Source organism: Brevundimonas sp. FV1ye29L (assembly GCF_058681095.1).
In genome coordinates this window covers 950,800-1,007,789 of sequence record NZ_CM178730.1, presented here as the reverse complement: position 1 = coordinate 1,007,789, position 56,990 = coordinate 950,800, and the positions used below count along the sequence as shown (strand labels likewise).

Genomic DNA, 56,990 nt, shown 5'->3' with positions numbered 1-56,990 from the left:
GGGATGTGTCAAGAACCCCTCCACCGCTTCGCGGTCCCCCTCCCCATTCGCCAAGCGGCGAACAGGGAGGAGATGCTGCCTCACCGCCCGATGTCGTAAACGCCCGTCACATCGATCTTCACCGACAGCTCGCCGCCCGAGACCGGGGTCGAGTCGGCCTCCATCGCCCCGGCGCGCAGGGCATACATCGGCATCGGCGGTTGCGGCGCATAGCCCCCGCCCTCGTTCAGGCTGCGGATGCCGCCAAGCTGGACGCCCAGGGCCTCGGCATAGAGCTGCGCCCTGGCCTGGAGCGCCCGCACGGCCAGACGCCGCGCCTCGTTCTCGGCGGTCGAGGGATCCTTCAGACCAAAGGCCACGCCATCGATCTGGTTGACGCCGGCCGCCACCACGGCGTCCACCGTCGATCCGACCCTGGTCAGGTCCATGACCCGTACGGTGACGCGGTTGGAGGCCTGGTAGGCGCGCAGTTTCGGCGGCTGGTTCTCCTGATAGTCATACTGGGCCTGCAGGTTCAGCCCCGAGGTCTGGATGTCGCGCTCGGCCACGCCGGCGCGGCGCAGGGCGGCGGAGACCTCGTTCATCCGCGTCGCATTCTGCGCCATGGCCTCACGCGCCGTCGGCGCCTCGGTCAGCACGCCAAAGGTGACGGTCGCCATGTCGGGCGCCACGCGCACCTCGCCGGTGGCGGCCAGATTGAGCGAGGGCTGGGTCTGGATCATCTGGATGGTGCTCGAAACGGGGGTCTGCTGGAGGGCCCCCTGCGGTGAGGTCCGGGCCGAGGCGGCCGTCGCCGTCAGGGCGGTCGAGGCCATCAGGGCGGCGCCGAGGGCCAGAAGGCGGAAAGTCGGTGCGGAAAGCGTGCGGGTCATGGGTTTCCTCTGGAACGAAGCCCAGCGGTCATATGGCCGCCGGGCATGGCCTAACCTTGGCCGATACACCCTGAACGCCACGCCGACGCTTTCGCTCAGTTTTCATTCATCGCCATGAATTCGCGGCAAGGGTCCGGGCGGCTTTGCAGCCCGCCCGCCACCTGCTAACCCCACGCCTCACCACACCCCGCGCGTCTTTGGGGGCGAGTAGCTCAATGGTTAGAGCCGACCGCTCATAACGGTCTGGTTGGGGGTTCGAGTCCCTCCTCGCCTACCACCCCCATAATTTTTGTGTGTGAATACAACAGGCTTAGGCGGGATTGTCTAACCGGTTAGACAGTGGCTGTTCCCTTTTCGGTCTCGACGAGCTTGGACATGCCCTTGTCGGCCAGCAGGGATTGGTCTGCGTCGCGGGTATAGGTCTCGGCCTCAGTCAGGGTCGAGTGACCGAGGATGGCCGCGATTTCCTTGGTCGTGCACCCGGCCTCAGCGAGGCGACGGCCTGCCGCCTTACGCAGGCCGTGGGGCGTTCGGCTGGGCACCCCGGCGAGGATGGCGCGCTCGACGAACCACTGGGTGAACCCGGCGGCGGTGAACGCGCGGCCGTACTGGGTTTGGAGAAAGGTCAGGCCGGTTGTCGGCAGCTCGGCCTTGAGCTTCGGATGGATCGGGATGCGGATGCGCTTGCCGCCCTTGGCCTGTACGACACTAATCCGGTCATGGCCCTCGGCGTCGCGGCTGAGATGCTGGCGACCCATGGTAACGACGTCGGATCGACGGACGGCGGTGTAGAGCAACAGTGACAGGGCCAGCCGCTCGCGAGTGCCGGGCTTCCAGTGCGTCTCGAACCGCCGGATCTCGTCCTCGGTCCAGGGGATGAATCCGCCGGTTTTCTTGCGCTTAGCCTCGGAGTCGCGGACCGGGTTGTTCGGTCGCCAGCCCAGGCGGACAGCGAGGCGAAACACACGGCTGAGACGGCGACGCAGGTTGACGGCGGCGCCGGGTGTCGCGGCCATGCCGTGGAAGATGGCGTCAAAGTGAACCGTTTGGATCGAGGCGGCTCCCCGGTCGCCGAATCTGGTGCGGAAGCGATCCAGGATGTTGCGATAGTTGGCCTGGGTTGTGGCCTTCAGGTCCAGAAACTCGCGCGAGCGATAGTATTCGATGATTAGGGCGTTGATCGAATGCGGCTGGACGCGGTCGGCTGGTTCAGCGGCGGGCCTGGGCGTGCGAGCCTCAGCCTCGGCATAGGCGGCCATGAATTCGGCGGATCCCGGGGCGCCGGGCAGAGTGACGGACGCGAACCCGCATCGCCGGTAGTAGTGGCGCAGCCGGCCATGCCGGTCCTTGTACGCCTTAACATAAGCCAGCTCGATCTTCGCCAAGGGGTTCGCCAGGTTCGTCATGACGCGGGCAGGACGTCGTCCCATTCGTTCGGCCCGCCAAGGGTCGGCACCTTAAGCACGGCGGGCTCGCCCAGCAAAAGCCGGAAGCCGCCCTCGGGCGGGAAGTCGACGGCGGCCACCGGCTTACCAGCAGACTCAATAGCGCGGACCGCCCGCTTGATGTCAGCCTGGGTGAAACGCGTTGACGCCGTGTTCCTGGGCAAGGCGCGTCGGCGTACGCCATCGTTTGCGGCGTTGGGAACATCGTCCAGTGAGGGTTGAGGAGGGGCCATACCTTTTAGCTATGACATCCCAGCAGATGTTCTCGGGTGCCGCGCCCTAGGACGCGAGGGCCCGACAAGTTCGGTGCAATATCATACCGTAGATACGTGGCAGGACGGGCACCGGCTGGCCGGGGGTCGGACAGACGACGACGACCGTCGGCGAGCTGGTGGCGGTCTTACGATGGTGACCGGAGCCCGCAACGCCGCTTTCGCCCGAACGATGTGAAACAGCGCGTCTGATTGTCATATCTGGATCTCCATAGGCCCATCACGGCCATGGAGAAGTAAATGAAAACTGACGCAGAAAATTTTATGGCCGATGTGATTGGCCAATCCGCCAATACTCAAGGTTACGCGTGGATCATGCCCGGACTGGCGGGCGACACTAAGAAGGAAACATTCAGATTTCCAGCCGATTTGTTTTCGGACATCTACGACGAGCTAGTGGAGTTCAGCAAAACGAGCCGGGTTTGGATCGGCCTTACCCCTCTTTCGGAAGCCTACGACAGACCCAAATGGACTCGCCCATCGGCGAAGGATGCGGTGCACTTCTTTGGATTCTTCCAGGACATCGACGTGAAGGATGAGCATGGAGTCGCTCATGCTCAGTCGGAGCTGCCAGCTACGTACCAAGAGGCAATCGCTTTCGTCGATGGTTTGCCGATGCAGCCGACTTGGTTGATCGACAGCGGCCACGGCTTGCACGCCTATTGGGTGGTCAAGAAATCGGTCTTTGCTAGCGACAACGACAGACAATCTGACGTGACCCCCTGAAACTCCTCCAGGAATAGCTAGAGTCCGCCCCTCGAAAGGACGGACAGATGAAGCGATCACGGTTCACGGAAGAGCAGATCATCGGGATCCTGCGTGAGCAGGAGGCGGGCGTTGCGACGGCAGAGGTCTGCCGGCGTCACGGTGTCAGCTCGGCGACCTTCTACAAGTGGAAGGCCAAGTTCGGCGGCATGGACGTGTCGGAGGCCCGGCGTCTGAAGGCGCTGGAGGACGAGAACACCAAGCTGAAGCGGATGCTGGCGGACGCGATGCTCGACAACGTCGCGCTGAAGGACCTGCTTGGAAAAAAGTGGTGACGCCCGCTGCGCATCGAGAAGCGGCGGCGCATCTGCAGTCGTTCTACGAGATGAGCGAGCGGCGGGCGTGCCGGGTGCTGGGCACCGATCGGGCAAGCGTGCGGTATCAGGCCACGCGGCCGGATGACGGCGTCCTGCGGGATCGATTGAAGGCCTTGGCGCAGGAGCGCCGGAGGTTCGGCTATCGACGTCTGCACGTGATGCTTCGACGCGAGGGCCATGCGGTGAACCGCAAGCGGGTCCAGAGGATCTATCGGGAGGAGAGGTTGACGGTGCGCAGGCGCGGCGGCCGAAAGCGGGCCATGGGCACGCGACGTCCGCTGGAAACGCCGTTGGTTGCCAACCAACGCTGGTCGCTAGACTTCGTGTCCGACCAGCTCACCGACGGCAGGCGCTTCCGCATCCTGACGGTGATCGACAACTGCACCCGCGAGTGCCTGGCGCTGGTGGCCGATACCTCGCTGTCGGGCGCACGGGTCGCGCGTGAGCTAGACATCATCATCCAGCAGCGCGGGCGTCCGGAGACCATCGTCAGCGACAACGGCACGGAGTTAACCTCGAACGCCATACTGGCCTGGGCTGACGATGCGGCGGTCGGCTGGCATTACATCGCGCCGGGCAAGCCCCAGCAGAACGGCTTCAACGAGAGCTTCAACGGCCGCCTACGCGACGAGCTGTTGAACGAGACGCTGTTCCGCTCCCTGCCGCATGCCCGGGTCGTGCTGGAAGCCTGGCGGCGCGACTACAACGAAACCCGGCCTCACTCGAAGCTGGGGTGGCTGACGCCGCAGGCCTACGCCGATGCGCTCACCGGACAGATCGGCCGGCCTGCTGCGCGAGTTGAAAGCTGCGCAGACCGGCCTCTTGCCAACCCCACCAACCCCGGCTCAGATCAACCCAGAACTCTCGTTATGGCTGGATGAGAAACGGGGGTCACGTCAAGTTCCGGGGAGGGGCTCGCAATCGGTCGTTTTGGATACACCATCCGGCAGCTTACGTTCGGAGTGTCTGAAGTGGGGGTTTGCGAGATTCGCGAGGCAGTCACACTGCACGTCCAGCGCATCGCCAAGCCTCAAGCTCATCTGCACTCGTCAGGTCAAGCTTGCTCAAGGCGTCCACGAGCGCGTTGGTCATGTCTTCCATGACCATCCTCCATTGCGCCGACCGAGTTCGATCTAGTCATCAGCCACGTGTAAGGGCAACAGAATGTTCTGTCTTCGTTCTCGTTTTCAACAGGGAAGGTGAGCGGTGATATCCAAAGCTCTGTCCCCTCATATTGAGGACAGACAATTGAAGGGTCGGCTGATTATGTCGCTGTACTGATGTGAGCCTATAAAATCGCTCACCTTGGTGGTGTTGAGATCAACGATCGCTCGAACTGCAGAGGCTCTATAGTTAGACGCTTCATCGGGTGTGATGATTGAGGACTGTGCTGCGGGGTCTCCTGTCGTTCGTCTTCGATCTACCGCCCACCGGGACGTGTGTTCGCGCAATGGTTAGCAAGAATATAGGTGCCGCATGGATGAGCAAGAATTGGGTCTTTCGCGTAGAGACGTACTCGGGGGCGCAGCCGCCGTCGCCGTCGCTATCGCGGCGACAGCCGCACGTGCAGAGCCCGGGAAGAAGCCGAACGTCGTCTTTATTCTGGCTGATGATCTTGGGGCCTTCGATCTGTCTTGTTATGGTCGGCCCGACTATGAAACACCCAACATCGACAGCCTTGCGCGGGACGGGCTAAAGTTCAAACTTGGGTACGCCAACTCCAGTTCGTGTGCGCCGACGCGGACCGCGCTGCTATCCGGAAGGTACCAAAATCGCTTTTTGGTCGGCTCTGGGGAAGGCGGGGGCTACCCGAGTGACGTTATAGGCTACTCCGGCGAACTTCCCTCTCTGCCGAAAATGTTCAAGGGCGCGGGGTACCGAACGGCGCTGTTTGGCAAGTGGGATCTCGGCGAACTGCCGACCTACAGTCCCAACAAGGCGGGCTACGACCAGTTCTTCGGCGTCATGGGCGGCTATTCCGACTATTGGGAACACGATCAGGCGGATCTGTCCGGCGTCCGCAAAGCGGATCTGTACGAAAATGAGAACCCCGTGCAGGTCGAGGGCTACGCGACCGACCTATTCACCGATCACGCGTGCCGCTTCATCGACGACAATGCAGACCTGCCGTTCTTCATATCATTGCACTATACTGCGCCACACTGGCCTTGGCAGAGCCGCACCGCTCGCGGAACGCCCAGAATAAGCGATGTCCATTTCGACGGCGGCTCGCCCGCCGTTTTTGCAGACATGATGCGCGCCATGGATGACGGGGTCGGTCGCGTGTTGCAGACAATCCGCAAACACGGACTGACGCAGGACACGATCCTGGTCTTCACATCGGACAATGGCGGCGAACGCTTCTCGATGATGTGGCCTCTGCGTGGCGAAAAGGGCGACTTGTGGGAGGGCGGCGTGCGCACACCGCTTCTGGTAAGCTGGCCAGGACACATCGCGGCGGGCACCGAAAGCGGTCAGGTCGCCATGTCGATGGATTTCTTGCCGACACTGGCGGCATTGGCTGGCGTTCAACCCGACGGATCGGTGCCGCTCGATGGCATTGACCTTTCGGCCCATTTTCTAGGTGCGTCGGCAGTCGAACGAACCGTTTTTTGGACCACGCCGGGCGAAAAGCTTTCGGCGCTGACCTATCCATGGAAATACCTCAGGCTGCACAATCGGGAATATCTCTATGATCTGGACGACGACCCGACCGAGCACGCCAACCTGAAACTTCAACACCCGGAAATCTTTGCCCGATTGAAGGGGGAAGCCGAAGCATGGTCCGCACAGATGCTTGCCCCCCTTCCCGGGCTGCCTGACGGGTTGATTGACGCCCTCGAGGCGCTTGATCCCCTCCCACCTCTCAAGCCCTAAACTTAGACGTATAATCAGAAGAGCACGGTCGGCGAGTGCGATGGCGGACGGGAAAACGGTCGTGCATCTAACGTAGCGGGTGGCGGCGCGCCGCCAGTTTTTGAACCTGCCGACCATGATCTCGATGTGGATTCGACTTTTGTATCGACGCCTATGGCAGCGGACAGCCGCGCTCCGGGATTTTCGATCGGGGACGCGTGAAGTGATCGCCTTGGCCTGCAACGGGTTCCTAAACCCGTCCGCCTCATAGCCCCGGTCGCTCAGCAGCCACTGCGCCTGTCGGCAGGCTGGCCGACAGGGCGGCCGCGCCGGTTTGGTCGCTGATCTGGCCCGCTGTTATTGACAAGCTGATCGCGCGCCCGGTCGCGTCGGTCACGGCGTGCAGCTTGGTGTTCATGCCGCCGTTGGTTCGTCCGATGAGCCGCCCAGGGCCCCTTTTTAACACCAGTCTCGAAGCTGTGCGGTGCGCCTTCAGAAGGGTCGCGTGGGTTATCACGGTGCAGCGTTCGGCGTTGGCGTTGGTCAAGCGCTGCAACACGCTGAGCAAGACGCGGGTCTCGCTCCAGCCGTTCCAGCGATGTATTGGATTTAATGTGGGCCGTAGGCCGCCGACGCTTGGCACCATTAAAACCCGTTACGGTTCACGAGTGATCACGCTCAGAACCCGGCGATCGTCTATGTTCGGTCTGTCGTAGCCTTGAGTTTCTAGGTCGGATAACTACCAAGGCGCCAAAAAACGCCCGACCCTGAAAACAGAGCCGGGCGCTGCAGTTGTTAGGACAGGAAGGTCGCCGTCTGTGACGGCGAGGGTCGCCCTAGTATTTGAATGACAAAACTAGGGAGATGGTGCGCGGCCGTTCAGAGACCGCTGTGTAACTGCCGGGTCCCACGAAGGGGGTCGGGAAGGCGAAGACCGACCGGTTCTCATTCGTAAGATTGCGGCCAGATAACCTCAGCGAATAGCCAGCAGCGAACTCCAATCCCACCGAGGCGTCATATTTGGTGATGCTGTCCGACGGCGGCGGGAAGTTCGGATCTTGCTGACGGGTCTGGCCGGATTCATAGAAGACGCCGCCGTTGACGCTCAGGCTGACATTGCTCGTCAGCGGATGGTCGTAGCTGGCGGAGACCGAACCGCTCCAAAGCGGTGCGTTGGGGATCGCCCCGCCGGTGATCGTGTCGGATGTCTCGGCGTAGGTGTTGCTCCACTCAACTCTGACGCCCGGCGCGAAGACCGGTCGCCAGATGACCTGAGACTCGACTCCTTCTGATTTCAGGTCGGTATTCCCTATAATGAAGGTCGTTCCGTTAAACGTCACGAGTTGATAGTCGGTGACTTCGGTCGAAAAAGCCGTCGCATTTGCGATCAAAGACCGATCGCCGGTTTGGTAGCGGATGCCCAGTTCCGCTGTCTGAGCGACTTCGGGCAGATACTCGGACTGATCCAGCAGGCCTGCGCTGCTGGCGAAGCCCCCGCTTTTGGTGCCTTGGGCCCAGGCGGCATAGATCATCATATCGTCGGAAATCTTGTATCGCAGGTTGACCAGGCCATCCACTGCGGACTCTGACCGGGACAACGTAAAGGGGGCATAGGCAGGGAACGCCGGCGTAAACGCGCCCGGCGTCAGGACGACACGGGACAGATCCGCGTCCTTGTCTTCCGAGGTGTACCTCAAGCCGCCGGACAGTGTGAGTTGGTCCAGAATGTGGAAGTCCGCCTGACCAAAGACTGACCAGGCCTTGGTCTTCTGATCGACCGAGTTCACGAACCGGGTCGCGCCTAGGGGGGCGGGATAGGTAATATTCCAGTCATCCGTCTGGGCGTAGTCGTTGCCGCCCACCCAAACGCCGGCGACATAGGTAAGGCGCCTGTCGCTGGGCGAGGTCAGCCGAACCTCCTGACTGTAACCCGAGGTGTCCGTGGGAACGGTGTAAAGAAAATAGTCGCCAGGCAGGTAGTCAACGCCAGCGGCAGACAAACCTGAGGTTTCTGACCACGCCGTTTGGCTTGTAAGCAGATATTCTCCGAGGCTCCAGTTCGCTGTAAGCGAAGCGCGCTGGATGTTATCACGATCAAAATAGCCGTGGGGGATGCGGCTGTCGCTATTCGAGTTTTCACGGTCCAGGTTCGCAACGAAGCTTGGAAATCCCGCCAATGCGGCAAGGCCGTTGACGCCGCCGTTGGCTTGCACGATCTCTGCGGCTAGGCCTTTGAGGTCAACGTTCTGCCTTTCATAGACCAGGGTCGCATCGAAATCGGGTGATGGGGTCCAGGCGAAAGTGATCCTCCCCGCTTTGCGCGTTCCTCCTCCGACGTCCTCGTTGATGGCAACATTTCGAACCCACCCGCCCTCGTCGTCGTAAATACCGGCCACTCGCATCGACAGAGTGTCAGTGAGAGGAACCGAAACGCCACCGGTAAGCGTCGTCGATCCCACCTCGAACTCGCGCGTCAATGAGATGTTTGCTGCGAGCCTATCGCCCGGCTTGCGGGTGATGAGGTTAACGGCGCCAAGACTGGTGTTCTTGCCCAGCAAAGACCCTTGCGAACCACGCACGACCTCGATGCGCTCGACGTCGAATAGAGCAGTCGAAAACTCCCTGGTGCGGGGCAGGTAGACGCCGTTGATGAAAAAGGCGACGGAGCTCTCGAAAGTGCCCGGACCGCCCGACGTTCCGAGGCCTCGCAGGGTCACATTGGAGTTGAGGGCCGCTGGCGCCCGCTCGATAACCAGACCTGGGGACACGCGGGGAAGATCGAGAACGCTCGTCACGCCCGCGTTTTCGATCGCTTCGGCGGTCGCCACGCTGACCGACATCGGCGTATTTTGAAGGGTCTCCGGGCGAAGCCGTGCCGTGACGACGATGTCATCAACGTTCGCAGTGTCTTGCGATTCTGCTGGGACTGCTGATGCCTGTGCAGCGGCGGTTGAGGCCGCAGAGAGAGCGGCGAGGACCGCCACGGAAGCTCCGAGTCTGAGACGATTGATCATGGTGTTTCCCCTAAGTTTGATCGCTGTTTTTCAGCGTTGTTGTTGCAGACGTAATCCGCTGCTAGGCCAGTGGCGGCGGTGGTTCCCGCCAGCCAGCTTTCAGACAAGCGGGTCCGAGAAAATGTCAGGGCTAACCACCTGTGTCTGTCCTCTTAGGAAGAGGACAAGCCGACATCGAAACTGAGACCAGACCAACCGCCGCGATCGGGGGTAGAAGGTTGTCTGTCCCCCTCAATGCGACAGAGCGGTCCGAGGATTCCGGACTAGATGCACAGCCGCCGGATGCTTATGTCTTGCGACGCTTAGGTCTAATCGGGGGCGCAGCCATGGGTGTTGGAATCACCGCGAGCGCGGTCCGCACCCGCGGTGCCTTCACGGTCCCCTTCGACCGGAATGTTTGGGTCGGGATGCGGGGTCGATTAGGAATAGCGGCTTATTCGCAACCGCGACCCACGTCCGATAAGGACACTTGTTATCCTATCTCGGCCTCGCTGTTCGGCTCGTTCGTCAGGGTTGTGCCAGCGATGATGGCAGATGGATGATCGGCGCGCGGCGCGAACGTGGGTTGGTCGCCCAGCCATCCTAGCGCGCCGATCAGCGCGAACAGGTCGATGCCATCAAGATCAGATCGGGCCGCTCCCTTGGCCTGTGCAAGGTGAAGGAGCCGTGCGCCTGCTAAACGCAAGTTGGTTCAGGAAGCATGAAGAGCGGAACCGGGGTCAGCCAGGGCGGCCGCCATTAGGTCCACAACGCCATTGTAGCTCCTTACAAAGGCCACCGCCTCACGAAGCCAAGACGCCAAGATGTCATCAGGTGAACTCGATGTTTCGAGCTCGGCGGCCTTCTGCGTCAGCTCGTCGAGTGTCGCGCGAAGCAGGGCCTCCAGCAGCGCCTCCCGAGTGGAGACTGACGATACAGCGTGGCCAGTCCGACCTCGGCCCTCAGTGCGCCATCGCGCAGCGACGCGTCGGCCCAATGCTCGGTGATCACCTCACGCGCGACGGCCAGCAGGGGGCTGTAGTTTTTTAGCGTCGGCTCGCATGTACCCTGATTGACTACGCGCTGCATCCTGCGCGAGGAAATGGGCAAGGTGCCCAACAAAATCCAACATGCTCGAGGTCTTTTGGCGCCAGTCGCGATAGTTCTATCGAAAGGGCGCGGGCGGGCCTTTGACGTCGCCGACTTCGTTGGACCGAGGCAGTGAGATCCAAAGGCACGGTGCGCTGCTCGGGGGCGGGTAATTTCGTCAAGGCTCATCCATCGTGGGTGTCTGTTCGATATCTACGACCACTTTGAAGGCTCATGGTCGCCCTGCACTTGGCCACGCCCTGAGTGGCGGACCCAGTCAATGAAGTCTGAAAGGCAGCACGTACATATCACGAGGTCGGCGCAGGTCGCACACCGGGACGCCACAACACCAACACACTGGAGCTATGGATGGGGTTCGTTGCTGACGCTATGGCGGCGCTGTAGTCATCGGCTTAGGGCGGTTGGCTTCGCCTGCTGCCCTTTGTTGGGCTTGGCGTTCTGCGTGACAACCTCAGGCGCGCTTAATCTTCGCTTACGTCCTGCGTTCGCTTGCGTCAGTGTCACCCGATGACCAACGAGCTCGAGGCCCCTTTGCTGACACTGTCTGACCTGCGGCGCAGGCTCCCCTTGCAAGACCGGTCGGTGCTTCAGCAACAGAGGATCGCGGAAGGCGCCGTGCTGGCGATCGCCCGACACGGAATGTCTGCGCTAACCCATCGTCGGGTCGCGGACGCTGGTAACGTCTCCCTAGCGGCCACGACCTATCACTACGCAACCAAAACCGACATTATCGCACACGCTGCCTCCACGCTGCTCGACAGGTATGTTGTCGGGTTCCGGCGCTTCGTCCAGCGTGAGGCCGACGTATCCTCCGCTATTACGCTCCGCGAGTTCGCCATTACCCTGGTCGCCAATGCGGCCGGGCGCCATGGCGTCGATTCCCTGGCATGGTGCGAAATCATGGTCGAGGCCGCCCGCCGGCCTAGCCTTCAGCCCCCGTCGGAGGCGTGGTTCCTCACTCTTAGGGAGGTCTGGTCTGACATCGCACGTCTGCTGAACGTCCAGGATGCCGATGCGGCTGTCATCTCCGCGATCGACAGCGTCATCGGAGCCTTATTCGTATTGTCGCCGCTCGCGCTCCCTGAAGCCGAACTCCGCGCCCTGCTCTCGCAGGGCGTGGTTGATCAGCCAACGACGGGGGCCGTGGAAAGCGAAGCGCCAAGTCGACCCCGGCAAAGCACCCGCAAGTCGGAGGAAACCCGCGAGCGCGTGCTTGAGGCGGCGACGGCGCTCCTCATAGACAGGGGTGCCGAGGCGCTGTCGTTCCGCGCGGTGGCTGAACGGGCCGGCCTGACCCTCGCTGCGCCTACCTATTATTTCCCGTCGATTGCGCTCCTGGCGAACGCTGCCCGGCTGCGCATATTTGAACAGTCCAAGCGCCGTTACCGTTCCGTTATGGGTGAGGTGGACTATGCGACACTGGACATCGACCGGCTTATCGATCTGACTGCGGCCGTGTTTCTGCGGGAGGCGACCGAGTTCCGTAAGCTCAGTCTGGCTACGTATGGCGTGTATATTCACGCCCGCCGGGATCCCACCCTGCGCCCGGCGTTATGGGCGATCAACGGTGCGTTGCAACGACGCTGGGATCAGGTGTTGAGACGGCTTAACCCAAACTCTTGTCCAGCTGACGCCTGGATGATGCACGCGTTGTTCACGGGAAAACTGCTCCGACTCCTTTCGACGGGCTCGAACACGGCGGCTCTCGCCGCAGTCCGCAGCGAATTCGCCTACGACCTTCGCGCCCTGGCCGAGGGTCGACACTGGTTCCGCGCGAATTAACTGGTACGTTCTTTCGAAAAACTTGACGCCTATAGGCCGCTCCCCTACGGAAAGCGGCGGCGTCAAAGCCGCCACGCTTGGCAGGCCTAGCTCAGGTCTGTGCGTCTGGAGGTCCGAATGCGTATTGATCTGGCAGGCCGGGTGGCCATCATCACTGGTGCCGGCGGAGGGCTGGGGCGCGAGCACGCGCTCCTTTTGGCCAGCCGTGGGGCCCGCGTGGTGGTCAATGACCTCGGTGGAGCGACCGATGGGACAGGCGGTTCCCCCTCTGCAGCGCAGGCGGTAGCCGAAGAAATCAAGGCGCGCGGAGGCGAGGCGATCGCAAATGGCGCATCGGTCACCGACAACGAGCAGGTCGAGGCTATGGTCCGGCAAGCGGTAGCCCGTTGGGGGCAGGTCGACATACTCGTCAACAATGCCGGCATCCTTCGCGACCGGACATTTGCAAAATGCGATCTGGATGACTTCCGCGCTGTCGTCGACGTTCATCTTATGGGAGCCGTCCATTGCACCAAGGCAGTATGGAACCACATGCGTGATCGCGGGTATGGCCGCATTGTGATGACCACCTCGTCATCCGGCTTGTTCGGGAACTTCGGCCAGTCAAGCTACGGGGCGGCCAAGATGGCTCTCGTGGGTCTTATGCAGACGCTCGGCCTGGAAGGTGAGAAGCACAATATCCGCGTCAACTGTCTGGCGCCGTCCGCAGCCACCCGGATGCTGGATGGACTGATGCCACCCGAGGCCCTGCAGGCGCTGACCCCGGACCGGGTCAGCCCCGCAGTTCTCGCGCTGGTTTCCGAGGCGGCTCCCAACCGACGCATCGTTTGCGCTGGTGCGGGAAGTTTTGAGCAGGCCAACATCACCCTGACTGCGGGCGTCCATCTGGGAGCCGGCGAGGACGTCGCCGAACGCCTCCTGGCCGGATATTCGGAGGTCGAAGACAGGGCGGGGGAACGAGTGCCGCCTAGCGGGTGGACGCAGGCCGAGGTCGAACTCGTGAAAGGCGGTTATGAGACTCAGATCACAAAGTAATGCGACCGCCGATAAAACGGTATAAAATTTCAAAAATTGGGCCTAGCGCCCGCTGCTTGGGAGGTCTGGTTGTCCGCTATTGTCGATCGCAGGAACCTCGATTTCACATTATTCGAACTTTTGGATCTGAACCGGATCCTGGCGGATAAAAGGTTCTCCCACTGCGACCGCGCCGTCGTGGACCAAATCCTCGACGGCGCCCAGCGGTTGGCGGAAGACCTATACCTTCCCCTGGCGGCCCGCCTCGACGCGACGCCGCCCTCGCTGAACGATGGCGAGGTACGGATTTTGCCTGAGGTTTCCCAAACTCTGGTAGCCTACGCCGACGCCGGCTACTGCGGGCAGACGTTCGAAATCGAGGATGGCGGCTTGCAACTGCCCTATGCCATCGGGATGTCCGTCAACGGCATGTTTGCGGCTGCGAATATCTCGGTCGCGAACTACTGGATGTTGACTGGGGCTGCCGCCCACCTCCTCATAACGTTCGGCACGCAAGAGCAGAAGGCGCGCTTCGCCCGGCCAATGATCGAAGGACGCTGGACGGGCACCATGTGCCTTTCCGAGCCCCAGGCCGGGTCATCGCTCGCCGACATAACGACCCGTGCCGTTCCCCACCAGGATGGAACCTTCCGGTTAAGCGGAACAAAGATGTGGATTTCGGGTGCCGGCCATCGGATGACCGACAACATCGTCAACCTCGTACTGGCGCGACTCCCGGACGCACCGCCTGGGGTGAAAGGCATATCCCTGTTCATCGTGCCCCAGCGCCTTGTCGATGTGGACGGCGAACCGGGAGCGGACAATCACGTCACGCTTGTCGGCTTGAACCACAAAATGGGCCAGCGTGGCACTACAAACTGCCTCCTGAACTTCGGCGAGACCGGACCGACGGTCGGCTACCTCGTGGGCAATCCCCACGAGGGTTTGCGCTATATGTTCCATATGATGAACGAGGCGCGCATCAACGTCGGCCACGGCGCGACGATGCTGGGTTTGGCCGGCTATCTCTACTCCCGGGACTACGCCCGTGACCGGTTGCAGGGCCGTGCGCTGAACCACAAGGATCCCTCCACGCCCCAAATCCCGCTGGTCGAACATCCCGACGTCCGCCGGATGCTCCTGGCCCAGAAGGCGATCGTTGAAGGCGCTCTGGCGCTTAGCACTTTCTGCGCACGGCTCGTCGACGAGGCTGGGCTGGCGACAGGTGAAGAGGCTGAGGACCTCAATCTCCTTCTTGAGGTTTTAACGCCGATCGCAAAGTCCTGGCCCTCGGAACATGGGCTTCGCGCCAACGATCTGGCGATTCAAATCCTGGGCGGGGCGGGATATACTCTCGATCATCCGGTCGAGCGGCTCTACCGCGATAACCGGCTTAACCCGATCCACGAAGGCGCTTACGCTATCCAGGGGCTGGATCTTCTGGGGCGGAAGGTTCGCCTCGCCGGAGGCCGGGGTTTGCTTTTGCTGTCTCGTCGAATCCAGGACACGATCGATAAGGCCTCACAGATTCCTTTGCTCGTGGACCATGCAACAGCCCTGGGCGGTGCCGTCGACCGCATGAACGAAGCTGCTTGCGTCGCGGTTTCGGAGCTGGATCAGGCCCGAAGCCTGGCCAACGCTACCCTTTTTCTCGATTCGGCCGGCGAAGTGGTGGTCTGCTGGCTCTGGCTCTGGCAGGCGCTCGTGGCCTCAGCAGCGCTTGCGGCGGGCCCGTCGCCGGCCGACGCGGCGTTCTACCGGACCAAGATGGCGGCTTGTCGCTATGCCTTTCTCTACCGGCTCCCTTCGGCCCTGGCGGCGTTCGTGATCGTCGAAAGTCTGGACGACACGTTTCTCGCTTTGTCGCCCGAAGACCTTCTCGTCTGATCGCTTGATCCAAGCGGAGGACTACCGTTAGATCAGCAGGTCTGTCCTATGCTGGCCAGCGGAAGATGGCGCCCGACCCGGGCTGGCCTGTCCCTTCAGGAACAATGGATGACGAGCGGTAAAATCCAAGGGGGTCCTTCAACCGCGGACCTGATCGACGCCACGTCAGAGGCTATACGCGCGCTCGGCGCGGCGGCGTTCATCGATCGTTTGCTCGACATCGTCAGCCTGATGGGCGCCAGTCAGGTGACCGCCTTCGCCTATGAAGGGGTAGCGGTAAGATGTCTGCTCAGCCGCAACTTTCTGTCTGAGGACCGAGGAGGGACTCTCGCGGCGGCCTATTTGGAGGGGGGATACCGGAATGATCCGTTGTGGGCGCAGGCCGCCGCGCTGCCGGAGGGCACCTGCGTCGTTCGATCTCTCGAGCAGCTGTCGGCATCGATGTCTCGGGACTACCTGGCGCAGTTTTTTGGCGCGCCTGGATTCCGCACCAAAGCGGCCGTCCTTGTAGCGCAGGGTCCGTTCAGGATGGCGCTCAACCTCTATTTCCACGCCGACACCGCAGAACAGCGACCGTCAGGCCAGGACGCTGATAGCCTCTATCGTTTGATTGGCCGGACCATGGCGGTTCATTTCGTGGGGCTCGCGCCGCAGGCCTTTCCCTTGCCTCTGTCGGTTCTTTCCGAACGAGAGAGACAGGTCTGCATCGGAATGCTGGCGGGAAAGAAAGCCGAGATCATCGCGGCCGAGATCGGCGTAGGCCCGAGCTCGGTCGTCACCTATCGTCAGCGTGCCTATCAGAAGCTCGGCATCTCATCGCGAGGCCAACTCTTCTCCCTCTGCCGAGCTTGGACGTCGCGATCCGACGCCGCTTAACGCGCAACTCGGGCGCTTCGTCAGGTCGGGTTTCGCGCGTAGCCCAAGTTCTCGGTTGTCTGGCCGTCCAGGAAGATCATGATCTCACGGTCAACAATTGCCGCGCTCTCATTGGGCATCATGTGACCCTCGGCTTGGAAAAGCACCGCCTTCGAACCGCGAAGTTTGCTGGCCATATCAAGTTGGCGATCCGGGGTGATGACGCTGTCGCGTCCACCGATCAGAAGCAGCGATCGAGCGGCGATTGTGTGTAGACGGTCGTCAATAGAGGTTATCCTGTTTTGTGCGCCTAGAGCGCGGTAGAGGGCCTCATCAACGAGGCCCACCGCGTCAAGAGTGGCGTCCAGCGTATCCGTTGCGTGAACGAACATCCCGCCGAACGCCTCCCTGAGCATATCCTTGTCGCGACCGTGAGCGATGAGGAACGCCAAAGCCTCTACGGGGTCCCGCCTAGGATCTGCCGGACCAGGCGCGACAAGACAAAGGGCCGAGAAAACGTCCGGATGGCGGATCGCGGCCAGCAGGCCCGTGAAGGCGCCCAGCGAATGACCGACGAAGACCGGCTGGTCTAGGCCCATCATGCGGACAAATGCCGCGACATCGTCCGCCACGGCGTTCAGGGTCCAATCCTGCAAAGCATTTGCCGAGGCTCCATGCCCCCGCAAGTCCACCGCATAGACGGTATGACGCTGGCTAAGGCGGTCTAGCAGAACCTCATAGGGGCCTGAGGTCGAGCGCATGAAGGCGCCGTGGACAAAGATTAGAGGAGGGCTGCCCGCGCCGTCGTTACGAACCTCGTAACCGAGGCGGGCACCGGGGAGGGTCGCGTATTCAACAGTGTTCGCCATGAAAGTCTTTTTGATGAAGCGGGGTGTCGCCGGGTTTTGGGAGAGGCTTGTGCGGTGATCCGCCGCCGTCGGCGCGATCGCGTCGTAGTCTCGGTCCTGCGAGCCGTCACGACTGGAGGGGGAGAAGCAGGCGGGAGGGATGGTCCGCCCCCGCGTACAGGCGATGGCGGCCGCGGTTCACTGTGTCGTCGTGTCCGAAACGGGGATGTTCCATGATGTCGCGCCCGCTGATCGACAAGCGTAGGGTCTCGCCAGCCTCGAACAGCGTGGCCGAGGGCAGGATCTCGATATCGACCGGAATAATTTCGCCCGGCGAAACGGTCTCTACCCGGTCATGGCTGAGATAGGGCCGCGCGAGGCTTGATCGGTGTGGATCGAGGTGGCGTTGGGACGCGCGCAACCAACCCAAGGCGACCGGGCCTTCACGGAAGCCGTCCTTGCCGCAGAAAAAGACCTCGCGGCTCTGCGCGTCGAGCTTTCGAACGGAGACAAACAGATCAAGGTCGTCGGCCTCTTCAGGTGAAACCCAGAGCCGCAGCGCCATCGGCCCTGTGACCTCCGTGCGCGTGTCGAACCGGATGTCGAAATCCTGGGTCTCTTTGACCGTCGCCTCATAGGACCGGGACTGCGGCTCGCTCGGGACCGCATGCGCCAGTTGGCCGCTATCGAGATTAAGGTAGACCGGCTGGAAGGTCGTTCCCTCAGGGGGCCAGGACGTCTCGCTGCGGACCTCGTAGCGCTGGGCGTCGCGGCGGACTTCCAGCCTGACGCGCGGTCGCTTGTCGAAGCCGTTGTCCTCACCCTTCAGGAAGTGGTCGAGAAAGCTCTTCTGCCATTCCAGCGCTTCGGCGCTGTAGTAGACCTCCCACTTGTTCCGCCCGTGGGTGAAGAGCCACTTCTGTGTTGAGGAAATCCTCAGAAAGCCCTCGACTGATCCGCGAGAATGCAGGCCGTGGTCGGACCACGAGGCGCAGACAAGCGTCGGGGTGTCGATGGCTTCAAGGGGAAAGGGGTGCGCCATGGCCTGTTCGAGCATCGCCGGACCGCGCTCGGCGATTTTGGGTCCCGCGCCCCGAACCAACGATCCTTCCAGCCAAGCCTGCAAGAAGCGGGTTTCGGGTATGCCGCCGTGCTGTAGCGCGTCGCGGCGCTGATCGGTGACCCCTTCCCAGGGTATGATCGCTTTTAGATATTCGGACCTGACCTGCGACGCACACATCCACTGGGTGATCGCGAGATAGGACACGCCATTAAGGCCGACGGCTGCATTGCTCCAGGGCTGGACGCCGGCCCAGTCAATGAGGTGGCCATAATCCTCGGCGTCTCCCGGCGCATAAAGCGAGGGCTCGCCTTCGGACATGTAGAAGCCCCGGGCGTCAGCCACCACGACGACGTAGCCGCGTGGCACCCAGAAGCCGGGGTCGGCGCCTTCCCAGGTTGTGGCGTCGGAGATGTGCAAGGTGCCGACGGCCATGCCTGCCTGCTTGATCTTGGGCAGGGTGGAATACTCATCAGGACCGAAATCCTTGCCGTAGGCCGTGACGCATAGGATTACCGGGTAGCGGCCTTCGGCTTCAGGGCGATAAACTGTGGCCCGCAGATGAACGCCGTCAGGCATGCGGACCTGCACGTCTCGATCGATGATAATGCCGTCGGGCAAGGGATAGGTCACCGCGCCTTGGTCCGGATTGTCCGTGTCGGCTCTCGAGGATAAAGTCTGCTGCATTCTCGACTCCCGTGGCGTTCGACCCGGTCCTCGCGGGTGGCCAGGCAACTTAGGCCGCTGGCTCCCGCGGCTCTGTCCTCATCTATCAGGGACAGACGGATCTCCGCGCCGATCCCGCGATGTCCCCAAGCGCCCCAGCCTACTGGTTCCGAAGGGCGATCTGGGGCAGAGGCGGCAGTTGCATCTGTTTGGATATGCGGTCCGCTGCGGCCTTTACCAGATGGGCGATCGAGGTCGGATCGGCAGTTCGATACCGCTGGGCGCCAACAACGAGAACCAGGCTCGCACAGGCGCCGCCCGGTTCTGCTGCGATCGGAGCGGCGATCCCTATATTCTCCGCATCGAGTTCGCCTTCCGAGATCGCCAGACCTGCGCGCTTGATCGCCTTCAGCGCCGCTCTTGCGTCTTCCCAGCTGTCGCCGAGGGCGGTGCCGGTTTCAAGCCCGCTGTAGGCGCGGAAGAATGCACGTTGCCGCGCGAGCGGTAGGGCGGCCAGAATCGCCTTGGACCCCGCACCCCGGAATCGCGGCATCATGCGTCCGCGACTGTAGCTCACCGTTGTCGGATCGGTCCCCCGCTCGTGGTGGATTGTGAGAATCCGATCTCCGACCAGGCTTGTCAGCAGAACGTCGCAGCCGCTCTGGGTGCAGATGTCGCGCATGGTCGACGTTGCCGCCTGGAGAAGAGGATCGCTCTGCCTGACGATGTAGTCGAGTTCAATCGCACGCGCGCCCAGACGGTAGACGGCCGCAGACCGGATCAAAAAGCCTGTCTCGCACAGGTCCCTGAGGTACCGATACCCTTGGGGTCGGCTGCACTTCAGGACAGCGACGACCTCATCGGCCGAATAGGTCGGACGTTCCACACTGAACAGGTCCAGGATGGAAATGACCTTCTGGACGCTCGACAGACCTGGGCGTTTCGTCTCAGCCACGCCTGTCCGGTCCCTTCCCTTACCAGACCAGAGCCCGGAGACGCCGATCTTACGCAACGCCCGCGAATTTAAGCAATCACCACTAGGCTCAAGAAGGTGGTCCTCTTATCGGGTCTTCAGGAACTGATGGTTGCCCGGCAGGACTTGCACGGGCTGCCGCACCCCGAGCCGCGCGGCGCGTAACCGCATTTCCCGGGCTTCCAGTCTTTTATCCGGTGGCAACCAGGTGCGGTCGTGTCCCCAAAGGCTGGGACCATGCTCAAGCTCGAACGGGGACCAGGCTTGAACGTCGATGTCTCTGCCGCCCCAGCCGTATTCCACCATGAACCCAGACGGGGTATAGGCGTAGAAGGAGGTCATGAAATCGTTCGTGTGACGTCCCAGGGTCGCGCCGATCCGGCCTTCCTCGCCTTGAGCGAGATCATACGCCTGGCCGACGTCGTCGAGATTGAACAACTCCATCATCAGGTGATGCACGCCGTTCTGGCCGGTCTCGATCAACGCCAGACTGTGATGGCGGGTGTTGAGATGGAAGAAATAAGCCTTGAACGGGCGCAACGCGTAGTCGCTCAGGTGGAAGCCCAAAATGTCGACGTAGAACGGCATCACCTCGTCGATGCGCTCGACGGTCAGGACAATGTGACCCATACCCAATGGACCGGTCCGAAAGCCGGAGATGCTGCGACCCGGGCGAAAAGCGTCGGTAAGGCACGTCGGGCCGTGAAAGACCTCCAACCGGTTACCAGCCGGATCATGAAAACTAATGAGTTCGCGGACCTGGCGCTCCTGGGCTAGGGCCACAGGGCCATAAGCGACCTCGATCCCCGCCATCTGGAGCCTCGCCGCGACCGCCTGCATCGCGGCTGCATCCTCAACTTCCCACCCAAAGAACTCCGCGCCGTCGGTATCCCCGGCCTTGACAACGATCCTTTGAGACCGGTCATCCATCCGGAAGGCGAGGGTATCGCGACTTCGGTCGATGAGTTCCAGGCCCAGGAAGCCCGGACCAAAGGCGCGCCAGTCGTCGAGCGTCCGCGCTCGAACACCCACATAGCCGAGACTTTTAAGGTGCATACTCACGCCTGACGCGCTTTGACTGCTGGTGCAGCGACACGTTGCTCGATGGCACCGAAGATCGTCTCTCCCGCCGCATCGAGCATCTCGATCCGCACCACGTCCCCGTAGTCGAGAAACGGCGTGGTAATTTCCCCGGTTTCGATCTTTTCGATCATTCGCCGCTCCTGCAAGCAGGAGGATCCTACCGAATGATCGCGGTTCGAGACCGTGCCGGACCCTACGATCGTTCCGGCGCTGAGCGCTCTCGTCTTAGCAGCGTGAGCGATAAGCGTCGCGAAATCGAAGTCGAGGTCCACGGCGGCGTTTGGACGGCCAAGCAGCGTCCCGTTGACGTGGCTGATGAGGGGCAAGGCCACGCGGCGACCGTCCCAAGCAGACCCGAGTTCGTCGGGCGTCACGACGACGGGCGCGAAGGCCGTCGACGGCTTGGACTGGAAAAAGCCGAAGCCCTTGGCCAGTTCAGCAGGCATGATCAGGCGTAGGCTGACATCATTGAGGATCGTAATGAGCTTAATATGCTTGATCGCCTCGTCCGCCGATGTTCCGGCGGGCACATCGTCGGTAAAGACTGCGATCTCCGCTTCGAGATCGACGCCCCAGGTCGTGTCAGCCACGACGATGTCGTCCCGGGGGCCCTGCATGGTGTCGCTGCCGCCCTGATACATGAGCGGGTCGTGATAAAGGCTCTCGGGCATCTCCGCTCCCCGCGCCTTTCGGACGAGTTCCGCGTGAGACAAATAAGCAGAGCCATCGCACCACTGATATGCGCGAGGCAGCGGTGCGGCCAACATTGCGGCATCGAGCGCTATGGCCCCCTCGATCGTCCCGGCCGTCAGCGATGCATAGACCGCCTTCAGACGATCTTCGACGTCGGACCAGCGATCCAGGGCGGCCTGCAAGGTGGGCGCGATCTCTGGAACACGGACGGCCTTTGACAGGTCGCGGCTGACAACGATCAAGACGCCGTCCCGGCTGTCGGATTTAAGGCTGGCAAGTTTCATGACGTCCCTTGAACTGGTGCACTGGCGCGACGCGGGGAACCGAAGCAGCCGCCCTAGATGAGAATTACGCCTCGCCGTGGTGAGATAATTAGCAAAACCTAGGCGGTTATGACAGCCAATAACGTCGCATAATCTCGGATAATGATAATTAAGTTGATTTACTGGCGGCGAGCGGGTCTAGCACGGCGGCGTCACGGGGCGATCAACGCCCGCGCCGCGTGGGAGGCACATCGATGTCAGCAGCCGTCACACCGGAACAAGCGCCACAGGCCGCCTGGCCCGAAAGCGCGTGGCCGCGACTTTCGCTGGACGAGGTTAAGGCGCGTCTCTGTGGGCCAGGCGGCCGGTTTGAGATGGAATCCGTGGAGATCAGCGGACAGCGCCTGCGGACGTGGAAGTCGCAGCATGGCACACTCAGGGATCTCGCCGACGCCGCGCGAGATCGCTTCGGCCCCCGCGAATTCCTTGTCAGCGGCGACGAACGCGTAAGCTACGATGCGTGGTATCGCGCCGCAGCTCGGCTCTCCAACCACATGGTGGCCGCCGGCGTCCAGAAAGGCGACCGCGTTGGCATCGCCATGCGCAATCTACCCGAATGGCCCGTCGCCTTCTTTGCGGCGGTCTGCGCCGGCGCCGTCGCCGTGCCGCTCAACGCCTGGTGGACCGGGCCTGAACTGAGACGAAGCCTGGAGCATTCGGGGGCCCGGATGCTGATCTGCGATCAGGAGCGTTGGCGCCGTCTCCAGCCCGAATGCGCCCGTCTACCGGCTCTGCAAAACATCATCGTAGCGCGTGGGAACCCTGATGTCGGCGTTCTGGGCCTTGAGACCGTCCTCGGTCGTCCCGAAGGCTATGGCGATCTGTCTTGCGAAGCGTTTCCGGAGGTCAAGCTTGAGCCCGGGGACGACGCCACCATCCTGTATACGAGCGGAACGACAGCTGCGCCGAAAGGCGCGCTGGCCAGCCACCGCAGCAACCTCGTTCAAATCCTCGGCAGCGCCTACGCAGCCGAGTCGGCCGCTCTCCGGGCCGGCCAGACCTCGGCCTCCCCGTTGGCCCAGGCCAGGCTGCTCACAGCGGTGCCTCTCTTTCACGTGACCGGTCTCAATGCCTGTTTGCTGCCCCTCATGGATGCGGGCGGCGCCCTGATCATGATGCACCGGTGGGACGCCGGAGTAGCGCTTGAACTGATCGAACAGGAGGCCGTCACCGCCCTCGGCGGCGTCCCAAAGGTCGCCTGGGATCTGGTTGAACATCCCGATCGTACGAGGCGCGATCTCAGTTCGCTTCAGAGCCTGTTCTACGGCGGCGCCGCGTCTGCGCCGCAACTGGCCGGGCAGGTCGAGATGCTGTTGGGCGCACAGCCCGGCCAGGGCTGGGGGATGACCGAAGTGTGCGCGGCGGGGACGCGGCACGCGGGAGAGGACTATCTGCGCCGTCCCGACAGTTGCGGCCCGACCTTCCCGGTCAGCGACCTTAAAGTCACAGATCCGACGGGCGACACGATCGCCGAGCCGGGTTTCGTGGGCGAACTTTGGATACGAGGGCCGCAGGTCATCAAGGGTTACTGGAACGATCACGAATCGACCTGCAGGGCCATCCGCAACGGCTGGCTCAGGACGGGCGATCTGGCGCGTCTCGACGCGGACGGGTTCTGCACCCTCGTCGGCCGCCTCAAGGACATCATCATTCGGGGGGGGGAAAACATCCACCCTGTTGAGATCGAGACCGCCCTGTCCCAGCACCCGGCGGTGGCTGATGTCGCTGCGGTGGGCGTTTTTCATCGGACCCTCGGAGAGGAGCCGGCCGCAGCGGTGCGACTGAAGCCTGGCGAAACCGCGACAGGCATGGAATTGCAAGCCTGGGTCGCGGCCAGGATCGCGGCTTACAAGGTTCCGGTCGCCATCGTCATCGTCGACGAGGACCTGCCGCGAAACGCGGGCGGCAAAATCCTTAAAGGTGAAGTCACGGCGATGGTCGACGCCTGCCGCGCCGGCGCAGTCGATATCTAACACGACGCGTCCTGTCTAAAATCTAAATCAAAGATGGGGAGAACAACCAGCGGCAGGAGGACCAAACGGGTCACCCGCCGTTTGTTATTTGCGGGAGCCAGGCGACCGCCAGCCCGGAGTTATCGCTGACGTCAGGTCAGGCTTCGTCCTACGGTCGACGACCGCAGGTCCAATGATCGCCTAGGTTCGGGGCGGCGATCATTTGCTGCCGCACGGCCAAACGTCAGCCATCTGAATGCCTTGGAGATGGCGTCGGGAGCCTGTCCACATTTATTGAGGACAGACGGTCCGCACCCGTTCCGACCATCACGGGAGGCGCCTTTTCCGCCGCGCACGTGCGTCGGACGAGGCTGTCACGTGAAGCGCGAGACCGCGCCCCCATTGGATCAGTTCACCGGCATGACCCCGTCTTCGGAACTCTACGACGTCGCCATCATCGGCTTCGGGCCCAGCGGCGCCACCCTGGCTAACCTGTTGGGCATGCAGGGCCTCAGGGTCCTGGTTCTTGATCGGGAAGGGGGGCCCTGTCAGTTTCCCCGTGCGGTTCATTTCGACGATGAAGTCATGCGCGTGTTCCAGACCATTGGACTGGCGGATGAGATCCTGGCGGGGACGCGGATCAATCCCGGCATGCGTTTCGTGGACCCGGCAGGCAAGCTGATCCTCGACTGGTCGCGGCCGCAAGATATCGGCCGACATCAGTGGAACGCCAGCTATCGCTTCCACCAGCCCGCGCTTGAGCAGGCGCTCAACGCCGGAGTGCTGCGCTTTCCCAACGTCGATCTGCGCCGACGTTGCGACGCGTTCGCCCTTGAGGAAACAGGCGATGCGGTCGAGGTGCGCTACGAATACATGGCGTCCGGCAGCATCAATGTCGCGCATGCGCGACACGTCGTCGGCTGCGACGGCGCCCGGTCGCTGGTCCGTCGTTTCATCGGCTCCGACATGGAGGATCTGGGTTTCCACGAGCGCTGGCTGGTGGTCGACGTCGTTCTGAAACGGCCACGACCCGACCTAGGCGATCACTCGATTCAGTATTGCGACCCTGAACGTTCGGCGACCTATGCCCGCCAGCCCGGCGATCGGCGGCGCTGGGAGCTACGGCTGACCGCCGACGTCGCGGATAGCGCCGCCACACAGCCGCAGACTGTCTGGCCCCTCCTGTCGCGTTGGATCACACCAGACGACGCCGACATTGAGCGAATGGCGACCTACACCTTCCACTCCCTTATCGCCAATCGATGGCGTCTCGGCAGACTTTGGATCGCCGGGGACGCAGCTCACCAAACGCCGCCCTTCATGGGCCAAGGCATGTGCGCGGGCATCCGGGACGTGGCCAACCTAGCCTGGAAACTCGAAGTTGCGTTGCGTGGGGAGGGGGGCGATGCGCTGCTTGACAGTTACCAATCCGAACGCGCGCCCAACGTCAGGGCTTATATCTCCGCAGCCGTCCGGCTCGGCGGCCTCATCAACGCCACGGACCCGCAGACTGCCCTTCAAATGGCGCAGCCGGGGGGCGGCGGCGACGCCCGAATGGAAAGCCTGATCGCCGACCTCGGCCCGGGGCTGGGTTCCGGTCCGCAACGAGGCCGGCTCTTCGGACAACCCCGACTTCGGGACGGTCGCCTGATCGACGATGTGGTCGGCTATGCCCCCGTTATCCTCGCGGACGCGGCCTTGGCGAAGGCGTTGCCATCGACCGTCGGCGTCGCCGTGATCACAAGTGACGACGCGCCCACCCTGGCTGCGGACCTTAAAGCGATGGGTGTGGCCGCCGCGCTCCTTCGGCCTGACCGCTACGTCCTCGCGACGGCGACGGGTCCGGCTGACGCCCATCGACTGACGACCGCGGCGGCCGCTTGATCGCGCGGGCGTACGTGGGATCAGCCTTCTGGCAAGACCCTCCCGCCGCTAGACTAACGATCCACGCGATCGATGGCCGAGAGCGGTGTGGCGTCCAGAGCGGCGGCGATCTCAGCATCGAGGGGAACCTCGAAGGTCCGCAAGATGTACGCCAATGTTGAATACATACCGACAGCGGCGATCAGGTCGAGAAGGCCGTCCTCGCCGACGGCCTGTATGATCTCCGTTCTGAGGCGCGGGGTAAGGCCGTTGTCGTCGATAAGCGCGTCGACACACCTTAGCAGTAGGTCATCCCGCGCGCCCAGCGCGCAGCCTGCCGACAGCCTTGCGCTGCCGATACGACCATCATCAAGACCTGCCTGCCGGCCCCTGACGACGTGGTGGCTCCACTCATAAGCCGATCCGCGACGGTGTCCGGTTCGCAGGATCACCATCTCCAGCATTTGCGGTTGCAGGCTGCTGCGCAGCACGACGTGATCCCGCAACGCCCGCCAAGCCTCGAGCAGCGGGGGGTGACGCGCCATGGTGCGGTAGATGTTCAACGTGGCCCAGATCTGCTCCGGCAAACCCTCCGTCGTCATTTCTTGGCGAGCGGGAGGCTTCGCCTGACTGGAGGCTTGAGGGTCTAAGGGCATCAGGACACTCCCAAATAGGCATCTAGGCGGGCGGGACAGGCGTGATCGTAGTCGACCGAATGAGCCCGCCTGTCCCCAATTAGAGCGGACAGACAGCGACGTCCGAGCGTCACACCGTAGGGATCGAGGAAATGGGATGGGCGCGCAACGAACGCACCTGCCAAACAGGATGCCGCCTTCCATGCGTATGTATCTCTCCGCGACCTGAGTCGTCCGCGTGTTGGCTAAGACGCCAGTCCGCGGGCGATAGTGGGCCTGTCGCTCCCAGGGCGCGTCTGGAATTAACGCTCCTTTCGGTCACGCTTTCTGGAGGGCTGATCGTCGGGACCCAACCGTCGCGCATGGGTCTCGGCGTCCGGCATATCAGGAACGGTCAGCGAAGCGTGGGGCGACGCGGCAGAACACTGAAGACCGAGCTCAAAAGAGGAAATAAAAAAGGAATGACGATGGTTGAATCTGAAAGCCCGAAAAACTTCGACAGCCTTAGACGGATGCTAGACGATCTAGCGGGATCGGGTCGTTTGCCAGGGGCCAGCGTGCTCGTTCTTCAGGACGGCGAGGAGATCTGCTTCCACGCCACCGGACGACGCGATCTGGAGTCGGACAGCCCGCTTCAGAGGGATACCTTGTTCAGGCTGTTTTCGATGACAAAGCCCATCGCGGCTGCGGCAGTCATGGCCCTGGTCGATGATGGCGTCATCTCCCTTGAAGACCCCATCCGGGCTTATCTGCCCGAACTCGCCGATGTGGTCGTGCACGCGGGAGACAACTCGCCCGTTCCTTTGACGGGACCGATCCGGATCGAGCATCTGCTGACCCACACCGCTGGATTCAGCTACTGGTTCTATCCCGAGCACCCTGTTTCCAAGCTCTACGCTGACGATCCCGGGATCGGCCTTCACGAACAATGGCGTTTTGATCCGGCGCTCGGCGGGCTGAAGGGATTGGCCCGCTCCATGGCCCGTCTGCCGCTTGTCGGCCAGCCGGGCGAGAGATGGCACTACAGCATGTCATTCGAAGTCGCGGGTATGGTCATTGAACGGGCAAGCCGCGAACCGCTTGACGTGTTTATGCGGCGGAGGCTGTTTGCCCCGCTTTCCATGTCGGATACTGGATTTACCGTGTCCCGCGATCAGGGTGAACGACTGTCCAGCCTTTACAGCCACGGGCCCGATGGCCAGCTGGTGCTGCTGGAGTCCGCTAGTGATAGCCGTCTGCTCGGTCCGGTGCCGGGACTGTCGGGAGGAGGCGGCCTTGTCTCGACGATCGATGACTATGCGCGGTTCGCAGAAATGCTCCGCCGGGGCAAAAAAGGCGTCGCAGGATCCGTGCTCTCCCAAGCTTCAGTCTCTGCCATGATGGAGAGCAGGCTGGCGCCGGCCCAGCTCGACGAACTCCCCGCGCTTGCCGCCTTCGGCCTGGGCGGGACGGGGGACGGTCTGGGTTTCGGGCTCGGCGGCGCGGTCGTCGTTGAGCCGCCTGCTCATGTTCCTGCCTTTGCGGGGGAGTACAGCTGGGGCGGCGGGGCGAGCACCACGTTTTGGGTCGATCCGGTCAACGCGCTGACGGTGGTTTTTATGACGCAACTCATGCCGCCGAGCGCTGATATGCTTCGGGACAAGCTGCACGTCGAAATCTACGCCGCCCTGGGCTTAAGCCCCCGCTCGCCCATCGGTTAGTCTCGTGCAACCCAGTGATCGCGGATTGAGGGCTGGATCAACGCCGTGTCGTGGCCTCTAGGCTTCCTGAACCAGGTTGGCGATCTTGCCGGTCAGGGTCTCGACGGTGATGCGGCGTCGGATCTCCTGCAACGGGCACGGGCATCCGTTGTGCAGCCGTGGAGGGAGGTCCGCCAACCACCCCCGACGCTCATTTGGCAGTTCCGCTATCCGGCACGGTACCTTTGACCGGCTTCGACCCTCATCGGCCATTAGTTTCCACCGCCTGTCGAGCGCGGGTCGTGGGTCCCAGAGTTTTGGACATCTCGTCCGGTATCACGCTGACTACAGGACCAGCGGGACAGAGCCGCAGTTTTCGGCAGCGGTTAGAGGTATCGCTGCCCGGGATTTTGCGAGGCACGCAGACCTCGTTCCCTACGATAGCGTATCTTCCATGGTCTACGAGAGCCGCGCCTGCGATGAAGTAGTGGCCGTCTCGGAACCGCTCGGGATCTCCAAGGAAACCCTCAGGGGGACCTTCAACGAACCTGCGGGTCTCTTCCAGCGTCGCGTCCCGGCAGGATGCAGCCGACCACTCCCGTCTCTCGCAGCCTGTGACGCCTACACTGACCAACGCGCTTACTATCAAGGCCCGTGACGGCAAATCAACGAGTCCGCTTTACCCCCCATAGCAGACTCTACGAGAGTCCGCTTTTCGGCGGGAAGTCGCTGCGCCTGGCGGGCTGTTCTTTGAAGTTTGCCTACAAGGCTCTCTGGGTACGACCCCTGGGTGCCTCTGGTCCTCTTGTCCTGGCTCGTAAGGGTTAGACACGCCGAGCTAAGTGTTTGATTGGGCTACAGGCCAATTGGCCAGTTAGACATGGCTAAGTGTCTGATAACAGGGGCGAACCACTGGCCCTCCTCGCCTACCAGCGGCGGCGCTGCTGTTCCCGGGTCCGGCGCGCCGGACGGGCGGTCCAGCGGTCATCGCCCAGCAAGGCGCGGTCCGCCACATAGCGGCCCTCGCGATCGTACCAGCCATAGCCCGACCGGAACCCGTTCCAGCCGTCCAGCACATAGGCGTCGTCGGCGAACGACTGACCCAGGGCGCCGTCCTCCTCGGCCCACCAGCCATAGGGATAGGCCGTGTACTGGCAGACATAGCCGCGGCTGCCGTCTGTCTCGAACACCGGGACATAACGATCCCGGAACTGCGGGCGGAAGTTGGGACGGCACAGGTCGGCCCGGCTCCAGACCCGGTTGTCGCGCGCCTCCAGACTGGCGCGGTCCTCATCCCAGAAGACCTGGCTGACGCCGGCGAAGACATTGCCGACGACCACCGCACGGCCGGCCACGACCGCCACCCCGACCTCACGCGCCCGAACCCGGGAGTCCTGCAGGTCCAGTTCGCCGTTGTACAGAACCAGCCCCTTGTCGGACCGGCAGATACGGGCGTTGCGGACGGCCACCGCCACCCCCTCGACCGCGATCCCTTCAGAGAACCCGCAGATCCGGCCGCCGATGATCTCGGCCCGGGCCGAGTCCTGACGCGCCCGCACCGACACCCCGATCGCGCGCGGACCGAAGCTGTTGGGTGATCCCACCCCCGTCAGCGTGGTGCTGTGGATGACCGACGCGGCGCGCGCGCCCTGCTCCAGCTCGATCCCGGCCACGGCGCCTGTGACGATGAGATTGCGGGTCAGCAGGGTCGCGTTTTCAGCCACCACGGCCGGTCCGCCGGTCCGCGCCTCGATCACCGCGTCCGAAACGTCCAGCGTCCCGTCCCGCAGGTCGATGGCGGGCTCCATCCCCTCATGCCTCAGGGCGGCGCGACGCAGGATGATGTCGCCGCCCTGGCTGGCCAGACACGGAGCGGACCCGGCCCGGGGAGACTCCAGCGTCAGGTCCTGGATCGTCACCTGCACGCCGGGCTCCACGGTGATACAGGGCCGGCCGTCCGGCGCCTGGAGCACAGCGGCCGGGACCCGCGCGCCGGTGCGGGGGTCGAAGCCTCCCTCGCCCTGGATCGTCACCGGCCGGTCGATGTTCAGCCAGCCGACGCAAACGCCCCCGCGACCGCGCAGGGTCAGCACCCCGCCGGGTCGCAGACGTCGCACCGCGTACTCCAGATCTCGGCCGTCGGGTCCGCTGCAATCCACCAGGATCTCGTCCCGTTCGCCGCCCGGGCGACGCCCCCGGTCCGGCCTGTGGTCGGCATAGGCATAGGGCCGCGACCGCCGATGGGCCCGACGGGTCGGCGGCTCGAGCAGCAGGCCGAAATTCGGCCGGGTCCGGCTTTCCAGCCGCGCGGCCGTCTGGGCCTCGGCCGGTGCGGAGATCGCCAGGTCGGCGACGACGACCGTCAGGGCAAGGGCGGCAAGGCTGAGGGTGCGCAGGGCTGTCATGACGCTCTCCGGTCGGCACGGGACACCTGGGCGAGGACGGCGCGCAGGCGTTGGGCGGACGGGCCGAAGCCCGCCAGGGCGGAATCGAGCCGGAAGGCGACGGCCTGGGCCTTGTTCTGGTCGGCCACCCCGGCCACGCCGAGGGCGAAGAAGGTGGACATGGCGAACTTGGCCTCCGCATTGCCCTGCCGGTCGGCGGTGGAATACCAGTGGAAGGCGCGGGCGTAGTCGGCCGGCACCCCGATGCCCTCGGAATACATGACCGCCAGCACCAGCTGGGCCTCCGACGATCCGTTGGCCGCCGCCAGCTGGACAGCGCGAACCTTTTCCAGCGGCGACAGGTCGCCGTCCATCGGGCGGCCCAGCATGGCTTCCAGGGTCTGGACGTCACGTCCGGGCAGCTGATCGGGCGCCGTCGCGGGGGCGGCCGTAACCCCGAGGAAATGCAACGCCCGGCCGATATGGACGAAGGGCAGTTCGTCCAGCCGGCCCAGGGCCAGATCCGAGGCGTCGCCGCGCACGTCGGACTCGTCCGAGAACGGCACGCCCGAGGCGGGGGCGTCATTCGGATAGAATTCGAACGGCGGGGTCCAGCGGCGCGCCTTGGCCTCGACCAGGGCCCCTTGCCGCGCCCGCGACGGCGATGACCGCTCGAAATCCTTGAGCAGGACATAGGCGCCGACGTCGCCGGTCTGGGTCGCCAGATAGTTGAACAGATAGGCGTCGACGTCATTGCGCTGGAACAGGCTGACCGAGGCCGGGCGCGCGGCGGCCCACTGGGCGTCCTTGCCGACGCCGGACTTGCTGCCGGCCGCCGCCCGCCCCTCGGCATTGTCCTGGGGTTCGCCGAAGGGGCCGTACAGGCCGTCGTGCAGCCGGGCCAGGGTGCGGAAACCCTCGGCGCCCTGGGTCGAGAGCACATAGATGATGCGGTCGCGCACCGCCTCCTGCTCCTCGCGCGTCATACGCGACAACAGGGTTTCCAGCCGGTCATAGGCGACCGACCGTTCCCAGGCCCGGCAATCGTCATAGCGCGACAATGATCGCAACCGCCCGAACATGCCGCGCTTTTCAACGCGGTTGATCGGAGCGTAGCCCTGGTCATTGGCCAGGGCCATGCCGGTCCAGGTCGCGCTTTCGATCACGTCCTCGACATTCTTGTCGGTGGCGCGGGCGCCCGAATAGCGCGAACCCAGCTCCAGCTGGGCGAAGAAGTCGCCGCGGAACCCGGCGCGACGCAGGGCGCGCAGCCCCTGCTCCTGAACATTGAACTCCCGGTCGGCGATGGCCTCGGGCCGGGGGCAGGCGTTGGCGGTTTCACCGCGACGCCACGGCGCTCCCGACGGACCGCAGGCCGACAGGCCCGCCGCCGTGACGGCCGCCGCCAGCAGCCATGCCCCACGCCGCATCCGCGCGCCTCCCGGCTGCTGAGTCATCCGATTCCCCACCGACGCGGATCCTTGATCCGCGTTAACCATTCCCCATTCCGGGGCGCGGGTCCATAGACCTGCGTTCGATGTTCGACGTTCCGTGGAGGAAAAAATCCCTCCCTTCGCCCCGCATTTCACCGGGCGGGAGAAATACTCGCCGTGAACACGAATACGGCGGTCGGGGTGGCCGCCGCCGCGCCGGACGCCTATGTCCCCACGTCCCTCTGAGTCGCTTGCGGAACGCCCCCATGTCCTATGTCGCCCGTGACGATCGCCCTGCCGACAAGGCCGGACGCTATGCCGAGGTCGAGGATGAAATTCTCGCCGTCCTGGACGGCGAACCCGACCTCACCGCGCGGATGGCGACGGTCGCCTCGATCCTGAACGACGCCTTCCCGGCCTTCTTCTGGACCGGCTTTTACGTCGTTGATCCCACGCGCGAGCGCGAGCTGGTGGTGGGGCCTTACCAGGGGACCCTGGGCTGTCTGAGGATCGCGTACGGCCGCGGCGTCTGCGGCGCGGCGGCGCAGACCGGGGTCACCCAGGTCGTGCCTGACGTCCACGCCTTTCCCGGCCATATCGCCTGCGACAGCCGTTCGGCCAGCGAGATCGTGGTTCCGGTGTTCGGACCCGACGGCGCCCTGATCGCGGTCTTTGACGTGGACGCCACCGAGACGGCCGCCTTTGATGCGGTGGACGCCGAATGTCTGGAACGGCTGCTGGCGAAGGTGTTCGCCTAGAGCCGGGCCACGCCCCCCCGATCCGTCATCCTCGGGCTTGACCCGAGGATCGGAGGTTCAATGAGCACGGCCACAACGTTCAGCGCACAGCGGCCGGGCTTCCGGCCCTCGGGTCAAGCCAGAGGGTGACGGAACGCATGAATGGAAGGGCCCTAGAGCCCTTCGAACAACGCCGTCGACAGATAGCGTTCGGCGAAGCTGGGGATGATCGCCACAATGGTCTTGCCCGCATTCTCTTCCAGGGCGGCCAGACGGAAGGCGGCGGTCAGGGCGGCGCCCGACGAGATGCCGACCGGAATGCCCTCGACCCGCGCCGCCTTGCGGGCCATGTCGAAACTGTCCTCATTGGAGACCTGTTCGACGCCGTCGATGACCGACCGGTCGACGATGGAGGGCACAAAGCCCGCGCCTATGCCCTGGATCTTGTGCGGGCCGGGCGCGCCGCCCGACAGCACGGGCGAGGCGGTCGGCTCGACGGCGATCATCCGGATCGACGGCTTCTTCGCCTTCAGGGCCTGACCGACGCCGGTGATGGTGCCGCCGGTGCCGACGCCGGCCACGACGATGTCGACCGCCCCGGCCGTGTCGTTCCAGATCTCCTCGGCCGTCGTCGCCCGGTGGATGGCGGGGTTGGCCAGGTTGTCGAACTGCGACGGGCTGAGGGCGCCGGGCGTACGCTCCAGCAGCTCCTGGGCCATGGCGATCGCGCCCTTCATCCCCTTCTCGGCCGGGGTCAGCACCAGTTCGGCGCCCAGCAGGGCCAGCATCTTGCGGCGCTCGATCGACATGCTTTCGGGCATGACGAGGATCAATTTGTAGCCCTTGGCCGCCGCCACAAAGGCCAGGGCGATCCCGGTATTGCCGCTGGTCGGTTCGATCAGGACGGTGTCGGGGCTGATCCGCCCCGCATCCTCCAGCGCCTCGACCATGGCCACGCCGATCCGGTCCTTGACCGAGGCGATCGGGTTGAAGAACTCCAGCTTGGCCAGCACCGTGGCCTTGGGCGCATACTCCGCCGACAGCCGCGGCAGCCTCACGATCGGCGTGTCGCCGATGGTGTCGATGATCGAGTCATAGACCTTGCCCCGGCCCGTCTTCAGGTGGCGGCTGGCGTCGTAAGTCATCGTGGATCTCCGGTTTCATCGACGGCGGACTAACAGATAGGTCGCCTAACCGATCCGCAAAGTCGTTGCGGCGATCATTTCTGCATTCTGCCGTCAGCCCGGCTATCGACACGCTCTGGTCCGCCGTCCGGCAGGGAACCGCGACGTCGCCAGGCCGCTAGTAGCCCATGCCGGACAACCTTGACCATTTAGACGACACCCGCATTTTCAGCATCGGCGGCAGCAGCCTCACTGTCGGCGGCCTTGTCTCGGGCGTGTTTATCTTTTCCCTGGCGATCATCCTGTCGTGGCTCCTCACACGGACGATCCAGCGCATCCGCCTGCGCGGCAATCCGCGGTCGAACGGCGCGCTGTATCTGCTGGAGAAACTCGCAGGCTACTCACTGATCATCGGCGGCATGTTCATGGCCCTGTCGAGCGCAGGGTTGAATCTGTCCTCGCTGGCCGTCTTCGCCGGGGCGATCGGCATCGGAGTCGGTCTCGGCCTCCAGGGCGTGGTGAAGGAGTTCGTCTCCGGGATCTTCCTGATCTTTGATCGAATGGTGTCGGTGGGCGACTACGTCGAACTCGACTCGGGCACGCGCGGGGCCATTGCCGAAATCGGCCCGAGGGCTACGCGGATCCGCACCAATGACAACGTCAACATTATCGTGCCCAACTCGCATCTGATCGAGGGCCCGGTGACCAACTGGACGCTGAAAGGCGACACGCGGCGGATTCATATCCCGTTCGGCGTCGCCTACGGGGCCGATCGAACCCAGGTTCGCGAGGCCGTGCTGGCTGCGGCGCGGGCCAGTCCCTTCACCCTCCCGGAGACCGAGGCGCGCAAAAGCCAGGTCTGGCTGACGGGGTTCGGGGACAGCAACCTGAATTTCGAACTTCTGGTCTGGCCGACGCAGGAGGCGGTCAAAAGGCCCGCCGCCATGCACGCGGCCTATACATGGCTGATTGCCGATGCCCTGGAGACGGCCGGCGTCGAAATCCCCTACCCCCAGACCGATCTGCGCCTGCGCAGCGTATTCGGTCGCGAGGGAGACGCCGCACTCGAGGTTCTCGGACTGCGGCCCGGTGGCGGCCCCGTCGTTCCGAACGTTCCAACGGCTGCAAAGCCCGGCCGGTCTGATCCTCCGGGCGCGCAGCCCCTTCAACCGCCCGTCAACGACGCCGCCGAGGACCTGCTGCGTCGGGAAGACGCCAGCGATGAACCCGTGAAGGACTAGCCCGGGCATGGGCAGACTGACGTCCGACACGCGGCTACGCCCCCCGCCCCTTCACCCCCCGTTAACCACGATCCCGCATCTGGTTGACGGGTGGAAACCCTGGTCAAAGCCGTCGAAGCGATCGACCCCCTGGTCGTGACCGGCAAGGTCGCCGGGGTCAGCGGTCTGTTGATCGAGGCGCGGGGCGGGTTGTCGCGGCTGGCGGTCGGGGCGCGGGCCGAGATCGAGCGGCGGGGGACCTTTCCCCTGCCCGCCGAGGTGGTCGGCTTCCGCGACGCCAAGGCCCTGTTGATGCCGTTCGGCCCGGTCGAGGGGGTGGCGCCCGGGGCCGACATCCGCATCATCGGCCAGCGCGCGTCGGTGCGGCCGACGAAGGCGTGGCTGGGTCGGATCATCGACGCCTTCGGCCAGCCCATCGATGGCAAGGGTCCCCTGCCCCAGGGGCCGGTCCCCTATCCTCTGCGCGCCTCGCCGCCGCCCGCCCATTCGCGCGGCCGGGTCGGAGAGCGGCTGGATCTGGGCGTGCGGGCCATGGACGTCTTCACCACCACCTGCCGGGGCCAGCGGCTGGGCATCTTCGCCGGCTCGGGCGTCGGCAAGTCGGTGCTGCTGTCCATGCTGGCCAAACAGGCCACCTGTGACGCCGTCGTGGTCGGCCTGATCGGCGAACGGGGCCGGGAGGTCCGCGAATTCATCGAGGAGACCCTGGGCGAGGAGGGCCTGCGTCGCGCCATCGTCGTCGTGGCCACCAGCGACGAACCGGCCCTGAAGCGCCGCCAGTCGGCCTATATGACCCTGGCCATCGCCGAATATCTGAGGGATCAGGATCTGGAGGTTCTGTGTCTGATGGACTCGGTCACCCGCTTCGCCATGGCCCAGCGCGAGATCGGTCTCGCCGCCGGCGAGCCGCCGACCACCAAGGGCTATACCCCCACCGTCTTCACCGAACTGCCCAAACTGCTGGAGCGCGCCGGCCCCGGCCCGGTCCGCCCCGACGGCACCACGGCGGGGCCGATCACCGCCCTGTTCACCGTCCTGGTCGACGGCGGGGACCATGACGAGCCCATCGCCGACGCGGTGCGAGGCATTCTGGACGGCCACATCGTCATGGATCGCAAGATCGCCGAGCGCGGCCGCTTCCCGGCCATCGACGTGCTGAAATCCGTCAGCCGCACCCTGCCCGGCTGTCAGACCCCGCCCGAGCGCGAGCTGAACAAGCGGGCCCGCCAGTCTCTGAGCGCCTATTCGGACATGGAGGAGCTGATCCGCATCGGCGCCTATCGCGCCGGGGCCGACCCCATCGTCGACCGCGCCATCGCCCTGAACCCCGCGCTGGAGGCCTTCCTCGGTCAGGACAAGGACGACGCCACCCGCCTGGCCGACTCGTTCACGCGCCTTGAGGGTATTCTCAATCAGGGGATGCTGGGAAATGGCTAGTGACTAGTGGCGAGTGGCGAGTGGCTAGCATCAAACCGTCGTTGTGGAGCCTGCTCACCAATCACCATTCACTAATCACTATCCACTCGCCACTCGCCACTCGCCACTTCGTTAGACTCGCTTAACCCCCAAGACCGCATTGTGACCTCATGACCAGCTGGGCCCATTCCCTGATCCGCATCTCCAACTATGAGGTCGAGACGCTGCAGAAGCGTCTGGCCGAGATCACCACGCGCCGCGCCTCCGCCGAGATGCGGCTGGCCGTGCTGGACGCCGAGATCGAGATCGAACAGGAGCGCGCCCGCGCCGACGCCTCCGCCGCCGTCATGCTGGGCGCCTATATGACCGGCTGGAAGATGCGCAAGGGCGCCGCCGAGACCGCCCTGACCACCCTCGACGCCGAGGAAGAGGGCGCCCGTGACGCCCTGACCGGCGCCTTCGAGGAGCTGAAAAAGTTCGAGCATGTCGCCGAAACGACCCGCCTGAACCAGCTGATCGCCATCGCCAAACGCGAGACCGCCGCATTCGACGAAATGGGCTTGCGCCGGAAGTCGGCTTAAATCTTCCTTCTCCCCCTCGTGGGAAAAGCTGGCTCGAGAAGCGAGACGGATGAGGGGATGCGTCCGCCTTTCAGGTCTCACAGTTCGGAGCCCGTCAGATGACACAGCCCCCTCATTCGCCCGGCTCCGAGAGCCACCTCCACTCCCGAGGCGAGACGGCTTTCAGTCGCCGCGCCCTCCTCGCCGCCCCCCTGCCCTTCGTCGCCCTCGCCGCCTGTGACCGGTTCGCGGCGGCGGAGCCCGCCTCCTCTCCTGCGCCGGCGGTCCCGCCGCTGAAATCCATCGCCCCCTTCCCTGTCGGGGCCGCAGTGATGGCCGGCCATTTCGACGACCCGGCCTGGGTGGATCTCGCACGCGCCCAGTTCAACCAGCTGACGCCCGAGTGGGAGATGAAGATGGAGTACATCCTCCAGTCTCCCGGCCGGATGACCTTCGACGCCCCGGACCGCATCGCCGCGACCTGCGCCGCCGAGGGCGTGCGTCTGCATGGCCACGCCCTGATCTGGTATTCCCAGGGCGAACAGGCCTTCGCCGGCCTCGACCGCCGGGCCTTCGCCGCCGCCTATGACCGCTATATCGCCGAGGTCGCCGGTCGCTATCGCGGCAAGGTCGTCAGCTGGGACGTGGTCAATGAGCCGATCGCCGAGGACGGCAATGGGCTGCGCGACCACCACTGGTCCCGGATGCTGGGGGCCGACGCCTATATGATCCGCGCCTTCGAACAGGCGAAGGCGGCCGATCCCGATGCCGTCCTGTTCCTCAACGACTACAACCTCGAGAACAATCCCGTGAAGGGCGCGACCTTCCTGCGCACGGTCGAACGGCTGCTGAAAACCGGGGCGCCGATCGGCGGGCTGGGGACCCAGTCGCATCTGGACATCGAGATTCCGGCCGGACAGATCACCGCCTTCATGCGCGAACTCGCCGGTTTCGGCCTGCCGATCCATGTTTCCGAGCTGGACGCCTCCCTGCGCCGCGAACGGGGCGGCGACCTGCGGTCACGCGCCCAACGGCTGGCACAGCAACAGGCCCGGGTCGTCGAACTGGCCGAGGCCTTCATGGCCCTGCCGGCCCGCCAGCGCTTCGCCTTCACCGCCTGGGGGCTGAGGGACAGCGACAGCTGGCTGCGGCGCGACGGCAAGGATGACGGTCAGGACCAGCCGCTGCTGTTCGACGACGCCGGCCGGGCCAAACCCCTGACAGCGGCGGTGGCCGGGGTGTTCGGGCGGGGGTAGGCTTCGCTTCCCTCTCCCGGCGGGAGAGGGCTTGAGCGCACGGCGGCGCAGCCGTCGTTCTGGCGCGAAAGGGTGAGGGGTCGGCGCCGAATCCATATCCCTGTTCGTGCGACGGCCTACGCCGACTGCATCGCCAACCCCTCATCCGTCTCGCTTCGCGAGCCACCTTCTCCCGCCGGGAGAAGGACCGTCATCTCCGCAGAATCGTCTCCATCGGCCGGCCCCTGGCCAGTTCGTCAATCAGCTTGTCGAGGTAGCGAACCTCTCGCATCAGCGTATCCTCGATCTGTTCGATGCGGACGCCGCAGATGACGCCGGTGATCGTTTCCCGCGCCGGGTTGAGGTTCGGCGCCTTGGCGAAGAAGGTCTCGAAGTCGGTCCCGTCGGCCAGCAGGGCCTCGAACGCCCCGGCGCCATAGCCGGTCAGCCAGAGGATGATCTGGTCCACCTCGGCCTTGGTCCGCCCCTTCCGCTCCGCCTTGGCGACATAGTGGGGGTAAACGCTGGCGAAGGGGGTGGTGTAGATGCGGTGGCCGGGCATGGTCGTCTCCTGTCTCGCCCCGCAAGATGGCCCGCTCACGCGGCGCAATGCAAAACGCCCGCCGGTTTCCCGGCGGGCGTCTGGTTTTCTGGTCGTTTCTTCCCTGAAGGCTCAGGCGGCGACTTGCGCGGCGCCTTCCGACGGGTCGCGCAGCACATAGCCCCGGCCCCAGACGGTTTCGATATAGTGTTTGCCGCCGGCGGCCGTGGCCAGCTTCTTGCGCAGCTTGCAGATGAAGACGTCGATGATCTTCAGCTCGGGCTCGTCCATGCCGCCGTACAGGTGGTTCAGGAACATTTCCTTGGTCAGGGTGGTGCCCTTGCGGAGGCTCAGCAGCTCCAGCATCTGGTATTCCTTGCCCGTCAGATGGACGCGGTGACCGTTCACCTCGACCGTCTTGCCGTCCAGGTTCACGGCGATCTCGCCGGTATGGATGATGGCCTGGGCGTGACCCTTGGAGCGGCGGACCACGGCGTGGGTGCGCGCGATCAGCTCGTCCTTGTGGAAGGGCTTGGTCATATAGTCGTCGGCGCCGCCGCCGAAGGTTTTGACCTTGGTTTCGATCTCATGGCTGCCCGACAGGATCATCACCGGCGTATTGACCTTGCCGACGCGCAGCTGGCGCAGGACCTCGAGGCCGCTCATGTCAGGCAGGTTCAGGTCCAGAAGAATGAGGTCATAGTCATAGATCTTGCCCAGATCGATGCCTTCCTCGCCGAGGTCCGTCGTGTAGACGTTGAAGCCCTCGGACTTGAGCATCAGTTCGATGCTCTGGGCCGTCGCGTGATCGTCTTCAATAAGCAGAACGCGCATTCGTGCCCCTCCAAGGCAAAGCTTGATCGTCAATCCACGGCAAAGAGCCGGGTAACCTTGTTCGCGAGTTAACCGGCGAAAACCTTAAGAACGGTTAACGCCACCCCATTGAGGCGAATCGTAGGCTGATTTGCGAATCGGCGTCGAGGGGCCTGAGTCAACGATTCGAAATATTTCCGGCAGTCGCCGGCCGGGGCGGATCGGGGGCCTTTCCCGCGCAGCCCGGCTGCGACCGAAGCTGACGTTGAACAGGTTTATATTCCTATCACTCGGACAGGCGCGCCGTATGGTTCAGTGCGCCGCAGGCGGGGAGACAGACGGATTTGGAGACAACCTATCAGGTGCCGGTGACGGAGCGCGACCGGGTGCGGGCCGGGCTGGTGGTGGAGCTGATCGCCCTGTGTTTCGGCGTCCCGGCGGAGGATATCCGGGCGCGGGGGCGGCTGGGCGTCAAGGGCTGCCGGGCGCGCTGGGTCGCCCTGTATCTGGCCCACATCGGCTATGGCTGGCCGCTGGAGCGCGTCAGCCACGCGTTCGGCGTCAATCGCGCCACCGCCGGTCACGGCTGCCGCTGGGCCGAGGAGGCCCGCGACGACCCGGCCTTCGACAGCCTTCTGGAACGGCTGACCGATCTGGTCCGCGACGTCTGCGAGACGCCGCGGCTGGAGCTGAAGCCTTGAGCAACCACGCCGTCCTGCGACGGGCCCGGGGGCTGCTGGCCCGAACGGGGGCCTGGATCGACCGGAAGGCCGACCCGCGCCGGGCGGCCTATCCCCTGAGGCTGTCGCCGGATCGGCGCGGCCGGGTCAGTCTGTGGCTGGACGAAACGACCCTGGCCGCCTTGATCGCCGACCCAGGCCTGCGTGCCCGGCCGGACGGCGGCTGGATCGCGCGGCCCGCCTCTTGCGAGGCCGCGGACCGCGCGGGAAGACCGGGTGTGATCGAGGGTCAGCGGGTGGTGATGGACGTCGATGGCGGCCTGACCCTGCACCGCGCCAATCTGGGGGAAAGTCCGCTGGTCTGGCTGGCGCGTCGGCGCGACGCCGATGGGCGGCCCCTGCTGGGGCCGGCCGAGCTGGCCGCCGGAGAACGGCTGCGCCGGGACGCCGAGACCGCAGCGAAGGGCCCGTCGGTCACCATGCGCTGGGACGCCCTGCCGCGCCCGGGCTGTGGCTCGTCGGCCCGGTTCGAGCCGGGCGATACGGCCCTTGCCGCCTCAACCCGGGTGACCGCCGCCCTGACCGCCTGCGGTCCCGACCGGGCGATGGTTCAGGCCATCTGCATCCGGGCGTCGCCGCTCCAGATCGCCGAACGAACCCTGGGTCTGAAACGCCGCTCGGGACGGCTCGCCCTGCAGCGGGGTCTGGCCGCCCTGGCGCGCCACTACGCCATCGGCTGATGCGGATGCGGCGGGCCTCAGGCCCCGAGGGCCTCCTGGCGGATACGCCCGACCATATTGTTCAACCCGTTGGCGCGCTGCCGGGTCAGGGCCTGCGGCAGGCCGAGGCGGTCCAGCGCCGCCCGGGCGTCGAAGGCCAGAATCTCGGCCGGCGGCCGACCCGAATACAGCCGCAGCAGCAGGGCCACATTGCCCCTGGAGATGGCGCTGTCGGAATCGGCGCGGAAGAACAGCCGCCCGTCGCGCGCCTCATGCGCCAGCCAGACCTGTGACGCGCAGCCGGGCACCTTGTTGGCCTCGACCCGGTCCCCCTCAGGAAGGGGCGCCAGGTCCTTGCCCAGATCGATGACATAGGCGATGCGATCCTCCCAGTCGTCGAACAGGTCGAAATCCTCGACGAGGGCGGTCAGGGCGTCTTGGATCGTGGCGTCGGCGGGGACGGAGGTCATGCCGGCCAGATAGTCCGGGCGGGCGGGCGGGACAACCACTGCCTGCGAACCGGAATCGCCTCGCGCGTGAGCGATCTCGCGCTAGGAGGCCGCCCCGTCTAGGATTTGTCCGGGTTCGCCGGTTCCAGCCGCCGTTTCAGCCCGACGCCTCCCCCGAGTTTTCTTCCCTGTTTAGATCCGCCTCCTGATCGTCCCTCAAATCCGGCGCCGCCGATTGCCCTCCCCCTCCGCCACAGCAGACAGGATACGCCCGCCCGGCCTCCGGCGGCTGGCGATGTGGCATGGCGGCTGCGCCCTGGTCCTGGCCCTGCTGGCGCCGGCGATCTACCTGTCCGGCGGCCTGAGCGGGACAACGGGGCTGTCGGTCCGGGCGGCGCTGGTCCTGATGACGGCGCCGGGCCTGCTCGGGCTCTGGCTGCTCCACGCCGACGGGCCTCGCGACCGCGTGCTGGCCCTGGGTCTGTGGTGTCTGGCCGCCACCTCGGCCTCGGCCCTGTCCGGCGGCCTGGCCGGACCGCTGGCCGGTCTCCTGTTTCTCCCCGTCGCGGCCGGACTGATGCTGGGCGGATCAGCCTGGGGCCTGAACGGGGCTCTCGCCGGCCTGGCCTCGGTCGTCATCTCGGCCCTGGTGGGCTGGTTATCCGTCCGCCTGGGCGGCGCGCCCCCCCCGGCGGATGGACTGGCGGCCATCAGCGGGCTGATCGCCGCCGGAGCCCTCGCCGCCGCCATGGTCTGGAGCTGGGGCCCGCGTGAGACCGCGCTGGAGGCGGCCTTGACCGCCCGCCGGCGTATCGAGGCCCTGCTCGAGAGTCAGCCCGGCCTGACCCTGGTGCTGACGGCCGCCGGCCGGGTATTGACCACCCACGGCGCCGCCCCGCCCGCCCTGATCGTGGCGGACCTGATGGAGCAGGGGCTGATCGCCTCGGTCCATGCGCCGGACCGGCCGCTGGTGTCGGCGGCGCTCGACCGCGCCGCCCGCGCCGGCGAGGGCGCCGAGAGCCTGCAGATCACTTTCGCCCCCCGTCAGGCTCTCGATCGGCGGGTTCTGCTGGTGGTTCGGCGGCTGGACGGCCTGGGGACCTCGGCGCGGCTGATCGCCCAGGCCTTCGACGGCACGGTCCAGTTCGCCCGGGAACACGGGCTGGAAACCGCCCGCGCCGAGGCCGTGGCCCGCAACGAGGGCAAGAGCCGGTTCCTGGCCAATATGAGCCATGAGCTGCGCACGCCCTTGAACGCCGTTCTGGGCTTTTCCGACATCATGCGGACGCAGCTGTTCGGCCCCCTGCCCGTGCGCTACGCCGAATACGCCGACTCCATCCATCAGGCGGGCGGCCATCTGCTGGCCCTGATCAACGATGTGCTGGATGTCTCCAAGATCGAGGCCGAGCGCTATGAACTGGCGATCGAGCGGTTCGATGCGCGCGAGGCCGTCTCCGCCGCTGTCGCCATGGTTCGGCTGGCGGCGACCGACAAGGGCCTTGCCCTGTCCGCCGTGATGCCGGGCGAGGCCGTGGGCGTCGACGCCGACCGTCGCGCCCTGCAACAGATCACGCTGAACCTGTTGTCCAACGCCATCAAATTCACCCCGGCCGGCGGCACGGTGACCGCCACCCTGGAGGCCGTCGGCCCCTATCTGGAGCTGGTGGTGTCCGACACCGGCGTCGGCATTGCGCCCGAGGATCTGCAGCGGCTCGGCCGACCGTTCGAACAGGCCGGCGGGGTCGAGCAGCGCGCCCAGGGCACCGGCCTCGGCCTGTCGCTGGTGCGCTCCCTGGCGGAACTGCACGGCGGCCGGATGACCATCGACAGCACCCTGGGCGAGGGCGCGGCCGTGACCGTGCGCCTGCCCGTGGTGGCGATCCAGAAGGCCCTGCCGCTGGACACGGGCGCCGAGATCATCCCCTTGCGGCCTGCGCCGGACATCGCCGGCTAGGTCCGCACGATCAGATCGGCCCCATGGCCGTGAAGGCGCGGCCGGCGGCGAAATCCCCGGCCTCGAAACGGGCGCGGGCGACGCTGTCGTCGCGGAACAGGAATTCGACCACAAAGGGCTCGCGCGGGTCCAGACCGGCCAGGGTGTCAGCCATGTCGCTGCGAAACAGCCAGACCTCGCCCTGTCTGTGGTCCGGAGCCAGCAGGGCCTTGTCGGCCTCCAGATTGCCGGCGGCGAAGAAGGCGCGACGGGCGGCTTCCGGCGGAAGGTCGGCGCGACCAGCCTTCAGCCACGGGTGCGGCGCCCGCTCGACGTCGCGCATCACGACCCGAACGGCATAGGGCCTCGACTTGCCGACAAAGGAGACCACGACCGAGACGGTATCCGTCCGGTCCCCGCCCGCGACGAGGCCGAAGCTGACCGGGGTCGCGCCGGTCACGGTCGTCTGCATCAATCGCCAGCCTGCGGTCTGGAAGGCCGTGCGATCCGCCTTCCAGACGCCCCGGTCGCCGGGGAACTCCATGCGCCGCAGTCCGGCCCAGGCCGAATAGGCCGAGGCCACGCGGTCGCGCACCACGGCCAGCTGCGGATCGCTGCACGCCGTCGCCGCCGCGCGGCCGCGGGCGCGCTGGACGATGTCGGCGAGCGCCTCATCCGGGACCCCGGCGCGCGCGGCCGCCCCCCGCGCCTGAAGCGCGGAGGCCGACAGGGCGGCGCCCAGCGCGGGGCTGAACAGCCGGCAACGGGCGTCGGCGGCGACAATGAAGCTACGTTCGTACCAGGTGTTCGACAGGGGCGCCGACGCCCCCGACTGCGCCCCCGCCGGCGCGGTGACGGCGCCCGAGCCGATCGCCGCGGCGCAGACGATGGCCAGCCGGCGCTGTCGTTTGCGGCGCGGATTGACGCATACGGATCGAAGCGAATGGCCTATCATCATCGCTCGACCATAGGGCCAGGGGGTTCCGGTCCCGTTTCCGAGCAGGGTTACCCATTTGCTTCTGTCCAGCGACCTCTGGGTCAGCGCCCTGGTCCGCCGCGCCGAGATCGGCGGCGGTTTCGCCACTGTGGCCCGGCGCGGAGACGACCGCGCGGGCACGGTCATAGTCAAGGCCTGGGATACCACCACGCGCCAGGCGCGGCTGTTTGCGGAAGCGTTCGGGCCGGACGGCGAACGCCTGTGGATCCAGCCGGTCACCAGCGAGACGGAGTCCGAACTGGACGCCTATATCGAGCGCCAGATCGGCTACGATCCGGACCTCTGGGTGGTCGAGATCGAGGACCGGCAGGGCCGGCACTTCATCACCGAGACGGTGCAGGGCGAGAAGAACAGGGACTAGGGTGTGGCGTCTGGGGTGCAGGGTGTGGGCGAACAGCGCCCCGACGCCGCCTTGCCGGCCTGAGCCCCCACGTCGACGGCCTTTGGACCTTCCTCTTCCCTACACCCCACACCCCACACCCCTGTCCCTGATCCCTCCCCTCAGGCCATAAATCCTTAACCGCGTTCGTGAACGGGACTGCAAGCGCCCCGCGATAGATTGGCATGTCGGCTGATCCGGTCGAAGCCAGTGGGGCCGTCCATGCTTTTCCTTCTCAACGACGTCGTCTTCGATCTTGACGAGGCCTGCCCGGTCTCGGCCGTCGATGCGCGCCGGTTCGAGAGGCTGGACTTCGACTATATCCTGGAACTCGGTTGCGAACTGTTCTCCGAGGAGCCGCTGCTGCACCGCACCGATCCCGAACGCGCCCGCCGTCTGGCCTGGCTGATCGCCGACCGGTCGCCGGAGGTGAACGCCGCCCTGTTCGCCGCCCCTGCCCGCAACTGCCCGCCCGAGTTGGTCGAACCCCGCTTCTGCGCCCTGCCCGAGGCGGTCATGCATCAGTTGAACGCCAGCGACCATCTGGGCGCCCTGACCCCGGTGACGGCCGACCGGGCGGTCTGGAACCGTATGGCGGCCTGATCGCCGCTTCGCCGGCGCTGCACAGATCGGGGTTCCAGTCCGCGAGAGTCATGGCCGCGCTTGCGTGGGCGGCCGGCCTGTGGCCTCAATCCCGTATCGGGGTGAGGGCGTATCGTGTTTGACAGACTGAAATCCTGGGGCGCCGCCGCCTCGCTGTTCCTCGCGCTGGCCCTGGCCAGTCCGGTTCAGGCCGAATGGCTGAAGGCCGAGAGCGAACATTTCGTCGTCTATGGCGACACCTCGGAAGCCGCGATCCGCAACTATACGCGCAAGGTGGAACGGTTCGACGGCCTGCTGCGCATCTGGTTCCCGCCGCGTGCGCAGGTGATCAAGGCGGCGAAGCTGACGATCTACCTGGCCGACGGGCGCGAGGATATGCGCAAGATCTGGCCGGACATCCCGGCCAATGTCGGCGGCTTCTATACGCCAGGCGAGGAGCGGATTTTCGCCGTCACGGGCGGCAGCGGCACTGAAAACGACCACACGCTGTTTCATGAATATGGCCACCATTTCATGTATCAATACATGCCGGGCGCCTATCCCGGTTGGTTCGTGGAGGGTTTTGCCGAGTTCTTCGCCACGGCGGACCTGACGCCCAGCCGGATGCGTGTGGGCCTGCACAGCCCCGGGCGTATGAACTCCCTGACGATGGGCGAGAACAGCTGGCTGCCGATGGAGGCTGTGCTTCGATCGCGCTCGTCCGCCTTCCGGGGACGCGGGCATTTCTATTACGCCCAGTCCTGGGCCCTGACCCACTATTTCCTGAGTACGGATGAACGCCGGGCGGCGATGGGGCGCTATCTGCGGGCCGTGATGAACGGCGGCGATCCCGTCGCCTCGCTTGAGCCCGCGACCGGCTTTACGCCCGCCCGGTTGCAACGCGAGGTCCAGACCTATCTCGGCCGGATCGCCTTTCGTCCTGAACAGCGGGAAACGCCGCCCGCTGACGTGACCGTGACCCGCCTGCCGGCCTCGGCCGGCGATCTGATCTGGCTGGATCTGCGCCTCGCCCGATTTGTGCCCGAGCCCCTGCGGGCCGGAAACCTGGCCGAGGCCCGGGGCATCGCTGCGCGATATCCCGACGATCCCTGGGCCGCGCGCGTCCTGGCCCAGGCCCATCTCGACATGAAACAGCCCGCAGAGGCCGTGCGCATCATGGACGCCAGCCTCGCCCGACAGCCGGACGACCCGCTGGCCTTGCGGATGAAGGCGGTCGCCCTGATGGACCATGGAGACGCCGTCAAGGAGAGCGATCCCGACCTTTACCGCAACCTTTTCGATCAGGCGGGGCTCGCCCTGGCCCAGGCCTACCCGCTCGACAGTTCGGACTACCGGCTCTACCTCGCCCTCGACAGGGCCAGCCGGACCACCGAAGGCTATCCGACCGACAACGACCTCAACAGCTTGCTGATGGGCCGCGCCCTCGCGCCCCAGGTCCAGGCGCTGGGCGTTCGAGCAGCCCGGATCCTGGCGCAGAAGGGCGACTACGCCAATGCGATCGCCATCCTGTCGCCGATCGCCAACAATCCCCATGGCGGATCGGGGATGGCTGCCCTGCGACGCCAGTTGGCTGAGGTCCGCAGCAAGGCCGGACTGCCGGGGACTGCGACCGGGGACGAACTTGAGGCCGAAGAGGCGGCCGGGGAAGAAAACGGCGGGGGTGAAGAGGGCGGCGGCGATGAAGGCGGCGACTCAGTCGGTTGACCGGTCGCGCCTTCTGGTCAGATGACCGCGTTGAACACCAGATGCACCAGCAGCGCCGTCCCGATAATGAAGCCGAAACCGCCCGCGAGACAGATCATCGGGTGTCGGGTCGGCGCCTCGGAGGGCGGCGTCCGGGAGACGTCGGACCGGCCGTCCGCAGGATCAAGCATAGCCATTGGCGCATTCCTTTCGCGCGTTTCCATGTCCCGACGGCGCCCGGCTGCGTGGCCGATGCGTCTCGTCGCCGGTGACGATGAACCCGAAACCCGCTCCTGGCCAGAGGCATCGTTTTGTCACTGACCTGGGCCAGACTGATCTGATCCCGACCCTGCCCGGTCCGACCCCGCCTCCTCTGTTCCCCGCGTCTCCCTCACGGACCGCCCGTATGATCCGCCTGTTTCATCGATTGCCCGCCCTCGCCGCCCTGGCTCTGGGCCTTGCCCTCATCGCCGCCCCCGGCGTCGCCTTCGCCGAATGGCGTCGCGCCGTGACCGACCGCTTCATCATCTATTCCGAAGGCAGCGAAGCCAGCCTGCGCGAACGGGCCGAGGGACTGCACCGGTTCGACCGCCTGATCCGTGCGCCGTTCGGTCTCAGTCAGGATCCGCCGGCGCGGCCCCTGACCATCATCCTGACCAGCGGGCGTCAGGGCATGGAAGACGTCTGGCCGGGCGTACCCCGGAACGCCGGCGGCTACTATTCCGCGACCGAGCACGACATCTACGCCGCCCTGCCGCGCCAGGGCGACGAGACGATCCTCCTGCATGAGTACGTCCACCACGTCATGCGCCAGAACTTCCCCGGGGCGACCCCCGCATGGTTCACGGAGGGCGTGGCCGACTACTACAAGACCGCGCGTATCGACGCGCGGGAGACCCGCGTCGGCTATCGCGACGACGCCCGCATCGCCACGATGAACCGGCTGCCCTGGATGCCGATCGAGGTGCTGATGACCCGCCGCGCCCTGTCATCCAGCCGGGAGCATATGGCGGCCTTCTACGCCCAGTCGTGGCTGCTGACCCACTATCTGCTCAGTGATCCGCCACGGCTGCGTCAGCTGGAGGCCTATCTGCGCGCGGTCGGCGAGGGCGCCGGATCCCTGGAAGCCATCCAGCCGGCCTTCGGCATGACGCCGGACGAGCTGGAGACCGCGGTCCGACGCTATCGCGCGGGGACCATGCCCTATGCCGTCTTCTCCACCCCCCCGTCGCCCCCGCTGGATATCCGCATCGAGACCCTCGGGCCGTCCGCCGACGCCCTGTTCGCCCTCTCACGCCGCCTGACCTATCCCCAGCGCGGTCCGGACGGACCGGAGGTGCTGGCGCGGGTGCGGGCCCTGGCGGCGCGCTGGCCCGAGGACCGGCTGGCCCGGATGACCCTCGCCAGGGCCGAGTTCCAGCTGGGCGAGGCCGCCGCCGCCGAGGCCGCCCTCGACGCGATGCTCGCGGCCGATCCAGCGGACGAGGAGGCCCTGCGCTGGATGGCGAAACTGCGGATGCGGGCTGCGAATCAGGCCGGGGAAGCCAACGACCGCGAGACCCGCGACCGGCTGCAGCGTCAGGCCCGCGCCTTTCTCGGCCGGGCGATGAACGCCGATCCCGACGACTATCGCATCTATCTGGCGCTGGGCCGCAGTCGCCGCACCGCCGCCGGCTATCCGGACGACAACGATCTGGCGACCTGGGCCCTGGCGGCGCAGCTGGCGCCCCAGGTCGGCGCCGTGCGCTGGGAGGCGGCCGAGGCCTTCAGCCGGGCCGGACAGAACGACGTCGCCGCAACCCTGTTGCTGCCGCTCGCCAACGACCCCCACGGCGGCCCCGGCGCCGCCCGCGCCCGTCAGCGCCTGCAACAGATCCGTCCCGACGCCGAGGCCGCACCGGAAGCGGAGGCGGGTTCGGACGTTGCGGGCGAACCCGATCAGGGCTAACGCCCCGGCCCATGTCGAAACTCACTGTCGCCGAAGAGGCCCTGCGCCGCAGGACCTTCGCCATCATCGCCCACCCCGATGCGGGCAAGACCACCCTGACCGAGCATATCCTGCTGGCGGGCGGAGCCATCCGCGCGGCCGGCGCCGTGCGGGCGCGGGGCGAGAACCGGCGCACCCAGTCCGACTGGATGAAGATCGAGAAGGAGCGCGGCATCTCCGTCTCGGCCTCGGTCATGACCTTCGAGCACACGCCCGCGGACGGCCTGGCCCGGATGTTCAACCTGCTGGACACCCCCGGGCACGAGGACTTCTCGGAAGACACCTACCGCACCCTGACCGCCGCCGACTGCGCCATCATGGTGCTGGACGCCGCCAAGGGCATCGAGCCCCAGACGCTGAAGCTGTTCGAGGTCTGCCGCCTGCGCGACATCCCGATCATCACCTTCATCAACAAGCTGGACCGCGAGGCCCTGGACCCGATGGAGCTGCTGGACCAGATCGCCTCCCAGCTCCAGCTCGACCCCGCCCCCATCTGGTGGCCGGCCCAGAGCGGCAACCGGCTGCGCGGCATGGTCGAGGTCGGGACCGGCCGGTTCCAGCCCTATGCCCGCAAGATCCCCGGCGCCGTCGAGGACGCCGGCCACCCCGAGGCCCTGCATCTGGACGCCGCCTCGCAATATTTCGAACCCGGCGAACTGCAGGAGCTGCGCGACGCCGCCGAACTGGTCGAGGGCGGCTATCCGGCCTTCGACCGTCAGGCCTTCCTGGAGGGCCATATGACGCCGATCCTGTGGGGTTCGGCCCTGCGCCACTTCGGCATCGACGAGCTGCTGGCCGCCATCGGCGAATGGGCCCCCCCGCCCAAGGTCATGAAGGCGAGGAAGGAAGCCCCGCCCGAGACCCGCAACGCCCCCGCCCCCGTCGACCTGACCGTCGAGCCCGGGTCGGACGAGGTCACCGGCTTCGTCTTCAAGGTCCAGGCCAATATGGACCCCAACCATCGCGACCGCATCGCCATGTTCCGCATGGCCTCTGGCAAGTTCCAGCGCGGCATGAAGCTGAAGGTCCAGAACACCGGCAAACAGCTGTCGGTCAACGCCCCGATCATGTTCTTCGCCAGCGACCGCGAACTGGCCGAGGACGCCTATGCCGGCGACGTCATCGGCATTCCCAACCACGGCGTCCTGCGGGTCGGCGACAGCCTGTCGGAAAGCGGCATGGTCCGTTTCGCCGGCCTGCCGAACTTCGCCCCGGAAATCCTTCAGCGCGTCCGGGTCAAGGACCCGCTCAAGGCCAAACACCTGAAGAAGGCGCTGGACGGTCTGGCCGAGGAAGGCGTGACCCAGCTGTTCCGCCCGGAACTCGGCGCGGACTTCATCGTCGGCGCCGTCGGTCAGCTGCAGTTCGAGGTGATGGCCGACCGTCTGGGCGAGGAATACGGCCTGGACGTCATCTTCGAGCACAGCCCCTGGGCCGAGGCCCGCTGGCTTCTGGGGGAAAGGGCCGACCTCGAGGACTTCATGGGCAAATACCGCCCCCAGATGGCGACCGACATCGACCAGTCCCCGGTCTTCCTGGCCAAATCCAGCTGGGAAACCGGCTACGTCGGCGAGCGTTTCCCGAAGGTGCGGTTCTCGAAGACGAAGGAACGGGGGTAGCGACAGATACCCGGCAGGGCACGAGCGCCCATGCCGACGCCTTCCTTCGGACGCCTCCGCATGGTTTGGTAGTCTCCGGTTGACGTCGCCGCGTCGCGGAGCCCCGATGATCGTCTCGCTGCTGAGCCTTTCCATCCTTCAGGCCGCGCCTTCAGGGGCGTCACCGCCCGCGCGGCTGATGTCCTATGAGGAAACGGTGCGGTGCGCCGGGGTGACCCAGGCGGCGTCGGAGCTGGAGGGCGGCGAGAGCGCCGAGGGCCGGGCCCTGTCGGACGCGGCCCTGTTCTGGTCGCTGACGGCGGGTCAGGCGGCGGTGACCGCCGGCAAGACGCCCGCCGCCGCCGATGCCGATCAGGCGGGCGCGCGGATCCGGGCCGTGCGCGAGCTCAACGCCGGGGACGCCGCCACCCGCGCCGTTCTGGCGCGTTGCCGTCAGAGGACGCCCGACCTTGGCTGATCTTCGGCCTTCCCTCTGGCGACTGGCCCCGGTTCTGGCGAACTCCGCCGGCGGCGCTGCGTTTGCAGGAGAGACGGGGGGATCCTCCCATCGGTCCCGATCCGGGACGGGCGAAAGGCTGGCGAGGCGCATGTTCGAGTTCGGCAAGGGTTTGCGAAATCTGTTCGGGTCATCGCGGGACGCCGATGACCTCGGCTGGCTGGAGCTGATCGGGCCGGAACTGCTGTCGCGCGAGGCCCGGACCCAGTGCACCGACGCCGGTCGCGTGTCCTGCGCCAGACCCTTCATCGGCTGGATGCGCGGCGCGCTGCTGTGGCGCGAGCACGCCCGCCGCACCGGCTCGGCCGACAGTCTGAAACGCGCCCTGAATGCTGCGGACGACGCCCGACGCGCCGCCCGCACGCCCGAGGAGACGGTCCGGGCCCAGATCGAGACCGCCCTCGGCCTGATGGCCCGGTTCGACCTGTGCGGCGGAATAGCGACCCTTGAGAAGGCGGTCGCGGCCGCGCCCCGACAAACGCCCGACCTGCGCCCGACGACCGCCGCCGCTCTGGCCGGCGTCCACGCCCGGCTGCGCCTGCGTCAGGCCCGGCTGGCCAACAAACCCGAAATCCTGCTGCGCGCCGCCGCCCTGATGGATGCGGCCATTGCGCTGATCGAGGCGTGCCGCGCCGGGCCTTCGGATGACCTGCGGCTGGAACGCGCGGCCCTGGCTCTGGAGACCGGGGTCATGCGACGGGACGCCCATCTGCTGGATCAGGCCGGCGGCGAGCTTCGCCGTCTGGTCTCGGGCGCCGATCCCGACCGGCGGCCGCTGAGCCGCGCCCGCGCCCTGACGCTTTGCGCCGCCGGGCTGTCGGCCCTGGCCGCCCTCGCCGGCGACGACGAGGCCCACGCCCAGGCCCGGCTGATGTTCGACGGCGCCGCCGATCAGTTCACCCCGGACCACAGCCCGCTGGACTGGGTGGCCATCCAGTTGGCCCGCTCGGCGACGCCCGGCGCCGTGTCCCTGACCCTGTTGCGTCAGGCCGAGGCCCTGGGCGGCGGTCAGGGGCTGGTGCTCGGTGCCCTCGCCCGCGACCGACGGCAGGAGGTCGAGACCCGCGCCGCGGCGGCCGCCCGTGACCGCGACCTGATGCAGGAGCAGCGCGACGCCATCCTGCGGCGGCTGAGCGTGGTTCGCCGCGCCTCGACGTCGGCCCTCGCCTCAGGGACCGACGCTGCGGCCGCACACCCCGTCGAGGACGGGGCGGGCGACCTGGACTGGGCGGTGGATCAGATCGCCCTGGCGCGTCTGGACGCCGCACGCGCGCGCCTGACCGGGGATACGGACTGCCCTCCATCCGGCTTCGCCCTGTTCGAGGCGGCGGAGATCGCCCGCGACCGCGGCCTGCCCGACCTGGCCGCCGCCGCCGAGGCCCTGATGCCCGGGCGTTCGATCAACGTCTGAAATTCTGCGACGCGTCAGCCCGGGACCGGATCCGCACCGCCGAGGTCGATCAATGAAAGGCCGCTATCCGCCGAGCGCGGTGAACGGCCCGTTCCTGAAGCCGGGCTTGCCATAGGCCAGCCGCTGGCTGTCGGGGCCCAGCACCCGGCCGCCTGCAGCCTCCAGCACCGCCTGACCCGCCGCCGTATCCCATTCGTGGGTGGGTCCCGAGCGCGGATAGGCGTCGAAACGGCCCTCGGCGATCAGACAGAATTTCAGCGAGGAATCCGCGCCCTGCCAGCGCACACAGCCATGCTGTTTCATCAGCCGGTCGGCCTCGGCGTCCGTGACGCTGTGGCTCAGCAGGGCGACGCCGTCGGAAGGCCGTTCCCGCACCTTGATGGCGCGCCAGGCCTCGCCGAAGCCGCGCCTCTGGGCGCCGTCGGGGCCGACCCGGTAGCTGGTCGCCGTCGCCGGCGCCGTGACCACGCCCGCGACCGGATAGCCGTTCTGGATCAGGGCGATATTGACGGTGAAGGACTCCTTGCCCGCCACAAAGCCGCGCGTGCCGTCCAGCGGATCGATCAGCCAGAACACCGCCTCGGCGGCATCGGGCGCGCCATCGGCCGCGACCGCCTCCTCGGCCACGGTCTGGACCCCGGGCCACAGGGCGGAGAGCCGCTCCAGAATCAGGGCCTCGGCCTGCTGGTCGGCCAGGGTGACGGGACTGTCGTCCGCCTTGGTCTGCACCGCCGCATCGGCGCGCCAGTAGGGCAGGATCACACGGGCCGCCTCCTCGGCGATGTCGGCGATGGTGTCGTGGAGGGCGCCGGAGGCGAGGTCACGGGCGAGAGCGTCGGTCTTCATGCGGCTCCGATAGCCGACATCCCCGGTTTCGCGAACCGGCAAATCAGCCCAGTTTGTCGGAAAATCCGCCAATGCCCCCCGAACGTCCTCAAGAGTTTCCATGACTGACGTCGAAATGCCCGCCTCAGCCCTGCCGTTCGAACCGACGGAACTGGCCACCTATGTCGCGGCAAAGCTGTGCCATGACTTCATCAGCCCGGCCGGTGCGATCATGCAGGGGCTGGATTTGATGAACGATCCGACCGCCCAGGACATGCGCGAGGACGCCCTGAACCTGGTGGCCCAGAGCGCGGCCAAGATGGTCGCCCTGGTTCATTTCGCCCGCGTCGCCTTCGGCGCCGCCACCAGCAGCGAGAGCTTTTCCTCCGCCGAGCTTCAAGGTCTGGTCGAGGGACTGGTCAAGGGCGGCCGGGCGACGATGGACTGGCGGGTGTCGGTATCGACGTTCAGCAAGCCGGAGGCGCGAACCCTGATCAATCTCGCCTATCTGACCGTGGGGGCCCTGCCCTCCGGAGGCGCCGCCGTCATCACCGGCGAACGCACGGCGGAAGGCCTGGTCCTGCGCGGCCTCGCCGAAGGCGCCCGGGCGCGGCTCAAGCCCGAGGCGGAAACCGGACTGCGCGGACAGCGGCTCACCGACGGCCTGGCCGGCCAGTGGATCCAGCCCTACTGGCTCTGGCTGACCGCCCGCGACGCCGGCGGCCGGCTGGAGCTGGACGTCGAGGAGGGACGGGTCGTGCTGACGGCTGCCCTCCCCGCCTGAAACCGCATGGAAACCTTAACGCCAACGCCTCGTTAACCGCCGCCCTGCGATGATGCGGCGGGGCGCGCTCTCGATTCCCCGGCGCCGGAGACCTCTGTTGGACCCCAGGACCTGTTTGATCGTCGACGACAGCCGGATCATCCGCAAGGTCGCCCGTCGCATCGTCGAGGGGCTGGGCTTTGAGGTCGATGAGGCGGCGGACGGCGTGGAGGCCCTGACCTGGTGCGGCTCGGCCATGCCGGACGTCGTCCTGCTGGACTGGAACATGCCGGTGATGGACGGTCTGACCTTCCTGCGCCGCCTTCGCGCCCTGCCGGGCGGCGAGGCGCCAAAGGTCCTGTTCTGCACCGTAGAGACGGCCCCTGAACGGATCGCCGAGGCCCTGTCCGCCGGCGCCGATGACTATGTGATGAAGCCGTTTGACGGAGAGATCCTCCAGTCGAAATTCGCGGAGGTGGGCGCCGTCTGACGGCCGCGATCAGCATGACTCCTGACGATTTCGAGCGATTGCAGGCCCTGATGGCCACCCGCGCGGGCTTCCGCCTGACGCGGGACCGCATGCATCTGGCCGAACATCGCCTGGGGCCGATCGCCCGGCGCGAAGGCTTCGACTCCGTTCAGGCCCTGCTTGACGCCCTCTGGGCGCGGCCCGTCGCTTCACTGGGCTGGTCGGTGATCGAGGCCCTGCTGAACAGCGAGACATGGTTCCGTCGCGACCGCGCGCCGTTCGACTCCTTTGCCCGCGAGTTGCTGCCTGCGCTCGGCAAGGCCCGGCCCGGCGGACTGGTCCGCGTCTGGTCGGCCGGCTGTTCGAACGGTCAGGAAGCCTATTCGCTGGCTATGGCCGCCCTGGACGCCCGGGCCCATGTCGAGATCAGCGCCACCGACCTGTCGGCCCGGGCCGTCGATCGCGCAAGATCGGGCGCCTACACCGGTTTCGAGATCCAGCGCGGCCTGTCCGCCGCCACGATGTTGCGCTGGTTCGAGCCGCTGGACGACCACTGGGTGGCCCGCGCGGACCTGAGGGACGCCGTCCGCTTCAGCCGGTCCAATCTTCTGGACGAACCGCTGGAGGGGCCGCGCTACGACGTCATCTTCTGCCGCCATGTACTCAAGGATATGGAGCCGACCCGTCGGGCTGCGGTCATCGAGGCGCTGGAGCGCCGGCTGGTGGACGACGGCTGCCTGTTCGTCGGCGCCGACGAACGGCTGGAAAACGACAGTGTGGCCTTCCGACCGGTGAACGGCCGCAAGGGACTGTTCGTGAAGTCGCCGTCCTCGATCTCGCGCGCCGCCTGATTCCCGCCCACCGCGCCAAAGTCGCGTGACACCCCGCTTTTTCCCGCCCTACACTTCGCCTCGGGGGGAATGACATGCAGCTGGACTCATCTCGGATAGAGCCGACCCGCGTCGATCCGGCCCGCGTCGATCCGGCGCCTTCATGGCCGATGGCGCTGCGCCGCATCGCGCTCCTTCCCTGCGCCCTGGCCCTGGCCCTGTCGCTGGGCATCGCCGCCCTTCAGGTTCCGTCGCCGCAGGGGCTCGACACCGCCGCGACCGGCTTCTCCACCGCGCGCGCCATGGTCGATGTCCGCGCCATCGCCCGGGCGCCGCATCCCGTCGGTTCGGCGGAGCATCGGCGGGTCCAGGACCATCTATTCGCGCGGATGACCGCGCTCGGCCTCAATCCCGAACGCCAGACCGGCGTCCTGTCGCCCGAAGCCGTGCGTCGGATGGAGCGCTGGGGTCTGGATCCGGCCAGTCCGGTGGTGAACCTGGTCGGCGTCCTTCCCGCCTCCGGACCACAGGCCCGGCCGAACGCCCCCGCCGTCCTCCTGATGGCCCACTATGACACCAGCCCGACCTCCCCCGGCGCGGCCGACGACTCGACCGGCGTGGCGGCGGTGCTGGAGACCGTCCGCGCCATCAAGGCGCGCGGCCCGATCCGACGCCCCCTGATCGTCCTGCTGACCGACGGGGAGGAGCTGAATCTCGACGGGGCGCGCGCCTTCTTCAGCGAGCACCCGCTGCGCGAACGGATCGGCGCCGTGGTCAATCTGGAGGCGCGGGGCGGAGGCGGCCGGGCCATGATGTTCGAGACCGGCCCCGGCAACCGCCAGACCATCGAACTGTTCGCCCGGGCATCCGCCCGCGCGCCGGGCGGACCGACCTCGAACTCCCTGGCCGTGGTCGTCTATGAGAACATGCCCAACGGCACCGATTTCACCATCGCGCGTCAGCGGGGCCTGGCCGGGATCAATCTCGCCTTCATCGGCCGTCCGGACCAGTACCACGCCCCGAATGCGACGCCCGGGGCCCTCGACCAGGGCGCGGTCCAGCATATCGGCGGTCAGGCGCTGGAGGCGGCCGACGCCTTCGTCCGAACCCCCGCCCTGCCCGTCGCCGGAGAGCGCCGCGTCTACGCCGACCTGATGGGCCAGGTGATCATCAGCCACTCCCCCGCTGCCGGCTGGTGGGTGTTTGCGGTCACCCTCGCCCTGACCGCCTTCGGCTACTGGGGCGCGCGCCACGCCACCCGGCTCCGGTTCAGCGAGGTCCTGCGCGGCGCCGCCGACGGCCTTTGGCTGGTCGCCACCGGACTGGTCCTGACCACGGCCGTCCGCCTGCTGGCCGGCCCCCTGTCCAGCCGCGCCGACAGCCCGGAGACCTACTATACCCTGTTGCGTCGCCTGCCCTGGATCGAGGGGGGCGCCGTGCTGGTGATCCTGGCGGTGGTGCTGACCCTGTTGGCAGGGCGTCAGGCGTTCGGCCGGATCGCCCTGACCGCCGTGGTCGCCCTCGCCGCCCTGTTCGCCGTGATCATGGGCGGGTTCGGCTATGTCGTTCCGGCGGCGGCCGCCCTCTCGATCCTGCTGATCTGGACCGTGCGAGGCCCGCGCTCGACGCGCGGCGGCTGGATCGGGCTGATCGGCCTCGTGGCCCTGCTGGGCGGCGTCGTTCAGGTCCTGTCCCCGGAGGCCGCCTTCCTCCTGTTGTG

Annotated in this window: 49 protein-coding genes, 1 tRNA gene and 1 pseudogene (1 of these 51 running past the window's edge); 30 read left to right on the top strand and 21 right to left on the bottom strand. The window is 65.9% G+C overall.

Annotated features, from left to right (window positions below):
• Window positions 1-80: 80 nt before the first annotated feature.
• The gene (locus ACW17W_RS04960; RefSeq protein ID WP_492079630.1) at window positions 81-872 is read right to left on the bottom strand and encodes an SIMPL domain-containing protein; all 792 of its coding nucleotides are present in this window, start codon (window positions 870-872) and stop codon (window positions 81-83) included.
• Between the two features lie 201 nt (window positions 873-1,073).
• Between ACW17W_RS04960 and ACW17W_RS04955 the strand changes: the two genes are divergently transcribed.
• Window positions 1,074-1,149, top strand: a tRNA-Ile gene (locus tag ACW17W_RS04955).
• A gap of 55 nt (window positions 1,150-1,204) precedes the next feature.
• Here the strand turns inward: ACW17W_RS04955 and ACW17W_RS04950 are convergent.
• Together ACW17W_RS04950 and ACW17W_RS04945 are read right to left on the bottom strand one after the other, a co-directional pair.
• On the bottom strand, window positions 1,205-2,257 hold the full coding sequence (locus ACW17W_RS04950) for a tyrosine-type recombinase/integrase (RefSeq protein ID WP_492079629.1): 1,053 nt from the start codon (window positions 2,255-2,257) through the stop codon (window positions 1,205-1,207).
• 17 nt (window positions 2,258-2,274) lie between these two features.
• The gene (locus ACW17W_RS04945) at window positions 2,275-2,397 is read right to left on the bottom strand and encodes a hypothetical protein (protein WP_492079628.1); all 123 of its coding nucleotides are present in this window, start codon (window positions 2,395-2,397) and stop codon (window positions 2,275-2,277) included.
• 432 nt (window positions 2,398-2,829) lie between these two features.
• On the opposite strand from ACW17W_RS04945, the gene ACW17W_RS04940 reads away from it, so the two are divergent.
• From ACW17W_RS04940 to ACW17W_RS04930, 3 genes are all read left to right on the top strand, one after another.
• Complete coding sequence (locus tag ACW17W_RS04940; protein WP_492079627.1) at window positions 2,830-3,315, top strand: hypothetical protein; 486 nt, start codon at window positions 2,830-2,832, stop codon at window positions 3,313-3,315.
• Between the two features lie 47 nt (window positions 3,316-3,362).
• Window positions 3,363-4,552 (top strand): IS3 family transposase gene (locus tag ACW17W_RS04935; RefSeq protein ID WP_492076467.1). Its coding sequence is split into 2 segments (ribosomal slippage): window positions 3,363-3,621 and window positions 3,621-4,552, totalling 1,191 coding nucleotides; the frame shifts between segments, so codons are not numbered across the junction.
• Window positions 4,553-5,147: 595 nt separating this feature from the next.
• The gene (locus ACW17W_RS04930) at window positions 5,148-6,548 is read left to right on the top strand and encodes a sulfatase-like hydrolase/transferase (RefSeq protein ID WP_492079626.1); all 1,401 of its coding nucleotides are present in this window, start codon (window positions 5,148-5,150) and stop codon (window positions 6,546-6,548) included.
• Between the two features lie 30 nt (window positions 6,549-6,578).
• Here ACW17W_RS04930 and ACW17W_RS04925 read toward each other — a convergent pair.
• The 3 genes and pseudogenes from ACW17W_RS04925 to ACW17W_RS04915 form a co-directional block, all read right to left on the bottom strand.
• Window positions 6,579-7,248 (bottom strand): annotated as a pseudogene (locus tag ACW17W_RS04925) (IS5 family transposase); the annotation flags it as partial.
• A 115-nt stretch (window positions 7,249-7,363) separates the two neighbouring features.
• Window positions 7,364-9,541, bottom strand: a complete 2,178-nt coding sequence (locus tag ACW17W_RS04920; RefSeq protein ID WP_492079625.1) for a TonB-dependent receptor — start codon at window positions 9,539-9,541, stop codon at window positions 7,364-7,366.
• Between the two features lie 472 nt (window positions 9,542-10,013).
• On the bottom strand, window positions 10,014-10,226 hold the full coding sequence (locus ACW17W_RS04915) for an SbtR family transcriptional regulator (RefSeq protein WP_492079624.1): 213 nt from the start codon (window positions 10,224-10,226) through the stop codon (window positions 10,014-10,016).
• 911 nt (window positions 10,227-11,137) lie between these two features.
• Between ACW17W_RS04915 and ACW17W_RS04910 the strand changes: the two genes are divergently transcribed.
• The 4 genes from ACW17W_RS04910 to ACW17W_RS04895 all read left to right on the top strand — a co-directional run bounded on the left by ACW17W_RS04910 (window position 11,138) and on the right by ACW17W_RS04895 (window position 16,189).
• A complete protein-coding gene (locus tag ACW17W_RS04910) occupies window positions 11,138-12,412 on the top strand; it encodes a TetR/AcrR family transcriptional regulator (protein WP_492079623.1) in 1,275 nt (424 codons plus the stop codon).
• Window positions 12,413-12,529: 117 nt separating this feature from the next.
• Window positions 12,530-13,447, top strand: coding sequence for an SDR family NAD(P)-dependent oxidoreductase (locus ACW17W_RS04905; RefSeq protein ID WP_492079622.1), 918 nt, complete (start codon window positions 12,530-12,532; stop codon window positions 13,445-13,447).
• Window positions 13,448-13,516: 69 nt separating this feature from the next.
• Entirely contained in the window at window positions 13,517-15,313 is a 1,797-nt protein-coding gene (locus tag ACW17W_RS04900; protein ID WP_492079620.1) for an acyl-CoA dehydrogenase family protein, read from the top strand.
• Between the two features lie 108 nt (window positions 15,314-15,421).
• A complete protein-coding gene (locus ACW17W_RS04895; protein WP_492079619.1) occupies window positions 15,422-16,189 on the top strand; it encodes a helix-turn-helix transcriptional regulator in 768 nt (255 codons plus the stop codon).
• 20 nt (window positions 16,190-16,209) lie between these two features.
• Here the strand turns inward: ACW17W_RS04895 and ACW17W_RS04890 are convergent, their stop codons facing one another.
• From ACW17W_RS04890 to ACW17W_RS04870, 5 genes are all read right to left on the bottom strand, one after another.
• Entirely contained in the window at window positions 16,210-17,037 is an 828-nt protein-coding gene (locus ACW17W_RS04890) for an alpha/beta fold hydrolase (RefSeq protein WP_492079618.1), read from the bottom strand.
• Window positions 17,038-17,143: 106 nt separating this feature from the next.
• Complete coding sequence (locus ACW17W_RS04885; protein ID WP_492079617.1) at window positions 17,144-18,763, bottom strand: CocE/NonD family hydrolase; 1,620 nt, start codon at window positions 18,761-18,763, stop codon at window positions 17,144-17,146.
• Window positions 18,764-18,902: 139 nt separating this feature from the next.
• Window positions 18,903-19,697 (bottom strand): IclR family transcriptional regulator, encoded by a 795-nt coding sequence (locus ACW17W_RS04880; protein WP_492079616.1) that lies wholly within the window; start codon window positions 19,695-19,697, stop codon window positions 18,903-18,905.
• Window positions 19,698-19,802: 105 nt separating this feature from the next.
• A complete protein-coding gene (locus ACW17W_RS04875) occupies window positions 19,803-20,771 on the bottom strand; it encodes a VOC family protein (RefSeq protein WP_492080260.1) in 969 nt (322 codons plus the stop codon).
• 2 nt (window positions 20,772-20,773) lie between these two features.
• Window positions 20,774-21,775, bottom strand: coding sequence for a fumarylacetoacetate hydrolase family protein (locus ACW17W_RS04870; RefSeq protein ID WP_492079615.1), 1,002 nt, complete (start codon window positions 21,773-21,775; stop codon window positions 20,774-20,776).
• Between the two features lie 233 nt (window positions 21,776-22,008).
• Between ACW17W_RS04870 and ACW17W_RS04865 the strand changes: the two genes are divergently transcribed.
• Both ACW17W_RS04865 and mhpA read left to right on the top strand, forming a co-directional pair.
• Window positions 22,009-23,787, top strand: coding sequence for a class I adenylate-forming enzyme family protein (locus ACW17W_RS04865; protein WP_492079614.1), 1,779 nt, complete (start codon window positions 22,009-22,011; stop codon window positions 23,785-23,787).
• A 357-nt stretch (window positions 23,788-24,144) separates the two neighbouring features.
• Window positions 24,145-25,650 (top strand): bifunctional 3-(3-hydroxy-phenyl)propionate/3-hydroxycinnamic acid hydroxylase MhpA, encoded by a 1,506-nt coding sequence (gene mhpA, locus ACW17W_RS04860; protein WP_492079613.1) that lies wholly within the window; start codon window positions 24,145-24,147, stop codon window positions 25,648-25,650.
• Window positions 25,651-25,703: 53 nt separating this feature from the next.
• Here the strand turns inward: mhpA and ACW17W_RS04855 are convergent, their stop codons facing one another.
• The gene (locus ACW17W_RS04855; protein ID WP_492079612.1) at window positions 25,704-26,285 is read right to left on the bottom strand and encodes a carboxymuconolactone decarboxylase family protein; all 582 of its coding nucleotides are present in this window, start codon (window positions 26,283-26,285) and stop codon (window positions 25,704-25,706) included.
• Window positions 26,286-26,725: 440 nt separating this feature from the next.
• On the opposite strand from ACW17W_RS04855, the gene ACW17W_RS04850 reads away from it, so the two are divergent.
• Window positions 26,726-27,964, top strand: coding sequence for a serine hydrolase domain-containing protein (locus tag ACW17W_RS04850; protein ID WP_492079611.1), 1,239 nt, complete (start codon window positions 26,726-26,728; stop codon window positions 27,962-27,964).
• A gap of 905 nt (window positions 27,965-28,869) precedes the next feature.
• Here the strand turns inward: ACW17W_RS04850 and ACW17W_RS04845 are convergent.
• Window positions 28,870-30,348 carry a right-handed parallel beta-helix repeat-containing protein gene (locus ACW17W_RS04845; RefSeq protein WP_492079610.1) on the bottom strand — a complete coding sequence of 493 codons (1,479 nt, stop codon included), beginning with the start codon at window positions 30,346-30,348 and terminating at the stop codon, window positions 28,870-28,872.
• Window positions 30,345-31,784 (bottom strand): tetratricopeptide repeat protein, encoded by a 1,440-nt coding sequence (locus ACW17W_RS04840; RefSeq protein ID WP_492079609.1) that lies wholly within the window; start codon window positions 31,782-31,784, stop codon window positions 30,345-30,347. Before ACW17W_RS04840 ends, ACW17W_RS04845 begins: the two co-directional genes overlap by 4 nt.
• 242 nt (window positions 31,785-32,026) lie before the next feature.
• Here ACW17W_RS04840 and ACW17W_RS04835 point away from each other — a divergent pair, with 242 nt between their 5' ends.
• A complete protein-coding gene (locus ACW17W_RS04835; RefSeq protein ID WP_492079608.1) occupies window positions 32,027-32,518 on the top strand; it encodes a GAF domain-containing protein in 492 nt (163 codons plus the stop codon).
• Window positions 32,519-32,670: 152 nt separating this feature from the next.
• Here the strand turns inward: ACW17W_RS04835 and cysK are convergent, their stop codons facing one another.
• Entirely contained in the window at window positions 32,671-33,642 is a 972-nt protein-coding gene (cysK, locus tag ACW17W_RS04830; RefSeq protein WP_492079607.1) for a cysteine synthase A, read from the bottom strand.
• Window positions 33,643-33,809: 167 nt separating this feature from the next.
• Here cysK and ACW17W_RS04825 point away from each other — a divergent pair, with 167 nt between their 5' ends.
• The 4 genes from ACW17W_RS04825 to ACW17W_RS04810 all read left to right on the top strand — a co-directional run bounded on the left by ACW17W_RS04825 (window position 33,810) and on the right by ACW17W_RS04810 (window position 38,094).
• The gene (locus tag ACW17W_RS04825; RefSeq protein ID WP_492079606.1) at window positions 33,810-34,862 is read left to right on the top strand and encodes a mechanosensitive ion channel family protein; all 1,053 of its coding nucleotides are present in this window, start codon (window positions 33,810-33,812) and stop codon (window positions 34,860-34,862) included.
• A gap of 90 nt (window positions 34,863-34,952) precedes the next feature.
• A complete protein-coding gene (fliI, locus tag ACW17W_RS04820) occupies window positions 34,953-36,299 on the top strand; it encodes a flagellar protein export ATPase FliI (RefSeq protein ID WP_492079605.1) in 1,347 nt (448 codons plus the stop codon).
• A 149-nt stretch (window positions 36,300-36,448) separates the two neighbouring features.
• Entirely contained in the window at window positions 36,449-36,859 is a 411-nt protein-coding gene (locus tag ACW17W_RS04815) for a flagellar FliJ family protein (protein WP_492079604.1), read from the top strand.
• 98 nt (window positions 36,860-36,957) lie between these two features.
• On the top strand, window positions 36,958-38,094 hold the full coding sequence (locus ACW17W_RS04810; protein WP_492079603.1) for an endo-1,4-beta-xylanase: 1,137 nt from the start codon (window positions 36,958-36,960) through the stop codon (window positions 38,092-38,094).
• A gap of 190 nt (window positions 38,095-38,284) precedes the next feature.
• Here ACW17W_RS04810 and ACW17W_RS04805 read toward each other — a convergent pair whose 3' ends face one another.
• Both ACW17W_RS04805 and ctrA read right to left on the bottom strand, forming a co-directional pair.
• Window positions 38,285-38,635, bottom strand: coding sequence for a DUF2200 domain-containing protein (locus ACW17W_RS04805; RefSeq protein ID WP_492079602.1), 351 nt, complete (start codon window positions 38,633-38,635; stop codon window positions 38,285-38,287).
• A gap of 111 nt (window positions 38,636-38,746) precedes the next feature.
• Window positions 38,747-39,448, bottom strand: a complete 702-nt coding sequence (ctrA, locus tag ACW17W_RS04800; protein WP_492079601.1) for a response regulator transcription factor CtrA — start codon at window positions 39,446-39,448, stop codon at window positions 38,747-38,749.
• A 323-nt stretch (window positions 39,449-39,771) separates the two neighbouring features.
• Between ctrA and ACW17W_RS04795 the strand changes: the two genes are divergently transcribed.
• Together ACW17W_RS04795 and ACW17W_RS04790 are read left to right on the top strand one after the other, a co-directional pair.
• Complete coding sequence (locus tag ACW17W_RS04795; RefSeq protein ID WP_492079600.1) at window positions 39,772-40,128, top strand: chromosomal replication initiator DnaA; 357 nt, start codon at window positions 39,772-39,774, stop codon at window positions 40,126-40,128.
• Window positions 40,125-40,847, top strand: a complete 723-nt coding sequence (locus ACW17W_RS04790; protein ID WP_492079599.1) for a DUF6456 domain-containing protein — start codon at window positions 40,125-40,127, stop codon at window positions 40,845-40,847. The genes ACW17W_RS04795 and ACW17W_RS04790 overlap by 4 nt, the downstream gene beginning before the upstream one ends.
• Window positions 40,848-40,864: 17 nt before the next feature.
• On the opposite strand, the gene ACW17W_RS04785 is transcribed toward ACW17W_RS04790, so the two are convergent.
• On the bottom strand, window positions 40,865-41,296 hold the full coding sequence (locus ACW17W_RS04785; protein WP_492080259.1) for a SufE family protein: 432 nt from the start codon (window positions 41,294-41,296) through the stop codon (window positions 40,865-40,867).
• 214 nt (window positions 41,297-41,510) lie between these two features.
• Between ACW17W_RS04785 and ACW17W_RS04780 the strand changes: the two genes are divergently transcribed.
• Window positions 41,511-43,229, top strand: a complete 1,719-nt coding sequence (locus tag ACW17W_RS04780; protein ID WP_492079598.1) for a sensor histidine kinase — start codon at window positions 41,511-41,513, stop codon at window positions 43,227-43,229.
• A gap of 10 nt (window positions 43,230-43,239) precedes the next feature.
• On the opposite strand, the gene ACW17W_RS04775 is transcribed toward ACW17W_RS04780, so the two are convergent.
• Window positions 43,240-44,166: a hypothetical protein gene (locus tag ACW17W_RS04775; RefSeq protein WP_492079597.1), complete on the bottom strand. Its 927-nt coding sequence runs from the start codon at window positions 44,164-44,166 to the stop codon at window positions 43,240-43,242.
• Between the two features lie 55 nt (window positions 44,167-44,221).
• Between ACW17W_RS04775 and ACW17W_RS04770 the strand changes: the two genes are divergently transcribed.
• From ACW17W_RS04770 to ACW17W_RS04760, 3 genes are all read left to right on the top strand, one after another.
• Window positions 44,222-44,566, top strand: a complete 345-nt coding sequence (locus ACW17W_RS04770) for a DUF1491 family protein (RefSeq protein WP_492079596.1) — start codon at window positions 44,222-44,224, stop codon at window positions 44,564-44,566.
• A gap of 240 nt (window positions 44,567-44,806) precedes the next feature.
• Window positions 44,807-45,187 carry a hypothetical protein gene (locus ACW17W_RS04765; RefSeq protein ID WP_492079595.1) on the top strand — a complete coding sequence of 127 codons (381 nt, stop codon included), beginning with the start codon at window positions 44,807-44,809 and terminating at the stop codon, window positions 45,185-45,187.
• Between the two features lie 114 nt (window positions 45,188-45,301).
• A complete protein-coding gene (locus ACW17W_RS04760; protein WP_492079594.1) occupies window positions 45,302-46,891 on the top strand; it encodes a tetratricopeptide repeat protein in 1,590 nt (529 codons plus the stop codon).
• Between the two features lie 17 nt (window positions 46,892-46,908).
• Here ACW17W_RS04760 and ACW17W_RS04755 read toward each other — a convergent pair whose 3' ends face one another.
• Entirely contained in the window at window positions 46,909-47,067 is a 159-nt protein-coding gene (locus ACW17W_RS04755; RefSeq protein ID WP_492079593.1) for a hypothetical protein, read from the bottom strand.
• Between the two features lie 209 nt (window positions 47,068-47,276).
• Here ACW17W_RS04755 and ACW17W_RS04750 point away from each other — a divergent pair, with 209 nt between their 5' ends.
• From ACW17W_RS04750 to ACW17W_RS04735, 4 genes are all read left to right on the top strand, one after another.
• A complete protein-coding gene (locus ACW17W_RS04750; RefSeq protein WP_492079592.1) occupies window positions 47,277-48,818 on the top strand; it encodes a DUF1570 domain-containing protein in 1,542 nt (513 codons plus the stop codon).
• Window positions 48,819-48,829: 11 nt separating this feature from the next.
• Window positions 48,830-50,476: a peptide chain release factor 3 gene (locus ACW17W_RS04745; protein WP_492079591.1), complete on the top strand. Its 1,647-nt coding sequence runs from the start codon at window positions 48,830-48,832 to the stop codon at window positions 50,474-50,476.
• A gap of 106 nt (window positions 50,477-50,582) precedes the next feature.
• Entirely contained in the window at window positions 50,583-50,933 is a 351-nt protein-coding gene (locus ACW17W_RS04740) for a hypothetical protein (protein WP_492079590.1), read from the top strand.
• 130 nt (window positions 50,934-51,063) lie between these two features.
• The gene (locus ACW17W_RS04735) at window positions 51,064-52,383 is read left to right on the top strand and encodes a hypothetical protein (RefSeq protein ID WP_492079589.1); all 1,320 of its coding nucleotides are present in this window, start codon (window positions 51,064-51,066) and stop codon (window positions 52,381-52,383) included.
• A 63-nt stretch (window positions 52,384-52,446) separates the two neighbouring features.
• On the opposite strand, the gene cysQ is transcribed toward ACW17W_RS04735, so the two are convergent.
• Window positions 52,447-53,229: a 3'(2'),5'-bisphosphate nucleotidase CysQ gene (gene cysQ, locus ACW17W_RS04730; RefSeq protein ID WP_492079588.1), complete on the bottom strand. Its 783-nt coding sequence runs from the start codon at window positions 53,227-53,229 to the stop codon at window positions 52,447-52,449.
• Between the two features lie 100 nt (window positions 53,230-53,329).
• Between cysQ and chpT the strand changes: the two genes are divergently transcribed.
• The 4 genes from chpT to ACW17W_RS04710 all read left to right on the top strand — a co-directional run.
• Complete coding sequence (gene chpT, locus ACW17W_RS04725; RefSeq protein ID WP_492079587.1) at window positions 53,330-53,992, top strand: histidine phosphotransferase ChpT; 663 nt, start codon at window positions 53,330-53,332, stop codon at window positions 53,990-53,992.
• Between the two features lie 52 nt (window positions 53,993-54,044).
• Window positions 54,045-54,461, top strand: a complete 417-nt coding sequence (locus ACW17W_RS04720; RefSeq protein ID WP_492079586.1) for a response regulator — start codon at window positions 54,045-54,047, stop codon at window positions 54,459-54,461.
• Between the two features lie 14 nt (window positions 54,462-54,475).
• On the top strand, window positions 54,476-55,291 hold the full coding sequence (locus ACW17W_RS04715; protein WP_492079585.1) for a CheR family methyltransferase: 816 nt from the start codon (window positions 54,476-54,478) through the stop codon (window positions 55,289-55,291).
• 74 nt (window positions 55,292-55,365) lie between these two features.
• Window positions 55,366-56,990: the 5' portion of a M20/M25/M40 family metallo-hydrolase gene (locus ACW17W_RS04710; protein WP_492079584.1), read on the top strand. The gene runs 340 nt beyond the window's last position; only the first 1,625 of its 1,965 coding nucleotides appear in the window; its start codon is at window positions 55,366-55,368; the stop codon falls past the right edge of the window.

Bases quoted from the DNA above. Each gene is read 5' to 3' on its own strand.
- ACW17W_RS04960 (WP_492079630.1), bottom strand. From the start codon at position 872: ATGACCCGCACGCTTTCCGCACCGACTTTCCGCCTTCTGGCCCTCGGC.
- ACW17W_RS04940 (WP_492079627.1), top strand. From the start codon at position 2,830: ATGAAAACTGACGCAGAAAATTTTATGGCCGATGTGATTGGCCAATCC.
- ACW17W_RS04930 (WP_492079626.1), top strand. From the start codon at position 5,148: ATGGATGAGCAAGAATTGGGTCTTTCGCGTAGAGACGTACTCGGGGGC.
- ACW17W_RS04920 (WP_492079625.1), bottom strand. From the start codon at position 9,541: ATGATCAATCGTCTCAGACTCGGAGCTTCCGTGGCGGTCCTCGCCGCT.
- ACW17W_RS04910 (WP_492079623.1), top strand. From the start codon at position 11,138: ATGACCAACGAGCTCGAGGCCCCTTTGCTGACACTGTCTGACCTGCGG.
- ACW17W_RS04905 (WP_492079622.1), top strand. From the start codon at position 12,530: ATGCGTATTGATCTGGCAGGCCGGGTGGCCATCATCACTGGTGCCGGC.
- ACW17W_RS04895 (WP_492079619.1), top strand. From the start codon at position 15,422: ATGACGAGCGGTAAAATCCAAGGGGGTCCTTCAACCGCGGACCTGATC.
- ACW17W_RS04890 (WP_492079618.1), bottom strand. From the start codon at position 17,037: ATGGCGAACACTGTTGAATACGCGACCCTCCCCGGTGCCCGCCTCGGT.
- ACW17W_RS04885 (WP_492079617.1), bottom strand. From the start codon at position 18,763: ATGCAGCAGACTTTATCCTCGAGAGCCGACACGGACAATCCGGACCAA.
- ACW17W_RS04875 (WP_492080260.1), bottom strand. From the start codon at position 20,771: ATGCACCTTAAAAGTCTCGGCTATGTGGGTGTTCGAGCGCGGACGCTC.
- ACW17W_RS04870 (WP_492079615.1), bottom strand. From the start codon at position 21,775: ATGAAACTTGCCAGCCTTAAATCCGACAGCCGGGACGGCGTCTTGATC.
- ACW17W_RS04865 (WP_492079614.1), top strand. From the start codon at position 22,009: ATGTCAGCAGCCGTCACACCGGAACAAGCGCCACAGGCCGCCTGGCCC.
- ACW17W_RS04855 (WP_492079612.1), bottom strand. From the start codon at position 26,285: ATGCCCTTAGACCCTCAAGCCTCCAGTCAGGCGAAGCCTCCCGCTCGC.
- ACW17W_RS04850 (WP_492079611.1), top strand. From the start codon at position 26,726: ATGACGATGGTTGAATCTGAAAGCCCGAAAAACTTCGACAGCCTTAGA.
- ACW17W_RS04845 (WP_492079610.1), bottom strand. From the start codon at position 30,348: ATGACAGCCCTGCGCACCCTCAGCCTTGCCGCCCTTGCCCTGACGGTC.
- ACW17W_RS04840 (WP_492079609.1), bottom strand. From the start codon at position 31,784: ATGACTCAGCAGCCGGGAGGCGCGCGGATGCGGCGTGGGGCATGGCTG.
- ACW17W_RS04835 (WP_492079608.1), top strand. From the start codon at position 32,027: ATGTCCTATGTCGCCCGTGACGATCGCCCTGCCGACAAGGCCGGACGC.
- cysK (WP_492079607.1), bottom strand. From the start codon at position 33,642: ATGACTTACGACGCCAGCCGCCACCTGAAGACGGGCCGGGGCAAGGTC.
- ACW17W_RS04825 (WP_492079606.1), top strand. From the start codon at position 33,810: ATGCCGGACAACCTTGACCATTTAGACGACACCCGCATTTTCAGCATC.
- ACW17W_RS04815 (WP_492079604.1), top strand. From the start codon at position 36,449: ATGACCAGCTGGGCCCATTCCCTGATCCGCATCTCCAACTATGAGGTC.
- ACW17W_RS04810 (WP_492079603.1), top strand. From the start codon at position 36,958: ATGACACAGCCCCCTCATTCGCCCGGCTCCGAGAGCCACCTCCACTCC.
- ACW17W_RS04805 (WP_492079602.1), bottom strand. From the start codon at position 38,635: ATGCCCGGCCACCGCATCTACACCACCCCCTTCGCCAGCGTTTACCCC.
- ctrA (WP_492079601.1), bottom strand. From the start codon at position 39,448: ATGCGCGTTCTGCTTATTGAAGACGATCACGCGACGGCCCAGAGCATC.
- ACW17W_RS04785 (WP_492080259.1), bottom strand. From the start codon at position 41,296: ATGACCTCCGTCCCCGCCGACGCCACGATCCAAGACGCCCTGACCGCC.
- ACW17W_RS04775 (WP_492079597.1), bottom strand. From the start codon at position 44,166: ATGATGATAGGCCATTCGCTTCGATCCGTATGCGTCAATCCGCGCCGC.
- ACW17W_RS04765 (WP_492079595.1), top strand. From the start codon at position 44,807: ATGCTTTTCCTTCTCAACGACGTCGTCTTCGATCTTGACGAGGCCTGC.
- ACW17W_RS04755 (WP_492079593.1), bottom strand. From the start codon at position 47,067: ATGGCTATGCTTGATCCTGCGGACGGCCGGTCCGACGTCTCCCGGACG.
- ACW17W_RS04750 (WP_492079592.1), top strand. From the start codon at position 47,277: ATGATCCGCCTGTTTCATCGATTGCCCGCCCTCGCCGCCCTGGCTCTG.
- ACW17W_RS04745 (WP_492079591.1), top strand. From the start codon at position 48,830: ATGTCGAAACTCACTGTCGCCGAAGAGGCCCTGCGCCGCAGGACCTTC.
- ACW17W_RS04740 (WP_492079590.1), top strand. From the start codon at position 50,583: ATGATCGTCTCGCTGCTGAGCCTTTCCATCCTTCAGGCCGCGCCTTCA.
- ACW17W_RS04735 (WP_492079589.1), top strand. From the start codon at position 51,064: ATGTTCGAGTTCGGCAAGGGTTTGCGAAATCTGTTCGGGTCATCGCGG.
- cysQ (WP_492079588.1), bottom strand. From the start codon at position 53,229: ATGAAGACCGACGCTCTCGCCCGTGACCTCGCCTCCGGCGCCCTCCAC.
- chpT (WP_492079587.1), top strand. From the start codon at position 53,330: ATGACTGACGTCGAAATGCCCGCCTCAGCCCTGCCGTTCGAACCGACG.
- ACW17W_RS04720 (WP_492079586.1), top strand. From the start codon at position 54,045: ATGCGGCGGGGCGCGCTCTCGATTCCCCGGCGCCGGAGACCTCTGTTG.
- ACW17W_RS04715 (WP_492079585.1), top strand. From the start codon at position 54,476: ATGACTCCTGACGATTTCGAGCGATTGCAGGCCCTGATGGCCACCCGC.